Source organism: Bacillus sp. TE9106W (genome assembly GCF_054062215.1).
In genome coordinates, this window is record NZ_JBSSFA010000005.1 from 286,961 (window position 1) to 344,631 (window position 57,671).

The following is a 57,671-nucleotide window of genomic DNA, read 5'->3' on the forward strand; positions in this document are numbered from 1 at the left end:
AGTAAAGAAACCCAAATCCATCCTTTATTTTTCTTCTTTTTATTTCCAAATAACTCAAACATTTGTTGAGTTATTTTTTTTGAATCGAATACTGACATCAAAAAATTAAGGATATTCATTTTTGGCCCCCCTGAAAAAAATCGTAAAAAGAAACACTCGTTTCAATTTCACATATTTTATGATGTGATATTTTATAGAGATTTATGATGCCAACTTATACTAATAGTTCTTGATTTTCAAGCGGGAACTTCCTAATGATTGGAAATTTATCAATTCTTTTTCAATAGTCGGTTATGTAATGTCGAAAGGGTGAGTAACGTAAGAATCGAGCCTACTAAGGCAAGTGACATATCCCATTGTGCATCCCATATATCGCCTTGCATACCTAAAAAGTCTTTTGCCCCTTTTCCTCCCTTTGCTATTTTAAAAGCTAACCATTCGATGATTTCGTATAGTGCAGCAATAGCAAGCGAAACACTTATACTAATCGTAACTAACCAAGAACCTTCGGTGAGTTGAGTTTTCCGTAATAATATTTCTCTTATCACAATGATAAACAAGCCTTTTATCAAATGTCCAAATCGATCATAGTGATTTCGATTTAAATCAAAGACATCTTTTATCCAATTAAAAAGAGGAACCTTTGAGTATGTGTAATGACCGCCGATGAACATTATGATGGCTAGTATTGCAATAATGATATAAGAGAGAGTAGTAAAGCGAAACTTATTGTATATTGCAATTATAATGATTAGACCGAGAACGGCAGGAATGGCTTCCGCTGCCCATGACGAGTAACTTGCAGGCTTAATAACAGACCATATAAAAACTGCAGTAACAATTAATAATAAAAATAGATGAATCATTTTACTTTTGTCCCTTATCACTTTTTTCACTCCTATTGAAAGGCTTTCTGCTTAAAGTATTTAAAAAAATACAGTTTCATATACAAAGTACTTGGCACTGTTTGCCTTAATTTACACTTAAGAACAGCTCTTTTAATGGGGAAAGTGGTTTTTTCTAGTAGATATTCACAATAAAAATAGACATATTCACAGCCTGCGGCAACTGCTCTAAAAGGTGTAGCTCTATATCAATGTCAAGTTGATAATGCCAAGAGAATATAGGGGAGCATCTGCATGAATTATAAGATGTTTAGGGCTATCAATCGTCTAGCTGGTCGTAACTCAACATTGGATACATTTATGATATTTATTTCACAAAAGACTCGATTCCTGTACATTTTCTTATTAGCCTTAATGTGGTTTAGAAACAATTCCTATAAAAAAATCATTTTATTTGCAGGGTTATCAGTAGGATTCGCATTATTTATAAACTGCTTTATCCAGCTCTTTTATTTTAAACCACGTCCATTTGTTATACATCGTGTGCGTTTACTTATCCCATCAAAGAATAATTCCTCATTTCCTAGTAAACATACAGTCTTAGCATTTGCCTTAGCGTCCTCCGTCTTACTTCGTGAACGTTTATTTGGCTCAATCATGTGGTTCTTAGCAATTTTGACAGGTTTTTCACGTATCTGGCTAGGTCATCATTATCCATTTGATATCATAGGAAGTGCCTTCATAGGAATCTTAACCAGTATAGCTATTGGCAATGCTACATATATATTTAATTCTTTTGTTACCTGGATTATAAATGTATTAGGAATACAAAAAAAGCGATTCTTTTCACATTAAAAAGAATCGCTTTCCAAGTTCATATTTTCAATTACATTACATAAAGAATTGAGAGATTATCACCTAAAAGCATTAACTACAACTTCAGCCGCCTCTGCAATGAGTTTATTATCATAGGTAGCCCCTTTTTCATCTTTACTAGATAAAATCGCGATGATAATAGGTGCTCTATTTGGTGGCCAAACGATCGCAATATCATTTCGTGTCCCGTAACTTCCAGCTCCTGATTTATCTGCAACTACCCAGTCAGTAGGTACACCTGCACGAATAAGTTTGTCTCCTGTAGCATTTCCTTTCATCCACTCTGTAAGAATGTTACGTTTATGATTTGGAAGCGCATTTCCGGCCGTAAAAGCTTTAAGGTTCGTAGCAATTGCTTTCGCTGTACTAGTGTCACGAATGTCTCCTGGAATAGCCTCGTTTAATTCTGTTTCAAAACGATTAGACATAGTAACCCGGTCCCCCATCTGTCTAAGCGCTTTTTCATATCCTTTCGGTCCACCTATTTTGTTAAATAAAATGTTCCCTGCAGTATTATCACTGTAACGAACAGCAGCCTCTGCAATTTCTCCTAGTGTCATTCCAGTATCTACATGTTTCTCTGTAACAGGTGAATAATCCACTAAGTCTTCTTTCGTATAAGTAATAACTTCATCTAATTTCTCAGTAGAGTTTTGCTGTAGTAATACTCCTGCCGCTAAAGCCTTGTAAGTTGATGCAAAGGCAAACCTTTCGTTAGGTTGATAAGCGATCGTTTGATTTGTACCAGTATCAATCGCATATACACCTAATCGAGCATCAAATTTTTTCTCAAGTTGAGAGAACTCTTTATGCGTCGCCTGATTTTTATGTTTTATTTGTCCTTTCTTTTCTTTCGCTTCAACTTGCAATGGTCCTCCTGTAAAAGCTTCAAGGCTTGTAAGACTTAAACCTAATATACCAACGCATATTCCTATTTTTAGCATCCTCTTGTTTTTCAAAATCATCATTCCTTTCAAGTTTTTAACACTTTTTTACTTACACATAATAGACAATCACCGAAATAAATTTGTTCCATAAACTTAAAAAACTTTATAACTAGTATGAGAGTTATTAACAAAATAAGGGATAAGAACTATAATCGCCGCTATCTCTTATTTCACACCTCATCTTTTTACTTATAAATGCTTTTATATAAATAGGGTCTCTTCCCCTCATAAAATTACACAAATTTCACTAATTTTGATTAGGACTATCTATACTAACAGCTCCACCATGTATACGTTGCTGTTTTAAATCAAAGTATACATCTAAAACTTCCTTTCCGATTATAGAATTAATTCCACTTTTGTCATTATGAAGCCATGGAACTACTACAGAAAATGCGACTTCTGGATTATCATATGGAGCATATCCAACTAATGTTAAGTTGTAACACTCCATTCGTTCTCCTTTTGCATTTCTACCAATTGGATCATCTCCGCCATATACAGTTTGGGCTGTCCCTGTCTTTCCAGCGGGTTTATATGGCGCATTTTTGAAATACTTTACCCCAGTTCCATCCCCTTCTTGGAATACCCATCTAAACCCTTCTTTTATCCGGTCAATATGTTCTTTCTTCATATCAACTCGATTTAATACGACAGGTTCTATAGAGCGTATAACTTTACCGACCTCGTCTTTTATTGATTGTTCTCGTATTTCTTGTACAATTTGAGGTTGCATTCTATATCCACCATTAGCAATCGTTGAAATATATTGTGCCAATTGCAACGGCGTATACGTATCATACTGACCGATGGAAAAGTCTAGTAAAAATCCAGGTTGACTATCTACTTTTCTAGTTTGTCCAATTATTTCATTCGGTAAATCGATACCTGTTGGGACCCCTAAACCAAATTGCTTGAAATAATAGCGCATCGTATCAAATGCTCCTTGTTTAATATCCAATGAGCCATTTGGTACGTAATTAACTCCCGCAATTTTTAAAGCTGTCTGGAACATGTATACATTCGAAGATACTTGTAAAGCTCGTAAATCATTAATATTACCAAACCCAGATACATTCCACGATTTCTTAGCTTGTGTACCTTTAAATTTCATCGGTGCGTCATAAAATTGCTCTCCTGGGTGTATTGCTCCTGTCTCATATCCAGTTAATAAAGTAGCACCTTTTACAGCAGAACCTAGCTCATACGAAGTTGTCATATTACCTAATGCCAAATCCTCAATCTCTGTTTTCCCTTCTTTTTCTACAATCTTTTTGCCTGCCATAGATAAAATCTGTCCGTTATTTGGATTCGTCATGACGACAAAAGCTCGATCGAGTAGCGGCTCAGAACTCTTAAAAGCTCTCAAGTTTTTCTCTATACTTTCTTCCACTTTCTTTTGTAATTCCATATCAATCGTTAATGTTAAACTTTTACCACTTTTTCCTTTAGCGATTACTTCTGTATTTATAATGTTTCCTGATTTATCAGTTATGTTTTTCACTTCTTCTTTTGTACCATGTAATACATCTTCATATCGTTGTTCAATATAACTTTTTCCGACACGATCATTACGGTTATATCCACGTACCAAATAAGAATCTAAGTTTTCTTTCGGCAGACCTTCTTCACTACTCGTAATATTACCTAATACGGAACGAAACAAATTACCATTTACATAATTACGTTCCCAATCAACCGTTGCATCTACTCCAGGATACTCCGCAAGATTTTCACTTATCCGCGCATACTCCTCATCTGTTACATCTTTTTTAATAATTTGTGGTGTTAGTTGATAACCTGAACTCATTTTACTTTTAATAGCTAACACCTTTAAATCTTGTTCTGTTAACTCACCCAATTCTACTTCTGTAACGCGACTTCGTCTTAAATCTTCTATTTTTTTATCTAACTCTTTTCCCTCTATTCCCTTTTCTTTAAACGTTTCTATATCTTTTTTAGTAATCTTTGTATCCGCACGTTTCGTATTCAACTGCATCCAAAAATCTTTTTTATCGATATCAGTTAATTTATTAGTATCTTGTTCAGACATTTCAAGTACTTTCGCCAAGTCTTTTGCTGTTTTTAAAATATCGTCACTCGTAATCCTCTTCACCCTTGTATACGTAATTGTACGAAGAGACTTATTATTAACGACCGTTTTCCCTTCTCGATCTAAAATCTGTCCACGCGGAACTGGAATGCTAGTTGTTGCATTTTGACTGTTTTCCACTTGATTCTTATAAGCCTCTCCCTCAACGATTTGTACTTTTCCTAGCTGCATAATAATAGCTGAGAATAGTAAAAATATGCAAAGGAACATTATATTTAATCGAATAGATATATATTTCTTCTGCTTCTTTCCTTTTTGTTCTTTCATAAATCCTCCATATAATTCTTCTGGAACTTCTCACTAATACTTAAACGTTCCCTATATATTACAAACCATTATTCGGTTATAAATAATGTCTTATCTTTTTTTCTAAATCCTTGTAAGTATCAATTCCTTTTGGTATAGCCGCGTAATTGATAAATCTCCTTTCCTTTTTTTCTCTAGTTTTTTGTCGCTTGCAATGTGACTCATAATATATTTACACATAAGCTGGCTAGTAACTTTTCATACTGATTATTCCTTTCTTCCTGCTGTAATACTTAATAGACAATCTAAATAATAAAGTTGTTCCACATTTACAAAAAAAATAATTAACTATAAGATGAAATAGGCTACAAAAGGGAGGATTTTATGTTACATACAAAAATAAAAAAATGGAGATTTTTTGCGGTTCTTTCTATTGTAGGTTTGATTTTACTAATTTTATTTAAAATCAACTTCATTTCAATTACTATCGCAACTTCTTCAGCCGAAAGAGGAAAAATCTTTGATCAAAATGGTGTAATACTAGCTACAAATAAGAAAGTTAAGTCTCTATATTGTACTTCTAATGATGAAAAGCTATCGAAACAAGATACATCAAACACATTAGCTTTTTTTGATCAATTTTCAAGCGAGTTTCAACAAAATATTTCTACAGAGAACATAAAATCTCAATTACAACAATTTTGTAAAAAACAGACTATGAATGATATACCGTTATACTCTGATATAGCTGAGAATGAACTTGCATTCATAAACAAAAACAAACCGAATAATGTAATAATTAAAGATGAATGGATTCGATATTATCCTAAACATGAAATTGGTTCACAGGTAATTGGGTATGTAGAAAATAATCTTAATTCAAAGCATATGCCGATTGGAAAAAGTGGGATTGAGCTGCAATATGAAAATGATTTAAAAGGAATACCGGGTAAAACTCTCATTTTTAAAATGAATAATAAAAAGTTCTTTTGGAACATTCGAAAAGCACAAAATGGAAAAGATGTCCAGCTAACTTTAGATTTTAAGCTGCAACAAAAAACTGAAGAGGCATTAAAATCTCAAATTAAGAAAACACCTGATGCTAAAGGTGGTTATGCTGTAGTGAGTGATGCAAAAACTGGCGCAATTTTAACTATGGCCAACTCAGCAGTTTTTGATCCAAATATATTACATACTCATGTATCAACTAAAATAGATAACTTAAAATCACTTTCGCAAAATAAAGCAATTCAAAAATTAAAGTATGGTGAATCTTATGTAAATATGGCTTCTACTATAAAGCCACTTACTATTTTAATTGGATTAAACGAAAAACTTTTTCAACCTGAAGATACTTATTTAGATAAAGGTACTTTTGAGTATGATAATCAAAATAACATTACAAATGCACCTGGAACGCCCACAGGTGAGATTACACCGAGGCAAGCTATCATTAATTCATCTAACACATTTATGACAGCAAAAGTAGCTCTCCCATTATTTAACCAACATAATGGCAATGTAGAAAAAGTAGCACATATATGGACAGATTATTTAATGCAATTCGGCCTACGTTCTAAAACCGGGATTGATTTACCCTTTGAAGAAGACGGACAATATGAATTCCATCCTTCCAATAAGTTTGAAAATGGAATTTCCGCTTTATTAAATGCTTCGTGGGGCGGAAACGAAGTGCATACTCCTCTTCAACTCGCTCAATATGCAGCAACTTTGGCAAGTAAAGGTGATAAATATAAACCTCAAATGGCAAGTGCTATTATTGGTCAAAATGGTAAGGAAACAAAAAAGTTTAAACCAATTTTAGAAAGTTCAAATCGTTACCCGAAGAACTTTTGGAGTGTCGTGCAAGGTGGAATGAGTCAAAATATAGAGGAGATTAAAAAGTTGCCCTTTGACGTCGCTGGTAAAACAGGTATTACGGGTTTTCCGGATGAGCAAGCAAGAATGATAAATCATTCTCTATTCATTGCATATGCTCCTACCGAAGATCCACAGATTGCCATTTCTGTCGTTATTCCTGGAAGTAATTCAGAAAAAAACATTGCTGCTCTCGTTACATCAGAAATTTTAGAGTCCTGGAATACTCTTCAAAAAGAGAATAAAAACAAAAAGGAAGGTTCATTAAAGTGAACCTTCCTTTTTTACCAAATAGAATCTATATTTATTATTTTCCATATACCTTCATTATTCTTTTCAAACATAAATGAGTATTTAATGTCAGTTAAAATATACTCTTTTTGTACATATCCAGTATTACCATTAATTGTAGATACTTTTATATATTCATTCTTCTGCACTTTTTCTGGAATCCAAGCTTTTACCATTTCATTAGATACTTCATATAAAACTTTTGATTCTCGCTTTGGTTCAGCTAAAATTTTCGTTTTATTTCCAGTAACAGTTGCATATATAAAGTGTGCTTGCTTTTGTTGGTTACTTTCTGTCAATCCACTTGGTACTTTGTATACTTGTTTTGTATCATTTGCGAATTCTCCGCCCATTGTAAGAGCGACTTGCAACTCATGAAAAATATCTTCATCAAACTTCAATTCATCCTTCATATAGCTCTTCCCTTTAAATTGAACTTCATCGTTTAACGCTTTATACAAGTCAGTTTCATTTTTTGCATTTGTACTTTGATATAAATCATTCATAAATTGTTTTAATGTTGGATCTTGAGCAGACTCATCTTTTGTTTTAGGCTTAATTTGTGTACTACTTTGTACCGGTGATTTATTATCATCAAGCCAAGGTTGTTGAACAATAAAAAATAAAAATGTACAAGCTAAAACCACAACAATTGGCAATGCTTTTTTACGAAATCTTCTTGTTTGTTTTAGAGAGCCTCCCTCATTACTTTCATATATAGATTGCTTTATTTTATAAATATATTCTTCTTCGTTTTTACGGTGTTCCATTGGGCCTTTTTTTAATTTTCTATACCAGTCAGGATTTTGTTTATTGTTCATCACTACTACCCTCCCCTATTAATTTTGAAACCTTACTTCTTGCTCTACTTAATCTAGATTTTACAGTTCCAATGGATACTCCTAGTGTTTCAGCCATTTCTTCATAAGATAATTCATATTTTGCGTCCAATATTATTATTTCGCGGTGCTTTTTAGGTAGTTTTAATACAACTTTCCAAACATCATTCATTTCTTCTTGCTTAAAAAATTCTTGTTCTGCCGACACAGTTTGCTTGTCGTCACTAAAAAATCCTACTAAAGATATTCTTTTAAAATAAGATGATTTCAAATAGTTTATTGCCGTATTTCTTGTGATTTTTAATATCCACGTTTTAATAGATGACTCCTTTCGAAATGAATTCCAATTTTTAAATACCTTTATAAATACATCTTGCGTAATATCATCTGATAAGTGTGGATCTTTCGTAATAATAAATGAATAATTCCATACATCTTGCCAATAGTCTTTTATAACATAGTCCAGCTCATCATGATTACACTTTTCAATAAACGTCTGTTCCATTTCCACACCTCAAACTTATTTGAATAAACATAAAACTACCCTCACTTTTATTATGGTTTCAATATATAGACAAGATACAAGTTTCATTTGTTCCATTTATTATCTTTTTTCAATAGAAGAAGCTTTAAATAATCACCTATATATTCTCTTAAATGACAGGTTCCATAATATCACATTTAAAACCATAGAATTTGATTTAAACAATGTATATGATGAAGTATCAACTTCCTCGAGCCATAATAAAATAGAAAAAGCATTCTCGATTAAGAAGAATGCTTTTGTGATACTTAATTGTTCTTTAAGTTAAGCAAAAGTATAGTGAATTTACTAAAAGATTTCCCCTTATACTAAGGTATTATTTCTGAAAAACATGTTTTACTTTTTCACCTGGAACATTGCTCCCTCCTCTTCCTTTTACATCTTCAATCATCATTGTAACAATCATATCTGGCTCATTTGCATCAAAAGCTGCAAACCATCCAAGTTCTTTTCCATCTGCTTCTTTCGACTCTTTCAGCTCTGCTGTACCAGTTTTACCCGCAAGCGTTACACCATCAACCTTAGCAATTCTCCCCGCTCCATCAGGGTCATTAATGACTTTTATTAATGCATTCTTTAATATGTCTTGATTCTTTTTAGAAACCACATTTTCTTTCCAATTTCCCGTTACTCTTGCTTCTTTTAAAAGATGGGGCGACGGAATATTCCCTTCATTCACAATCGGTGCATATGTTAATGCTAAATGAAGTGGGGTCATTAATACTTGCCCTTGTCCGTATCCCGTGTCTGCTAGTTGAATATCATTTTTTATCCCATCTCTCGCAATAATTGACATAGGAAATTCGTATTCGATTGGTAATTTTTCATGAAAACCGTATTTCTTCAGTTCATTTATATACTGATCTTTTCCTATTTTCAAAGCTTGTTGAGCAAAATAAATATTATCAGAGTACTTCATCGCCTTATTAAAATTAATTGGACTTGCATCCTTCACACGTGTTACATAATAATTTCCCCAAGAGAAGTCCCTTGTCCACTTCAATCCTTGAATATTAAATTCTTCCTTAGGATTTATTACGTTTGTTTCCAAGCCAATTGCACCTGTAATCGTTTTAAATACGGAACCTGGTACAAATGCTTGTGTGAAGCGATTCATCATTGGTAGTTTCGCGTCGTTAGTCCACGCTTCTCTTTGTGCTTTTGATGCACCTCGCACTATTGTATTCGGATTATAAGCAGGGCTACTTACAAGTGCAATTGTTTTACCCGTTTTAGGATTAACCGCTGCACTAGATCCTGCTTCATTTTTCATCTCATTAAAGATTTTTTCTTGCATTGCAGCATCAATTGTTAACGTAACATTTTCCCCTTCTTTTGCTTCTTTTTTTGCTACGTTTTTAATTTCTTTCCCACTCTCATCTTCTATAAATACGCGTCCGCCCTTTTCACCACGCAATTTATTCTCTAATACTTTCTCTAAACCTGTCTTACCTATTAAATCATCTGCTTGATATCCTTTTTTTTGAAGCGATTTTAACTCCTCTGCATTCACCTTTCCTATATATCCCGTTAAGTGTGCGGCTGCTTCTCCTAATGGATACGTCCGAATATTTACTGGGCGAGATGAAACTCCTTCTAATTCAATATAATCATTCTGTCTGGCTCCCTCTTTTAAAATACCAATTGGTACAAAGGAGTTTGGTTTTATCCATTTCGCTGTGAGTTTCTGTTCGATCTCTTCTGTAGACATATCAAGTAATTGTGCTACTATTTCTTTTGTTTGCGCCGCCGTTTCGCCTAGCTTCTCTGGAATAATTCCAACCTCAGTCGCTTTTCCATTCGTTGCAAGAGCTTTCCCATTTCGATCATATATTTCTCCGCGTTTTCCTTTTTCTAATTGCATACGTACTTTGTAATCTTTTTTCATACCTGGAAAAATGAAATCTGGTGTCCAATCTATTTTCCAAGATTCTTTTTCTTTTACAAGTTTTGCTTCATGGATGAATGAGACTGGCCCTCCATCTGTATCCATCTTAACTTCCAAAAGAAAAAGCTCCTTATCTTTCGTATTCTCTCCTTTCATTTTAACTTTTAAATTCTTAACTCCAATACCTTCATAAATTTTTTGATATTTCTCTGTGAATTCCTTTTTAGAAATCGTTTTTTGGGCATGTTCTGATAAATGGTCATATATATTTGCAAACTTTTTATCATTCCATAAATTTATATATTCTTCAAATGCTTGTTTTGGTGGTTCGCTTTTATTACATCCTACCAACATAACTGCAAAACAAAAGAAAAGCAGCATCCATAATTTTTTCAATTCAATCTTCTCCCTTAGTTAAAAATGTTTTTTCCTTTCCTGATATTTTAAATAAAAAATGTCGTAACGCTTAATTGACAATGTAAGTAATGAATTTGTTCCACATTTACAATAAAAATTTAATTTATGGTTAAGCTGAATTAGAAGAGAAAAGTTTTAAAGCTCACACAAATAGAAGAAGCGGATATAATTAATGAACTTTATTATTAGTATTGTTTTAACAATTTTATTTAAAATGTCTCTTAGTTTGGGTTCTCCAATTCTATCTTTTTTGTATATATTTGATACAAAAAAGAACCCTTATACAAAGGGTTCTGCAACAGAAAATATCAAAAATAAAAACATTACTTAAACTATGATTTATAGGCACCCTATATCCTTCTTTTTATATTAAAAACCCCTGTCCAGCATGTGCGACAGGAGTTTTGGTCATTCTACAGCTTATTCAGAAGAGTCATGTACAGGCAAACTATTAAAAATCAATTCAGCAACTTTTACATATCCTTTTGAGTTTGGATGAATGAAATCCTTAGACCAAAGCGTATTTTCATTAACTACATGATGATTCCAAAAATCAACATGATGAAGCTTATACTCTCTGCTCAATGAAAGGATAACTTCATTTGCCTCTAATAATTGTTCTTTTATTACTTGTTTTTTTTCAGAAGCAAGAGGAAGCCTTACTGTAAAATCCGGAAGATTTGCTATCATAATATCAGCACCTGTTTTACTTAATTTATCTATCATAAATTCCATATCGTTCTTATATGTTTGAAGATTCCAACGTCCTTTTAATACATCGTTTGCACCCGCAATTAGACTAACCAAATCTGGTTTAAAAGTTAATGCTTTTTCCAATTGCTGTGAGCGAATTTCTTTCGTTACTAACCCACGCTTGGCAAAATTGGCATATTCTATATCGTTTACACACAGTTGAACAAAATGATCTACCCAGCTTTTTAATACTATACCCTCAACTTCATCCCCTATCCCCTCTGTAAAACTATCACCAATCGCTACAAATCGCTTCCACATATGTATTCCCCCTTTATTATGAACCATATCTCTACTATACAATAGCTCGCAACGTAATTGTTATTTCTAAATGGTTTTCGATTTGTCTGATAAATCAATAAATGTTAATATGGTTATAGAAGATATTATCATCCTTTAGATTTCACAGCTAGTTTTTCACAAAAACGATTTCTAAATTCTTTATTAATTAGGAGGTCTAAAAGATGAAATTTTTAAGGCAATCAACAATTATTGGTGCATTGACTGTTGGAGGATTTTTATTTTCGAATACAATTGGTACACTCCCACCTGTGTCTGCTGAATCGCAACTTACACAAAAAGAATCACGATTTTTAGATAATTGGCAGTGGCAAAGCTATTTTTTATTACATCATAATGCAGATTTTATAGAAGAGTTAGCAGTTGGTGACTTAAAGCATGGAGATACATTCGATGTTACTATATATACTGGTGGTAAGGATACTGGTATTGTAAAAATATATCAGTTGAGTGGAAATGAAAATGATGAAATAAACTTGCATAGATATAAAACCATTTATGACTCTGGTTTAAAACATAATTATGGTAGATTTGTAACGCCTATTACTAAGGCTTATAATCCGGGAACATATGTAGCTGTTATGAAACTTGGAGAAAATTATTATTATGGGGGCAGCTTTAAAATCTCAAAATAATTTACGTTTATCTCACCAGTAAATAAATATTTGATACTATTTTTCTTAAACAAAAACCATTTTAAAACCTCCACTACCTTATATAAGATAGTGGAGGTTTTTGATTGTTTGCCCTTTTTAAGGTTAGAAAAAATCCTTACTTTCTTTATAAATTATCATTTTTATTCACGAACCGTTTTCACTTCGTTATGTCCTACAATTCGATATGCAATATTACATATTCCACATGTTCGATTTATGAATATGTGATAATTATTTTATATAAATATTGAAGGAAGAATTTTTCATGTCTTTCTTTTCTTGGTCTCCTCTTATTTTCTTAGCAGTTGTTGCAATTATCATTTCTATTAAAAGGAATAAGAAACAATAATTTATTATTTGGAGGTGTAATAATGTCATTTGCAGCATGGAGTGCAATTTTTACGACTTTAATCGGAGCGATATCCGGAGCAATCTTTGGTACAATCTCTTTTAGAAATAAAAGCAAAAATTAAATACTTACATAAAAACGAATTTCTAATGAAACTCTATACAAAAAAATAGCCTATAAAGTTTTATAGGCTATTTTTCATTTCATCATTATTACTTAGCTAATTCTTTCGTACCCTTCATTACATCAACGAAGAATCCCCAGTTATTCACAACAGAAGAAATACTAATATGTTCATCTGGAGTATGGACATTGAATATATCTGGACCGAATGAAATCGCATCTAATTCAGGCATCTTTTGAACGAATACACTGCATTCAATCCCAGCGTGTACAGCGAAGATTTCAACATCTTTATTGTATTTTTCTTGATGCACTTTTTCAAATAAATTACGAATTTGTGAATTCGGGTTGTATGGCCATTCTGGATACTCTGACTCGATTTCAAATGTTGCACCAAATAATTCGGCAATACATTTAATCTCATCTGCAATATGTTGTTTTAAACTACTTACAGAGCTTCTCACTTCGTTACGTAATTTAATTTCATCTTGCAACGTTTCAATAACACCTAAATTTGTTGAGCTTTCTACTAGACCTTTAATATCCATGCTCATACTTTGAATGCCGTTCGGAATTAAGAATAATGATGAAATAAGTTGCTTTTGTGTTTCTTTAGCAAATACTTTTTCTACTTTCTCATCTAATTTTGTAAGTGTAACATGAACATCTGGATCAACAGCACGCATTTCTTCTTGTAATACTCGTGTCCATGATTCTAACTTTTCTTCTACCTTCTCTACATCTTCTTGACGTAATAAAATTGTAGCTACACTTTCACGCGGAATTGCATTCGTTTTTAATCCACCGTGAACTTCACTTATATCAAATTGAATATTTACTGATAAATCATGTAATACTCGTCCTAATACTTTGTTCGCATTACCACGTTGTTTATCAATTTCCATACCAGAATGTCCGCCTTTTAGACCGCCAACATATAAACGGTATGCATCCATATTCGCTGGTGCTTCATCCCAAATTACTGGAATCGCTTCAACAGCTTTTGCACCACCTGCGCTACTTACAAGTAATTTATGATCTTCTTCAGAATCAATATTAATAAAAATCTTTCCTTCAAAATGATTTGAATCAACAGCGAAAGCTCCACCCATTGTCGTTTCTTCTTCAGTAGTAATAACTACTTCTAGTGCTGGATGCGGAATGTCTTTTGAATCTAATAAAGCTAATGCATATGCAACTGCAATACCATTATCAGCTCCTAAAGTCGTTTGATTTGCATATAACATGTCCCCAATAATTCGTAATTCAATTGGATCTTTATCAAAATCATGTACGGTTGCTTGATTTTTTTCGCAAACCATATCCATATGACCTTGAATGATAATAGCTGGTACATTTTCATAACCAGCAGTTGCTTCTTTTTTAATAATGACATTTAATGCTTCATCTTGAATCACTTCTAAATTACGTTCTTTCGCAAAGCCAACCAAAAAATCACTAATTTCTTTTTCATTACCTGATCCTCTAGGAATCTTTGAAATTTCTGCAAAATGATAAAATACAGGGTGCTTTGTTAATTGTTCTAAAGTAGAATACATTTTTAAGCTCCTCTCAAAATAACAAAATAATATGTAAGTCTTTTATCATTATACCATGATTCATTATTTTCACTTTCTATTTCATACTTTAATATCCGCTCGTTAAACATTTAAATTGCATATAAAAAGAGAAAGAAAACGCACTATGCATTTTCTTTCTCTTTTTTTGCTCTCATATATTTTGAAGTACCATTATTCATTAATTTCTCTAACCGATTTATATTTTCCGTTAATGCACCTTTCACAAGAGAGAAATCTGTATTTGGTTCTTCTTTTTTTTCTTTAAAAAATGAAGACTTTTTTACACTAATTTCAGCCATCTCTTCTCCCCCTTTTCAAAAAAGATACAACCTTTTATTTATATTATATAGCAAATGCAGACAGCGTGTACACGTATCATTTTCTTTTTAATTCTTCTTCTAACTCTTCTACTTTCTGCATCGTATCCCCTTTTATTAACGAGAAATCTGATGTACCTTTACCTTTAACTCCTACCTGGAATTCTCTCTTTTTTATTTTCATTAATTATCATAAAATTAAAAATATTAACCTACTATTTAATAATAATATTTGATATTATAAAAAGTAGATTTTAATGGGATTATAATCTACTATATTTTTGGTTAAAATAATTTTTCACACAAGGAGGTTAACCATATTGAATATTATCGTGACTCCAGAATTATTAGAAGCTTCTACTAACAAGTTTAAAAGTACTCAAGAGCAAGAACAATTTACTAACCTTCGACAAGATATCTCATATCTTGAATCAATTACAGCTAGTATTTCAGCAAGAGGAAAAAGGAAGTAACATTGTAGGGACTCTTCCAAATCATATCGTACAAAATATCGAAAAGTTATTCCCTCTGTCTATTCAAGAAGGGAAAACAATATTAATAGAGAATGGATTTAATTCCTTATATGCTGAAAATTTTATAAAGGATTTAAAAACAACACAGTCTATTTACACTATTATGCGTCTGGATATAACAGAAAAGAATGAGGTTATTTCTGACAATGGATTCTTTGTTATTGAATCACCAAACATCCAATGGCTACTAACTCGAAATATAATAAATGATTCCTTTGATATAACCTATTTAACCAAAAATCTTTTCGAAAATGAAATAGCAAAACTAATAAAACGTTAATCCTTTAAGATGGGAGTATATTTATATTGAATAAACAACAGCATTCTAGCAAAAAAAAGGAAGGCTTTTTCGAAAATAGGATATTACCTATCATCACTGTTCTTTCAGGTGTCATTCTACTAGTGTACAAAGGGTTAGAATTTATTTCAAAGTATGTATTAATTTTAATCTTATTTACCCTAATTATTGCTTCGTTATACTTATTGTTTATGAAAGAAATAGTTGGTGCTGCTATTGGATTCATTTTTGCAACCCTTGGGTATTATATGTATAAAATCATTTTTAAACAAAAAAAGAAATAACGCATAAACAAATCATAAAGAGGTAATGTAAAAGAGAATGTTTTTACGCATTCTCTTTTACATTACCCTCTTTTATATACTTATATGGAATTGCCTCTACAAATTTTTCTAATCGATCCACATTTTGAGTCAATGCACCTTTCACAAGAGAGAAATCTGTATTTGATTCTTCTTTTTTTTCTTTAAAAAACGAAGACTTTTGTACATTTACTTCAGCCATCTCTTCTCCCCCTTTTCAAAAAGATACAATCTTCTATTTATATTATATCGTAAATGTAAATAGCATGTACAAGTATCATTTTCTTTTTAATTCATCTTCTAAATCTTCTACTTGCTGTAATGTATCCCCTTTAATTAACGAGAAATCCGTTGTATCTTCATTATCTTCTTTAAAAAAATCATTGTCATTATTTTTCATCACTACAATCACCTCTACGTGCTAGTGTAGGAATGATTGTCCGATTTTATACAAGTTTGTCTAAATTCGCTTTACCTTTATGTATAAGTGAAAAGGACAGAAAAAATTTCTGTCCTTATTTACTAAAATAACTATGATGTATTGTTAAATTATATACATTTTCAAAATCTCGATCTTGCAGGTTATTTTTCTTCCCATCAATAACAATGAAAATATCACTCACTATTTTTGCTGGTATAATTCCAACATTTTCTACTTGTACTGCTCTCTGCTCATTCAATTGCTCAATGTACTCTAACGGAATGATAGTACTAAATTGAGAACGGATACCACGAAAGTTTGTATTTAATTCCTTTGCTGCTTCAAGTACAACAATTTTTGCTCCAATCTTTTCCCCATACGAATCTAAAAATGCGTTTAAGCTTTTTGTATATTCTTCCTCCGTATGCCATTCCATCGTACCGAACAATGCTGGATTGACATTTTGAATGATTGTTGTGTATATTTCTCCTCTTGCTTTAGAAGCAATTAATGACCGTTTTATCGATTGAACTGTCTTGCCGATATCGCTAAATTTCGCTCCCCATATTTCTGAAATATTCGGTGTTAAAATAAATGCAATATCAACGAAAATAACCATTGCAGTGAACATTAAAAGATTTTTCCAGAGGGTTAAATCAATTCCTTTTATCATGAAATACACGGTGACTGATATTATAAACAACCCATACCAAGTCTTTCTAATACGTTGCTTCTTCTCCTCGTACAACTCTTCGTTTTTCCAATAAAAGAAAACAAGTACTAGAAAAACGATTGCTAAAATAAATAAGCCGATTCGAATGTTAGAGATCACCAATGACATCACCCTCCATTCAAAAACTACTCACGATATCATTACATGCACAAGCAACTCTCTTTATGACAAAAGACGTGGACAAGCTTCTAAATTTAGCTACATCGCATATACATTAGAAGGTACCACGTCTTTTACCTTGAATCTACATTGTATATGTAGACAAGCATGTGTTTCAAATTTTCATGTTAAAAAGAAATATGTTTCGGAATTTCCCCTTCAGGTACTTCTCTATCCATACTTAAGTAATAATGACGAATTGGACGTAAATCATCGTCTAATTCATACACGAGTGGTATACTCGTTGGAATATTTAATGAAACAACACCATCGCTTGAAAGATTGTCTAAATATTTTACTAGCGAGCGAATTGTGTTACCATGTGACGAAATAATTACTTTGTTACCATTCTTTAATTTCGGCGCAATTTCTGAATGCCAATAAGCAAGTACTCTTTTCTCCGTATCCACTAAACATTCTGTCAATGGAAACTCACCTTTTTTCAGTTCTTTATATCTTGGATCATTCATTTCATACCTAGGATCATCTTCAGTAAGAGCAGGTGGTCTTACATCAATACTTCTTCTCCAAATATGAACTTGCTCCTCACCATATTTTTGCGCGGTTTCATCTTTATTCAACCCTTGCAATGCACCATAATGTCTTTCATTTAGCTTCCAAGATTTATGTACTGGCACCCAGGCAAGATCCATTTCATGAAGTACAATCCATAACGTCCGAATTGCTCGTTTTAATACAGATGTATAAGCTACATCAAAAGTATATTCATTTTTCTTTAATATCGCTCCTGCTTCTCTCGCTTCATTTAATCCATTCTCTGATAAATCGACATCTGTCCATCCAGTAAAGCGATTTTCAAGATTCCATAAACTCTGTCCGTGACGAATAAGTACAAGTTTTATCATAATAATTCCCCTCTCGGAAATGTGAATTTTATTGTTCCATTGCGTACACGTATAAAGTATCTAGTAATGTATCTTTTTATCCATTCACTCTATGATAGCTCCATAGTTGCCAAATGTATGGATAAATTTTGTTCTTTTTCAAACTATAAAAACAGATATATTTCTCATTATTTTTGATCGATTGCAACTTCCCGTTTCGATAGCCAAGCGTCAAAACCTGATCGGCTATGTGCCATTTCATTCATAACTTGATGCCAATTTTCTTCACACGATTCACCAAATTTTGAAAAAATAGCACCCATTTGTTGTCTTTGTACATCGCTCAGTTTTTTCTCTAAATCGGCACCTTGTTCTGTTAAAGACAACTGTTTCACACGGCGATCATGTGTAGCTTCATTACTCTCAATTAAGCCCTTTTCCACAAGTTGTCGTAATGGTCCGTGAAGAGCTTGTTTACTTATTTCTAGTAGTGATAATAACTCATTTACACTTACCCCCGGAAAGCGTGCGATAAAAAATAAAATTCGGTGATGTACTCTTTGAATACCGTACTCTTTTATAATTTCATCTGGCTTTTCAGTAAATGTTTTATATGCAAAGTAAAATAATGCTAATGCTTCATTCATCTGTTCTTCTTTATGCTGTGTCATCTACTTTCCCCCTGTATGTAAATTATACCACATTCTAGTAATGAATATTTTACTCAATACTCTAGAGCTGCTTTCATTTATTACAAGAAAGCAAAACAATTAGGAGATGATTCATTTGAAAACGCACTATACTGTAAGTACATATTTATTAGATCGATTAAGCGAATTAGGAATTGAACATATTTTTGGTGTCCCTGGTGATTATAATCTTGCCTTTTTAGATGATGTGATAGCACATGAAAAGTTAGAGTGGATTGGCAATTGTAATGAATTAAATGCGGCATATGCGGCATATGGATATGCTCGTATAAAAGGAATCGGTGCTCTTATTACCACCTTTGGCGTTGGAGAATTAAGTGCCATTAACGGAATTGCTGGTTCATATGCTGAAAATGTACCCGTTATAAAAATAACTGGTACGCCAACAACAACTGTAATGGAAAATGGGGAGCTCATTCATCATACGTTAGGCGACGGAAAGTTTAATCACTTTTCCAATATGTATCGAGAAATTATTGTTGCACAAACTAATTTAACCCCAGAGCATGCAGTCGAGGAAATTGACCGTGTGTTACGTGCATGTTGGAATGAAAAACGTCCTGTTCATATTAATTTACCGATTGATGTATATAATAAACCAATTAATAAACCTGCAGAACCAATTTTACATAAACCGATTTTAAGTAATAAAGAAACACTGGATAAAATGCTTCTACATGCCATTTCAAAAATAAATAGCGCAAAGAAACCTATTATTTTAGCTGATTTTGAAGTAGATCGTTTTCATGCAAAAGAATATTTATATCAATTTGTAGAAAAAACGGGGTTTCCTATTGCAACGTTAAGTATGGGAAAAGGAATATTTTCAGAAAAACACCCTCAATTTATAGGGATTTATACTGGTGATATTAAGACGGTTTTTATGAGCATTTCGTATAAGTGTGATTTAACTGATTAAGACTATTTTTAAAAACGACATATCAGCGATAATTTATGTCTAATCTGTATAAGTGTTAGCAAGATTTTTTGCAAACTTGTTAGCACTTTTTTAAAACATAAACCAGAGAAGGTTCATACAATTTAGTAACAATGTAAAATTGAATTTATCAAGGATAAACCATTTAACAAATAGTTTGCAGCACTGAATGATTTACAAAAGAATACCCATCGATACACTACGAATAAAAATAATCAGCTAATCGAGGGAATATAATTATTTTTATTTAATTCGCACTTGTACTTCTTGCTCTTGTATTACTTGAATGATTAACTCCAATACAATATTTTGTATTAACTGATGCTCATTATCATGAAGTGTACTTTGTTCTGATATGTATTCAATACATTGATATATATACCCTTCTACCAATAAGCTTCCTTTTTCAACTGTAAGTGCATTTTGCCCATTCTTTTTTACTTTTGGTATAAAAAATTCGGTTTTTGTCAAAATAATCTCCTGTTCAACCTCTTTTATTCCTATGACTTTTTCTTTAAATACAACCTTTTCTCGTAAACTAATTTCACCTTTATATCTTCCTATTTCTATTGGTAGTTTCGCTGTAATAAAATTATTTACGTCTTCCCCATTTTCACTCTCTAATATTATACTGTGAATAGGAATCCATGAAGATGCCTCTACCTTATTCTCTTCTTTATTCCCTTTATTTTTTTGGTTATATAATTCAAAATGAACTCTCTTCTCATGAAGATTTAAAGAAACTAATTTACAATAAATATCCGAATGATATTGTTGCACTGTAGTTAATAACTTACAATCTAATTCACGCCCTTCTACACCTTTTTCATTCCTAAATACAAATGCTTCTTGATTTTTTACATTTATTTTTGGAAATATTTTAAAACTAGTTACTTCTGAAAAAATAGAAAATGGAGTTTTGACCACCAGTGAGCGTATTAAAGGCCCAATTTGTGATTCAGACGCTTTACCTTCTTTCTCTAATTTTGATGCTACATCTTCTCCCTTTAATTCAGGTGGTACTTCTTCTTTCCCCCCTCTTTTTTCGTGTAAATTATCTTGTATATTCAGGTTTTTATACTTGTAAATTTCATCCCATATTCCCTTACCATTCCATGGATTTTTCATCACCATCCCCCCGTCTGATGAAATTCAAAAAATTTGTTTTTTGTATGTGACCATTTCATCATTATATATGTTGTATAAAAATAAAAAAGAAATTGTCTTTTTAACAAAGACAATTTCTTTTTTATTTTTATAGTGCTACTTGTACTTGTTGTACTTGTAAAACTTTTAAAGTAAGATCTAGTACAATTTTTTCACGAAGCGTACCAAATGGTTCGTTTAAGTCTGTAGGACAAGGTGAAAAGTCTAATTCAAAAAATTGAGCGCTTACTAATTCACAATATGGTTGTTCGTTATAAAAAACTGAATTTTCAAAGAAATATTTGTCTTGACGTGGTAAATCACCGTTTTTAGGATTTATAAAATGAGAAGTAGTGTCCGAAGAAGAAGCTACTAAAGCTAATGATAGAAAATCACCTTCTGTCAGATCTGCAAAACCAGAAAATGGAACATTTGCAATACGATCATATAGAACTCCATTACACTCGTCATTTGCATATTCAATATTTTTACGAATATAGCCTTGTACAAATAATTTTGCTCTTGTAACTCGTCGGTAAGGTGTACCTGGTACTGGTACGAATGCTACAGGCACTAACTTACATTGTGTTAAAAATACGTTTTTTAAGATGCGTTTAATTTCGACTGCTGGAGGATCTAATGAAATATCGGACTCTACAACAATTTGAAGCGTTCTTTCAGCTAATACAACTGGAATCTTTACAATGGGTGCTCCTGGAGTAAGAATTGGTGTTGCAGTCTCATCACTTAATGGTGTTTGGGTTTGTCCTTCTACCTGACATGGTACATTAATTGGACATTGTTCGCTCATGTTTCATGCTCCTCTTTTTATAAGATTTTAGAGTTTATGCAATTTTCAAACTCATAATACTTGTATATGTCTTTCTTCTATTAATGTTTGGGTTCTATAGTAGCCTTTTTAATCATTATCATTAAGTTAGTATAATCTAATCATTTTTATTGAAAATTCAGAAAATTAACATTTTAGAGAGATACAAAATCTGTTTTCAACGTATCTCGCAGATTCGGTAAAATTAAGAAGTCTTTATTAAATGAGTTATCTTGAATTAAATTTTGGATATCACGATATGAATATGGTTACCAAATGAAGATTTTTATTTTTTATCAAGCTATATATTCGTAAAAAATCGCTTTACATATACTGAAGTTTTATTTGTTGTTACATAAAATCTTTTACCTATTCAATTTTGATATATATTCAAGACAATATACTCCCAAATAAGAAATTATTTTAAATTAGACTGTTTTCTTTGATAAGTGTGTTTTAATCAATATTATAATCAATAGTTCCATCCACTCTCCCTTGAAAATTAGCATAGTTTGTATGAATTCTATATCTAATAGAAAGCACTCTATCATATAAAAATATAATAATAGGTTAATGAACAAGCAGTTTTTTTACTAAAACATAGAATAATATGAACCCTAATTGAAGGGAGGTATAAAAGAATGTCCTGGAATAATAATTGCTGGAGTTCTAAGAAAAATCATTGTTGTGATGATTGGTGGAAATCTAAAGATAAGCATCATTGTGATGACGATTGGTGGAAATCTAAAGATAAGCACAATTGCGATGACGATTGGAAGTTTAAGCGAAATAAGTGTCGTTGTAAATGTTTCTTTATTTGTTGTCATTGTAAAAAGAAACAGTGTTAAGTTTTTCAGTGCCAGCTTAAAGGCAAAGAACATGTCTTTTGGATTGATAAATACTAGATTATAGTATACAAAAAGCTGACTAATTATAGTCAGCTTTTTAATTACTTTACTACATACACATAGGCTTCACTTGTCGTAATATAGTATGTTTTTCCTTTGCTATTGTGTACTTTATATTGCGGTGAACCGTTAACATTTACTTTCGCATCGATTGTGAAACCTAATCCTGTATCTACAGATCCAGCTCCATCTTTATTCTGCCAAGATGGAGCATCATAAAATCGTAAATTATTAACTTTAGAAACAACACGCTTACCTATAATTGATGAATTCACAGTGCTTTTCTTACTAAACTTTACATAAGATGGATCGTTCTTAACCCATTGTTCACCACCAAGATTTAACCAACCATCCTTTTCAGCCCATACAACATTAGATTCCGGTTTATTTAGCTGACGAATCTTAGAATAGTTTGTACCAGGTCCTTTACGTAAATTCACATTGTAACCTTCAATAAAAGCAATTCCATCTGTTACAGCTGTTGGGACTTCTGCTGGTTTAGATGGTTTGTCAGGCACAGAGACCTCAACACTAGAACTATTGTATGCTCGTTTTACATCTGCTCTAAATTGCGCTTCTGAAATTCCATGACTACGTAAATAATCAAGCGAATCTTCATAATCTGTACCACCAAGATATTTCGTTACATCGTAGTGAGTCCATAATCCTTTTTCTGCTGATAATCCACGATCACGAAGAATTTTAGCTAATAACTTAACGTATTTATCATAGCTGCGTTTGAATTTCTCATAATCTTTTGTTTCGCATAATTCTACGTGAACAAATCGTTTATTTGCTCCTGGTCCTGCACCATAAGCAATGTATTTCGTATCAGCAATTTGGATTATTTCATTCCAATCAACTACATAATGTACAAATGCCGAACGCCATGTACGAGACTCATATTTTTGAATATTAATAGCTGGTGCTTCTGGTGTTGCTGTAGAATGTGCTACAACGCCCTCATAAGCACCTACACCATTACGGTATGGTTGTTTCGATAAATCAGGAATAATAATGGTTCTATCCGCAAAAGCACTTGTAGCAAACGAAACAGCAAGTACTAGAATCATAAGAAACGAGGTAATATGTTTCATTGTCTTTTTCATTTAGAATCAACATCCTTTTTCATAATTTTTGTGTGGTCAAATAATCCACTTGCTGATAGACCAATGATGATTCCTTGAAATACATTTGTTTTGATATCTCCATCCAAAAATAAAACGCCTAGCACAATGCCAAGCGTTAAATTTAATAATGGAACGTATTTTGTTTGTAATCCAATTGTTTTTACGATTTGTGAAAGACCGACAACAATTCCACGAACTATAAGGCGTAAAATCCAAGTAGTATTGGCGCTGATTTTATCTAACTGTTTGTTGATATTAATAATGTCTTTTTCGTTACCTGTTGTTCGTATTTCTAAGCTTTTAACTTCTAATCTTATTTCTTTAATTTCTTGTTTGATTTCTTGAACATCACTTCGCACCTCTTGTAACCCTTCCACCTTAACCACCCCTTTTTAGGCAATAAAAAAAGACCAGCTTATGGCTGCTCTGGTTTCTTATTTATTAATTGTTGTAGTAATAATTCTTCTAATCGGGCTATCCGATCTTCTTGACTAGCTACTTGTAATTTTATATTTGCTATTTCTACCTCCTGCTCTTGTACTGTCGCATCAACTTCCTGTAAAGCTTTGATTGTAAGTGACGAATATGAGTATAAGTGAATCCCTTTACCACTTTCATCGATAAACGCTTCATCACATTCATCTACAATTGCTCCGTAGTATGTTTTAATATCTTCTGTTGTCAATGGTGGATTATAAGGACTTCTCTCTTCTCTCATTTTGTAAAGCTCGTTTACCGCATTCTTATAGTTAAATTGTCTTACTCGTACATTCCTGATTTTTTCTAAGGCTGAAAAAATCAGGAATGTTAGATTTATATTCCCGTAATGAAGGGCTCATGAAATTACCTTGAACAGATCCCCATCCATTCTGAGTAACAGGTGACTTGACTTGAATGATACCTGTATATCCTGCTGCACGGCTATTACGTAAAGTAATATTAGGTAATCTTAAATCAGAATCTGTACTATTTAACGAAGTTTGATATAACCCCGGTTTTCCTCGTCTAAAATACCAACTCCCACTCCCAGCATAAAAAACATGGTAATCATTAGCATTTAGGACACTTAGTCCGTTTCCCAATACACAGACTTTTGGACTGCACCATCAACTATGCCATTGCTAATACCAATGCTCGCATAAGCCCCTGACCATCCTGCACCTGCTTGAGACATAAACAAAGTGCCTTCTGGAGCATTAGTTTTTTCATCGGACCCTAAGATAAAAGTCGGTTGTACTGCGCCATCTGACCTTCTGTAGTGCCCCAGAAAAGCTCTAGCAACTCCTCTTTCATAGAGACAATTGGTCATCTAAGCTAACGTAGTTATCCGTATTTGATGTTCTATTTTGGCAACCGCTCAGCAATCCAGCTTTAATCCACTCAGCATTAACTTTACCAACTAAATCTATTCGTGCAGCATTTAACTTAATGTTTTCTTTACTCATGTTAATGGCTGCTATTACATCATTTTCTTTTACAGGTATACTAACGCCCTTTTCAGTTAACTGAAGACGAGTTTCCATAGCTCTTACATAAGAACCTGTAGCGAATTGTCCATCTGCTTGCGTCTTTGTATATACTTCTGTCTTTTTTGCTGCAGCATTGATACCCTGTTCATTAATAGTGAAACGGTTATCAATCACAGTCATCTTCTGGTTAAATTGTTCAGTTGCAAGCTTGTTAGCTAATTCCTCTAATAAATCTTGTTTATTTTGATTCACTGTTTGCTTTAACTCAGGAATCTTTATATATACTATTTTAAGAACCTTCTTCGACTAACGTCTCGTGTGACAAGTCAAAATTCTTAATCAACCTTTAACTTTATAGCTTTTGTAGCAGTCAACTACCCCCACTGAGATAAAGCGTTTCAGTGGGGGCTTGAGTCATAATACTAGGTCTTTTCGGTCTATCACTAGACAGTTGACGCTCTAGCATTCATGCCACCTTATGGTAACACCCCAAGTATGTTTTTGGTTGGTACTGGCAACAAATGATTGTTTTCCCACTTGCACCACCCTTTCGAAAAAGAACAGTTCTTCCTTACAGAAGAAGCCACCACTCAGATGAATCCGGCGTGTGCTACAAGCCCCAACAAGTCGAGTACACATGGATGGTTGACACACCCACTAAGCTATGCGCGAGGCAACAGCCTTACGTTTTTGCACTTCTAATAGAATCGGCGTTTTCACTTTAAGATTCTCATCCAATTCTACAACTTTTGATTTTTGCAATGTATTCAATGCACCATTAATATCCGCATGAATACATGTTCCTACTTTACTTTTGTACAGACCACGAGTGATTCGTTTGCCACTAAAGAGATAATGAGTCTTATCGCCCTTAGACCAAACTGGAACCGGATCTTTATCCAGAAAACTAGCTTTTGAAGTATAGCTTTCTTCTTGTTTCAAAAATCGGATGCCTTCTTTTACACATTTATTCTCAATCGCTGCCATCAGTTTATGAAAGGGAATTTGAACAAATGTTTGATTACTCTTGTTTCCCATATCAGATTTTTGTTTCCAACCAGCGTTATACCCTACAACAATCGTATCTATATCGAATTCTTTCGCTTTTTTGAACAACAGGCCTACCGTTTGTGAAATGTAACCGTTTATTTGTCTTTCTCGTTTATGCCAAAGTGCGGCTATTCTATTCGTTACAACGCGTTTGGAAATTCCATTTCCCATATTTTTCTGTTGTAGATTACGTATCATTTTGTTGAAGTACTGGTTAATGGATTTTAATTTCTTTCCATCAATTAAGAATGTATCACCTGTATTTGTCACGCAACTTACTAATCTATCTACACCTAAATCGCAACTCAAAGCGTTACTCGTAGTCGTGGATGCTTTCTTCATTTGAGAAACGTGCATTTCATATGTATAATGCACCTCAAAGAACCGACCTTTTTGCTTCGGTACAATCTCAATGTAGGAGATTTTTTTATTTCTTAAGTTTTTAGGCATACGTATTCTAATAGAACCAAACTTTTTTCTGAATGCAATATTCATCGGAATGATCCAATATCCGTTATCATCCACTTTTGGCACTTGATAGATTTCAATGATTCGTTTGTCAGTGGAACGAGAATAATGCGGAAACTTAGGACGACCTGTGAAGTTTTCAGATTTTCCCTTCCACTGTTCTAACGCTTTAAAAAAGCTCTTCACTTCTGTAAATAAAGCTCTACGAATCGCTTGAACAGAGTTTGATTGTATGCCCCAGTAGTTCATATCGGCTTGCATGGCATTGTCCACTTCTTTTACAGTAGCTATTTGATTATGGTTCAAATAACTTTGTTTCATGGTGTACAAGCCAACATTTCGTAACGCTTTTGAACTATGTAACATGCGCTGAAGTAAACGAAATTCTTTAGCTGTGAGGCACGCTCGTCCAATATTTTGTTTCTGCGTGAATCGTTGTATGGTTTCTCTTTTCTTTTGTTTTCGTAATACTTTCACTGCTTTCTTTCTAGCCATTGTTTTCACCACCTTTCTCAGAGAGTTCATTAAAATTACTTTTGACAAATTAATATGTAGAAAGAAATGGAACAAGAACATGTTCTTCATCGTAATTCCTTTTGTATCAAGTAGCGGAATGATAATCATTATCTAATTTCGTTGTCTTACAATCTATTCCCTCCTTATCCACACTATATGGTAAGAAAAAAAGAAACAAACATTCGTCTCAAAAATTATTATGAGCGAATCAAAAGAGTTCAGCCTACCTACTGACGGCAATTCATCTCCACCTGAATTGTTGGGTTTCACCCGTAACACAAATCAGGTGGAGTCTTCTTGCCGAAAGAGATAAAAACCTGTTATAATAAAACCCGCTTCAATTTGGCCTTGGATTTGATCTTCTAGTGTATGCGCATATTCTATTGTTTGATTTGAATCGATGTAATCTTGAACTTCATCCTCTGGTAAATAATCCAATGTCGATGAAGGGATTGAATGTTTTACATCAAGAATACCTTTTTGTTCAATGTAAGCTTATTAATTATTTATGCTTTCCTTTTTCTATTAACCTGCCTGATAGTTATTACATAGTTGTCTATATTTATATTAATAGATAAACGATAATAATTACTAAAAATTATAAAAACTCACAAAATTATAATCCATTCAATTTACTTAAAATAACCGTAGAATTGGCAGTTTCAAACCACTCACTTACACATAAAAAGGCATTCCAAACCTGTTGACAGTTGGAATGCCTTTTTTAATGTTATTTAATTTCTCAAGCTCTTAACTGAACCCATTAAACAAATAAGCTACAATTTTTCTTTTTTATTCAGCAAGCGTTAACTGCCAAGACACACCGTACTTATCATTTAACCAACCAAATTTTTTACTAAACGGATAGGCACCTAACGGCATAAGAATTGCTCCATCTTGCGCTAGTTTATGAAAGACCGTTTCAATTTCTTCTTCTGTCTCACAAGTTACATAAAGAGACATAGCTGGAGTGAACGTAAAATTATGATTTACATAACTATCAATACACATAAACTCTTGGCCATTTAGCGTAAACGTTGCATGAATGACAGTACCCTCTTTACCAGGTCCATTTTCATCGTAGCGAGAGATATTTACAATTTCTGATTGATCGAATAACGACGTGTAAAAGTTCATAGCTTCCTCAGCTTTGCCTTCAAACATTAAAAACGTAGTAATTTTTTGATTTGTGTTACTCATATAGAGACCGCCCCTTGTTATGTATTTATGCAAAATATACATCGGTCAACAAAACCGAACGTATATTCCTATAAGTGTATTGTCTATAAAAACGATGAATTTGTCAATTATCTACTTTCTTATTTCTTCTTAAATAATGCTGTCCAAAGAAATGATTCTCCAAACATAGTATTTGGTTGTTCAATCTGTTCCATCTTTCTAATTTCAATCACTTCAAATTCTTTAAATATCTCTCTTAATTTTTCTTCCGAATAAGCAAGACCACCTTGTAAACTCCATCCTCTATATACGTCCCAATCTGTTATTTCTGATCCATTTCGCTCATCTAAATCACCTGCCGCAAAACATGTTAATCCGAAATAACCACCTGATTTCAATGCGTTTTTAATTAAATCCACATAATTTACTCTTCTATGTGGTGGAATATGATGTAAACAGCCCGAATCGTATACAAAATCAAATTCATTTTGAACCTCTAAATTGAAAATTGAATCACAAATAAATTCAATTTCTACTCCTTTTGCTAAAGCCCTCTCTTTCGCCCAATTAATGCCCTCTATAGATAAATCTACTGCTGTTACATCAAACCCTTCATTTGCTAGATAAATTGCGTTTCTACCCGGACCACATCCAAGTTCCAGTACTTTTCCTTTTGAAACCCGCTTTTTTTGTATATACGAAACTAGATTCTCATCTGGAACATTTTCAAAAAACGGAACATCTTTTTCTCTATTCGCATAAAATTCATTCCAAAATGGTTCTGCTGGTCTTAATAATGAATCCAGCATTTTAATAATATCTTCTTGCGTGTGCAACGTTTCATTTTTCATTTGCACCCCTCTAATTTTAATATTCAGAAAATTATTATATATCTTTTAGAACTTTAAGACAAAGAAAAAACTCCTACATTCAATAGGAGTTTTTCTCTTTAAAATCCAAGTACAGCTAACCAGTTTAACAACTTCTCTTCTCGCGCTTTTAAATCATCGTTCCTAAGCTTACCTAACTGTATTTCACTAACAATTTCTCCGTCCGCCATAAAAAGAATTCTTTCTGTTTTTGCTGCTACTTTCACATCATGAGTGATTAACATAATGGTCGTTCCATCACGATTAATATTTAATAATATTTGCATTACTTCTTCTGTTGATTTTAAATTTAAAGCACCAGTCGGCTCATCTGCAAAAATAATATTTGGATTATTAATGAGCGCTCTACAAATAGAGACTCTTTGTAATTGCCCCCCAGATGCTTCGGTTATATAATGAGATGCTATATCACTTATCCCCATATTCTTCATTAGCTCTAGAGCACGTTTATTTACTATTTTCTTACTCTCACATTTCGCTAAATATGCTGACAAGATGATATTATCAAATAGGTTCAAGTTTCTAAGAAGGTTGCTCTGCTGAAAAATAAATCCGATTTCGGTAAGGCGTAATTTTGCTAACTCTTCTTCTTTCATACATGATAATTCTTTACTATCAATTTTTACACTTCCTGATGACATTTGATCCATTCCACTAATATTATATAGTAACGTCGATTTCCCAGAACCAGAAGGCCCCATGACCGATACAAATTCTCCCTCATAAATCTCTAAATCTATATTTTTTAACACGTGATAATTTGTATTTCCATCCATTGAATATGTTTTGTTTACTTGCTTTACTTCTAAAATTTTTTTCAAGTGATACACCCCTACTCCCCATTTGGCTTTACATCGTTTGTTTGCTTCATAGTAAAACTACTGAAAAGCGTTGTTGCAGTCACACATATACATAATATAGCTGGACATATTACATAAGAAACGATAGGATTCACGACAAACTTTATATGAGCAGCTCCCATAAAAGACCCTAACCAACTTACTAACATTTCACCAAACGTAGCAGCTATACATGTCCCTATCACAATGCCTAATAATACAATGACGTTAGAACGTGTTATATACTGTATACGAATATCTTTACTAGAAAAACCGATATTTTTCATAATTAAAATTTGCGAAGAATCTTTTGCTAATAACATTTTAAAAAACATTGCAGTAATTAAAACTGATATCAATATCGCAATTAAAATAGCCACTTGCGTCACGAGTCTTAACTGTTTAATTGTTTCTCCTAAAGTTTGCGTTACATAATCATTTGTATCTGTTATTTTTACAGAACTAAAATTTTGTTTATACTCCTTCACTTTTTCTTGCAAATCCACTTTAGGCTTCATATCTACATTAACTACATACCATAATATATTTTCATTATTATTAGAAAAACTAGCTTTAGCTGTTTTCCCACCATTCGTTACATCTTGATACATACCACTAATCGTTAGTGTTTTCTCTTTCCCATCAACAAATAAAACGATATGATCCCCTACATTCTTTTTTAATTCATTTGCGTTCATATAAGAAAGAGAAATTTCATTTTCATTTTTTGGTGCCCTACCTTGGATATAGTGTAATGGAAATTTAGTGAAGTCTCCCATTTCTACATTTAAGTTTTCATGTGTACCATCAGCGTTTACCATTTTAAATGTACTCGTAACAAATGTTGCATATTTTTCTACTTCTTTATCATTTTTCACATATGAAATAACACCCTTAAATCGTTTCTCTATATTTTCAGTTTGCTGTAAATCTATTCGAATATCACTTTTTCCTGTTCCCATATAATTTACAAACTTCGGTGACTGAATCGTATACAAAAAGTTAACAGGTACAACAATCATGAACACAGCTATTATTAATACGATACTTAATACCCGATATAACTTAAATCTTTTAACAACATCTTGTATACCAATAAATATATTTACATTTGTAAATTTAGTTTGTTTGAGTGAAAAGGATTTTCTAATCTTTCTTTTTCCTAGTTTATCTCTTGATTGTAAAGCGTCTATTGCTGTAATTCCCCTAAAATTCCGTAAAATGATACGACAGAACAGGATAACGACTAAAAATAACAATGTTGTAATTATGAATGGCACAATATTGTGTAAAATGCTTTTATTTGCCGCCCCCATATAAAGGGTGATATTTGAAGTGAAGATTTTTGTAACAAATAGTGAGAGTATATATCCACATATACATCCACCAGCTGAAATCACAATATATTTTGTTATATATAATTTTTGAATATCTTTGTTATGAATCCCAATTGCTTTCATAACACCAATTTCTCGATAATCTTCTTCCATCGAAGTAATAATCGTAAATCTAATACATAACATTGCAATTAACATTAATAATGCACTTATCATGAAAAGTACTGCAGCTATTATTCCATCTGTTAATGAATTGAGTGTTTTAAATAGTGAATACGTAATAGAGGGACCTTTTTGTGGTAAGTTCGATGACTTATATAGATTTTCAAATTCATTTATTTTATTTTCGTCTGTTAGCTGGAATTCAATAAGATATTCGCTTTCTCCAAAATTTCTTTTTATTCTTTCAAAATCTTTATTGCTTATTACAAATCGTTTTGAACTAACGATTGATGGGTTCATTTGAACATCACGAACAAATGCTGAAATCGTAAATTCTAGTTCATTATTATCTTTAATAACCCATATTTTATCTCCCATACGCAAATTATATTTTTGCATATAATAAATGGGTACACCTATTTCCCCTTTCGTAACATCGACCACTTCATTATTTAAATTTAATAAAAAATCAAACTTACTATTTTGTTTCACGAAACTAATGTCCATTACACTATTATGTTCTGCTTGATTTTTCTTTTTAATAAAAATGTTAGATCCATTTATTTGAACCATCTCAGCCGTTTGCTGTTTTTTTACAAACGGATTTTTTTCTACAAAGGAATCAATTGACTTTTGATTTACTTCTCCGGCATGCATTTGTACGAAGTGCGGTGCGTTTGATACTTTAACCAATTGATCCATTGAGTTCAATAGATTTATAACATTACTTGAAGCACTAGCCATTAAAAGACTTGATAACATGATAAACATAAATAAAATAGTAATTATCAATTTATTTTGAGAGAAATCTCTTTTTAACATTCTCCTAATCATATAAAGCTAGTTCCCTTCATTCGATAGTATTTTCTTCGTCACAACTGCTATTAATAACATTATGAAACTAATAACTAATATCGGTAAATAAATTTTCATACTGAATTCTTCAAACATAAAACCATAAACGACTTGCCCAATCGGTGCCATGCATTGGGATACCGCTGTTATAATTGCCATTACTTTTCCTAAGTTCTCATTTGGTGTTTTCTTTTGAACTACAGTAATCACATAGATGGATACAATTGTCATGATCATTGCAATTAAAATAAAAGAAAGTATAAAGAGGATAAATGGTGGATAGTATCCTAAATTAAGAATAACTGGTGTAACTGATAGTGCCATTGGTATTACTAATAAAGCTATTAAAATCATCCAATAATACAATGTTTGCATCTGTAGCTTTTTCGCAAAAAAACCTATTGATAATGCACCTATAATAGTAGCAAAATCGATTAATCCCATTCCAATTCCATATAACGTGTGGCTACTTTCCATTGTTACTCGTATAATAATTGGAGCACCAACAACAAATAGCGGCGTCAGTATTAAATTTAGTAATGCGGCTAAAAGCATAGATTTCAAAATAAATGATTGTTTTAAAACATATATAAATCCCCCTTTCATATCCTTTACAATTGTCGGTATAATATGGCTTTCTTGCACTCTCTTTATAAAAGGTATTGTAATAAACATTTCTAAAATCGCAGATAAAAAGAAAGCAAGACAACTGATTATCACGAGCATTTTCAAACCAATTATGCCGTACAATATTCCTCCTAATACAGGGGCAACTATATTAGATAATGCTTGCACACCATTTACGATACCGTTCGCCTGTTCTAACTTTTTCTCTGGAACTAATTGCGGAATACTTGCCATTACAACTGGTGCGTACATTGCATTAACGATTGCTAGTAAAAACATAATTGTTCCAATCAATAGAATAGATACAGATCCAGTAAATAACAAAACTATAAAGCTTAATACAATCGCAGTATTTATAAAATCAAAAATAACCATTAAATTACGACGATTGAAACGATCTGCTATCGCTCCGCCAAGAGGAGCTAGCAAAAACGGAATACTCGTTATCGCATATAATCCTGCGAATATATCAGCACGCCCTGTTAAATCTAGCACATATAATGACAGAGCAAAACGTAAAAGTGTTGAACCCAAAATAGTAATAATTTGCCCACTCACCATTAAATAAAAATCTTTCATCGAAGGTTTTATGCTAATAGATATCATAATCACACCCTTCCTTTAATTTAGACCGACTGTCGGTCTATAATAAACAAACAGAAAAAATATTATTTCTGTTTCATTAAAACCTCCAGCATATAACTAAAGGATCCTTCTTTCGCTCCAACAGATACTTCCATCATTTTAATATAAGCTTTCACTCTCCTCATCATTTCTTCCGGCTTCCATTGGAATAACCCATCATCAAATATGACTTGCGCTGATGATAGTAATAGTTCAATCGTTTCTTGTGGATATGAAGTCGAAAATATCCCTTCTTCAATTCCTTGTTCTAAAATTTCTGTTAATACAGGAGATAAATGAATAATAGATTGTACTAAACTTTTTTGATGCATTTCTGCATTATTTGGTTGATGAAATTGCTCAATCATTTTATCTTTTACATCACCTGATTTTGGCGATTGCTCCATTAAAACTCGAAATAACTTTTCTAATACTGGTATATTTGGATTAGAGACGATTACTTTCGCTTTAGCAACATCTTCTTTAATAATCCTCATAATAATCTCATCCATTACTTCTTCTTTCGATTTAAAATAGTGATAAAACGTCCCCTTTGCTATCCCTATCTCTTTTAAAATGTCATTTACTGTTGTTTTCGTATAACCTTTCGTAAGAAATAATCGTTCAGCCGTTTCTAAAATTTCTTTTCTACGCTCCTCATACTCCTTAATTATTCGCATTCACGTTCTCCTTCCAACCAGACCGACTGTCGGTCTATTTTAATTATATGTTTAATTAGTAAAAAGTTTCCTATTTTATACATATACAACATCCTACTTCCAATTTCCTTTATAAATTTTTATTTTTTAACGTCCGTTCAATTTGTTTCAAACGTATCTCACGCTTCTTATCATCACCTTTCATTTTAGGAAAAAAAAGGTTTTCGTATTGGTTAACACCACAAATTACATTGATTAAACAACTACTTATATCTTTACGAAAAAATAGAACAGCATGTACTAACATCCAAAAGCAATTCGAAAAAATTTTAATTAATCTCAAAGCTTAAAAGATTACATATATTATCAAATATTTTTTAATATTGTTGTGATCGAAGAGCGTTCCCTTAGGTGCTCTTTAATTTTAAAATAATGATTTGATTAAGCCTTTTCACCTTTTAATCGGACAAGCATATATTATTCTATGGAGGAATCCACTCATAAAAATCTACCTTTCTTGTCAAAGAGTATGCTTATATGCGTGCTCTTTTTTATTTGATTTTCTTTCATTTCTAAATAACATTTTTAACTCTATTCATACTATTTTTTCAACTTTAGGTTACAAACTATTTCTGTAAACGTAGTGTTTCTTTGGTATTATAGGCAGTTAGTTTTATCCATAACAGTACACCTCTGCACTATTCACTATAAATTTTCATATATTATATTGTGCTTGTCCAAAACGTGTGGTTATCACTCACGCAATCTAAATGAAAGAAAGGAGTGAAAATATGCGATCATCTAGTCGTAAGCTCACAAACTTTAATTGTAGAGCACAAGCCCCCAGTACACTACCAGCTCTCGGTTTTGCTTTTAATGCTACTTCACCTCAATTTGCAACACTATTTACGCCACTACTACTACCTAGTACAGGCCCAAATCCAAACATTACTGTCCCTGTAATCAATGATACAATTAGTACAGGAACTGGTATTAGAATTCAAGTAGCTGGTATTTATCAAATCAGTTATACATTAACAATCAGCCTCGATAATGTTCCAGTAGCCCCGGAAGCAGCGCGCTTTTTCTTAACACTAAACTCATCAACTAATATTATTGCAGGATCTGGAACCGCAGTCCGTTCTAATATTATTGGCACTGGTGAAGTAGATGTATCCAGCGGTGTCATTCTAATAAACTTAAACCCTGGTGATTTAATTCAAATTGTACCCGTTGAAGTAATTGGTACAGTAGATATTCGTTCTGCCGCTTTAACAGTTGCACAAATTCGTTAATAAAAACAATATGCTTGGCTAATTAACATTTAATATTCCTTATACACCCAAAATATATGTTATAGATTTAACACACATTTATATCAAACAAGCATATTTTATTGTATGGTGACTATGTAGTCACACAAATCTAAAGCGTTCATAAAAGCACACTTATATGTGTGCTTTATTTTTTATGAAAATCAAGCTTTAATATAACTATTTTGTATCACTTTATACTCATCACTGTTTTAAACATTTACCTTTTTATTGTTATATTTGCTCATTGTTTTTCTCTTTGTTTTACTAATTAGCTGATTAATTTCACAACACCATTTATTAAAAATTCCATGTTTCTTCATCCCTTGAATATTTTTCAAATAAAAATACATACTATTTTCAAGCCGCCGTATCCACGGCTAATACTTCTTTCTTTTGTTACAGTAGAAGCAGATAGGTTCTTCACTTATCTGCTTTCTCTGTATATTTTTTAAGAAATCGATAATAATACCAACAAGCTGTTTGAACTAGCAGCTTCACTCTTCTCACAATGGGGATGCAATTTATCACAATTAGCTAACTCATTGAACTCACTGGCAGACAACCAAAATCGTTGTCTGCTTTTTGTATGAGATTTTTTGTTTTACATATACTACTTTTGAACCTGCAGACCAATACGAGCCATTTTGGTGCTTGGATTTCCCTTCCGGGGATAAGTATTTTTTACTTATCCCTTTTTTGTATAGACACGTATATTTATGGCAAAACTAATTACAAGCAGATTTTCTGTTTATGCGTAGTTCTAAATAAGATTACTTTTTCTCCTATTAAAGGACGGCAGGTACGACTGCTAGTCCTTTTTTCTTATTTCGCATACTATCCCTTCTGTTAACTTCACACTATATTACCTCCATCGTCGCAGTAAGAAATCTCCAAATAAGGATGGTAGTTATGCTTCTCGAGTTCCCCATCGAACAAAACGAACAAATTAGTTTTCCGGTTTCCAACGATTGTACCCCAATACGAGTTTAATTCTTCATAAACTTCTCTTGTTCCATTTCGATAATTGCGGAATGTATAATGAAAATGCTCACTCGCTTCAATATCTTCTCTTTCAACCAAAGTGTTCTGCCGAAATAGTAGACATAATAAGTTCCGTTCTCATTTTGATTCAGCATAACATTCCCGTACCAGTTGAATGTGTTACGAATTGCTTTCACCCCATCGTCCAATTCTTTGTTTGCAAATGACGTTTTCGTATCGTTATACTAATTGATGTTTTCACAATTTGTATCATCATCATCAGAGGGGCTAGTACGAATTACTTTCTCTCGATTTTTTTCGATTAAATATTGTTCATACGTAAATAGCACTTGTTCTTGAATTACGACTTGGTAATAATACCCTTGTTCTAATTGTTTTGGACTATAAAATCTCCTTTATAAGTTTTAAATACGGTGAATGAAATTTTTGTTTTTTTCTTGCCATCATCCTTGTTCTATACAAACAAAAAAAGAGCCACAATATTTTGCGACTCTTTACAATTATAACTATTTAAAGGCCACGTCTTTGCTGACCTTGCTTTGTACTACCTTTTTTATTACTTGGCTTATTAAATGATCGGTTGTTTTCATTTCTTGAACTATTTCTTGAATCACTTCTTGAGCTATTTCTCGAACTACGTCTTGATTCACTTCTTGAACCTTCACGGCTATCTCTTTGACGATATTCGCCTAATTTCTTCGGAGCCGGCTTTGGTAGCGGTTTTCCATTTTCATCTACACGTTTTATCTTCGGTTGTTCGATTATTTCTCTTTGTATTGGTGCGCCAAGCGTTTTTTCAATTTCTTCTAAATGTTTTTCATCTTTCGCTGCAACAAACGTAATTGCAAGACCTGATCCACCTGCGCGTCCTGTTCGGCCAATGCGGTGAATATAACTTTCTACATCTTCAGGGATATCATAGTTAAATACGTGCGTTACACCATCTACATCAAGTCCACGAGCTGCTACATCCGTTGCGATTAAGTACTGAATTTTAGCTTCGCGGAAACTTTTCATAACTCTTTCACGTTTCGCTTGAGGTATATCACCATGAAGTTCAGCACAATTATAACCTAGTCCTTTTAAATTATCATACAATTTACTTGCTCTAACCTTTGTACGACAGAAAATAACTGCTAAAAATGGCTGATCACGATCCATAACAAAACGAAGTGCATCTGGCTTTGCACGATCTGTCGTCTCAATGACACGCTGCTCAATTGTATTTACCGTTACTTCTTCACTTTGTACTTGAATCATTTGCGGCTCATCCATATAACGTTTCGCCAATTTTTTAATATCTTTTGGCATCGTTGCTGAGAATAACATCGTTTGTTTACTACCAGGTGTCTCATCTAAAATATCTTCAATATCATATAAGAAACCGAAATAAAGCATTTGATCCGCTTCATCTAGTACAATCGTTGAAAGATTACTTAAATCAATTGTTTCACGTCGTATATGATCTAATAATCGTCCTGGTGTCGCTACAACAATATGTGTATTACCTTTTAACTTTCTCAATTGTTGCGCTACATCTTGCCCACCATAAATCGCTAGAACATTAATATCTTCTCTTTGAACAAGCATTTTTTTAATTTCAGTTGTAATTTGCAGTGCTAGTTCCCTTGTTGGTGCAACAATTAAAGCCTGAACATCACTACACTCTGGATCGATTTTTTCTAAAATCGGTAACACGAATGCTAACGTTTTACCCGTTCCTGTTTTCGCCTGCCCAATAATATCTTTACCTGACAGTATAACAGGAATTGCTTTCTCCTGAATCGGAGTTGCTTCTGTAATTCCATTTTCACGTAATGTATGATTAAACGTTTCACTAATTCCTAATTCTAAAAAGTTTTTCAAATTGACCACTTCTTTTCCTTATTTTTCACATTAGCTTTCATTGTACCATTTGTTTCGCCAAATATGAAAAATAAAAAAATTCTTATCTTCTTTTTTTATATTCATCGTGTACTAAGTGGACAAATTCTTTTTGCTTTTTCTCACATTTTATTAATGCTTCCATGTTAGTAGAAGACAAAATGAACTTCTTAATTTTTCTATTACTCCAAATTAATTTTGTATACTTTGTATCTTCGTGTAGCTTTCGAAACCACTCAAATTCGCTTAATTTAGCAATATGATGTTTTAATTTCATGTCATTTCGAGGATAAAATGTAATTATATCCATTATTACATCAAACAATAAACTCATCTTCTCCCCTCCTATACATATATATTTCAATGTTACGGAAATATAGTTATAGGGTGATAAAATTGACTACTACATTCATAAGGATCTTTTGCATATTTTTCTTACTATATTTTCAATCCAGCACAATTATAACAGCGAAATCTCAAACAGATGTAATCAGTGAATTCAAACATGCTTTGCTCAAAAATGATAAAGAATTAATGCAGTCATATGTAACAGAAGGAGTTGAACTACCTACTTTCCAAAAGGAAAAACCTATTCATGAAATTAAAATCGTACCATCTCCAAAAGAAGATACTACAATTCTTATTTCTTATTTCAAAGGCACTAATGATGAATTTACTATCGGTTTCATTTTGGAAATAGTAACAAAAAACAATAAAATATCTATCATAAATCAAATTTATGATAGCAATCCACTTATGAAAGAAGCTACTATCGTAAAAGAATATGAAATGAAGTGTAAGGAACATATACTTACTCCTACAAAATTCCCGTTCGAAATTCACGAATTTCAAGGATACATCTATAACGATTACTTAAACCTCCAATACTACAATGAAGATATTAATGGGATTTTTAAAATCACTGTTTCACCAGTTCAAAACAAATTAGATTTCTATGTACATAGGGGCGCTAAGTTCTATAGCTTAAAAAATAATATAAAAGCATTATACAATCCTCATTTCGATTCAGCATATGAGCTCCTATTTCAGAAAAATGGTTTTCAATACACAATTGCAATTGGTAACAAACGCTATATACAAGGTAAATATAACGTAAAGGCTTTAATTCAAATTGCAGAATCTATGAATTAAAAAACCGATCTTTTCTATATAAGAAAGATCGTTTTTTTATTATTTTATATATTGAATTCCCCTCCATGATAGCAATAATACTTTACAGCTTTAAGGTCTTTAATCCTCTTTAAAGACTCTTCCGCTTTTTCTAAATCTAAACAAAAATTCGGATTAGCTATTACTAACTCACGATTCTCTTGAACAGCCGCATCTCCCGTAATTACACAATCTAAATTCGGAAAATATAATGAAATATGCCCCGAAGTATGTCCTGGTGTTGCTACTATTTGACATTCATTATTCAAAATCATTTGGCCATCATGTACTTTTTCATCGACGAAAATATGTCTTATATTTTTTAACTGTTGTATAAACCATTTACCAAATTCTTTTTCTTCATTTGGCATACGTTCTAACATTTCTTCTGCTTGAACTAATCTCTCTGATTTTATATCACCATTAATATAGTTAGATTCAATTTCACTAGCAATAATATGAACGTGAGGATATTTAACTTGGAAATCATATAAAGATCCTATATGATCGTCATCATAATGAGTAATAATTATATTTTTTAAGTTTTTCAGCTCATACCCATGTTTTAATATTGCATTTTCAATTAAAGGTAAAAAATTTGTATATCCTGTATCGACTAATGTTAATTTATTATGTAATATAATTAAACTTGGAAAAATACATTGTTTTTTCCCGTTAAATTCGAATTCAATTGGTAGTTCTATTATCTTCATTTTTCTTCCCCCATACCGCTTAATAAATGTTTAATAAATTAAATCATCTACATACATTTCTTTCAAATTCACGTTTAATGTGTACATTCTATATAACAAAGAAAAAAGCATCCGTTATGAATGCTTTCCTTATCTTACCTGTTCAACTACATAAATCAACTTGGGCCTATCCGAAACCTGATATGTATAGTCTTTATTTTTATGCATATATGTTTCTATCCTATTTATCACTTTAAACATTCTGTCTGAATTCGCACTGAAACGAGATACTGAATCACATAAAACTATTGACCCTTTCTTGTAAAAATTTATAATTTCATAAATATCTCGTTCTAAACAAACTTCTCCTACTTGCAAATCCTCTTTCGCTTCATAGTTGTCAACTACCCCCACTGAGATAAAGCCTTTCAGTGGGGGCTTGAGTTCGAACACTAGGTCTTTTCGTCTATCGCTAGACAGTTTGACGCTCTAGCATTCATGCTACCTTATGGTAACACCCCAAGTCTGTTTTTGGTTGGTACTGACAACGAACGATTGTTTTCCCACTTGCACCACCCTTTCGAAAAAGAGCAATTCTTCCTTATGGAAGAAGCCACCACTCAGATAACTCTGGCGTGTGCTACAAGCCCCGACAAGTCGAGTACACATGGATGGTTGACACACCCACTAAGCTATGCGCGAGGCAACAGCCTTACGTTTTTGCACTTCTAATAGAATCGGAGTTTTCACTTTAAGACTTTCATCCAATTCTACAATTTTTGATTTTTGCAATGTATTCAGCGCACCATTAATATCAGCATGGATACATGTTCCTGCTTTACTTTGGTACAGACCACGAGTGATTCGTTTGCCGCTAAAGCGATACTGCGTCCTATCATCCTTAGACCAAACTGGAATTGTATCTTTGTCTAGGAAACTGGCCTTTGAGGTATAGCTCTCTTCTTGTTTTAAAAATCGGATACCTTCTTTTATACATTTATTCTCAATCGCCGCAATCAGTTTATGGAATGGGATTTGAACAAACGTTCGATTATTCTTTTTCCCCATATCAGATTTTTGTTTCCAACGAGCGTTATACCCTACGACAATAGTATCTATGCCAAATGCTTTCACTTTTTTGAACAACAAGCCTACCGTTTGTGAAATGTAACCGTTTATTTGTCTTTCCCGTTTATGCCAAAGTGCAGCCATTCTATTTGTTACAATGCGTTTTGAAATTCCATTTTCAATATTTTTCTGCTGGAGATTACGTATCATTTTGTTGAAGTATTGGTTTATGGATTTCAATTTTTTCCCACCAATTAAGAATGCATCACCTGTATTCGTTACGCAACTTAATAACCGATCTACACCTAAATCGCAACTCAAAGCATTACTCGTAGTCGTGGATGGTTTCTTCATTTGAGACACGTGCATCTCATATGTGTAATGCACCTCAAAGAACCGACCTTTTTGCTTCGGTACAATCTCAATGTAGGAGATTTTTTTATTTCTTAAGTTCTTTGGCATACGTATTTTAATGGAACCGTATTTTTTTCTAAATACAACACTCATCGGAATGGTCCAATACCCGTTATCATCCACTTTTGGAACTTGATAGATTTCAATGATTCGTTTGTCAGTTGAACGAGAATAATTCGGAAACTTCGGACGACCTGTGAAGGTTTCAGGATTTTCCTTCCACTTTTTCAATGCTTTAAAAAAGCTCTTCATTTCTGTAAATAAGGCTCTACGAATCGCTTGAACAGAGTTTGATTGGATGCCCCAGTAGTTCATATCAGCTTGCATAGCAATGTCCACTTCTTTTACAGTAGCCATCTTGTTATTGTTCAAATAGCTTTGTTTCATCGTGTACAACCCAACATTTCGCAATGCTTTTGAACTATGCGCCATACGCTGTAGTAAGCGAAATTCTTTAGCTGTGAGACAAGCTCGTCCGATATTCTGTTTCTGTGTGAATCGTTGCATGTTTTCTCTTTTCTTTTGTTTCTGTAATACTTTCACTGCTTTCTTTCTAGTCATTGTTTTCACCACCTTTCTTAGAGGGAGTATTAAAATTATTTTTGAAAAATTAATATGTAGAAAGAAATGGAACAAGTAGCGGAATGAGAATCATTATCTAATTTCGTTGTCTTACAATCTATTTCCTCTTTATCTACATGATATCGTAAGAAAAAAAGAAACAAACATTCGCCCTCAAATATTATTATGAGCGAAACAAAAGAGTTCAGCCTACCTGCTGACGGCAATTCATCTCCACCTGAATTGTTGGGTTTCACCCGTAACACAAATCAGATGGAGTCTTCTTGCCGAAAAGGATAAATTGCCATTCTCATCTTCCCCTCAACTTGTATTTTTTCTTACAACATCCCCTTGTTACATAAATAATACCACGATAAAATTCTAAAACTCAAACTCATCGGCTTCATCTGAGAAAATAAAAAGCCATCACCGAAGTGACTACTTTCAAGAAGATGGGAGAAAAGAGAGGAAAAAATAATTCAAAACAAAGTAACACCTGAAATGCTAGATGAAGCAGCTAATCGATTAATAACAGAATCACATTAGAAGCTTATGAATCACCAGCGAGTAAAGGGGCTATTCAAGAATTACTAAATTTCTCACCAATAGATTATTTAGAAGTAATTTAACATTGTACGAATGCAGAGATTAATGTGAAAAATTAACTTTAATACGCATTACCACAAAACATTATCTACGTAGTACCTTTACTTGGAACGAACATATACACTGTGAGTCGTTACATAACCAACATTCTATTATTTTGAACAGGTAATTTTCTATTTTTATGGAAATATACAATAAAATTGATTATTTCACTACTTCTTTGTCTATCCTTTTAAAAAATCTATGTTTTTGTAAAAGGAGTGTTTATATGGAGAAACAGACACTTTGGAAAAAATTCAAGAAAAGCTCAGCAAACCTCGGTAAATCTAGCGTATATGAAAGTATTATTTTATATTACATAATGAGAAAAAAAGGGTTACCTACTAAAGCGAAATTTATAATATTAGTCGCTTTATCTTATTACGTATTAACAATCGACTTCATTCCAGACATAGCTGCTATTATTGGGATTGGCTTATTAGATGATGTTTTAGCAATCGCTATTGCGCATAAATTTGTAATGCGCCATGCAGATGCTGAAATTCGAGAAAAGAGTAAAATAAAAATGGAGTCATTATTTACTTCGGCTCAAGTATAATTAAAAAGAGCTAAGATCAATCCTCTTAGCTCCTCATTCTTAACACTATTTTAAAAAATACTATTTCACTTCATTAGCTACAAAGAATTGCTCACAAACACTGGAAATGCGCTGCAAGTCTACGTTTCCGCCAGATATAACCGCGACTACTTTTTTCCCTTTAATATATGGATCCACTTTCCCCGCAAGTAGAGCAGCAGTAGCTAATGCGCCTGCACCTTCTACAACAGCTTTCCCGCGTTGTAATAAGTCTTTCATCGCTACTTCCAGCTCTTTTTCTGATACTGTTACAATATCATCTACTAATTCTTTTACAACTTCAAAAGTTAAATTGCCTGGTATTTTTACCGCGCAACCATCTGCTATTGTAGGTGCCTCATAATGTTCTACAATTGTACCTTTGTCATAAGATGACTTCATCCCATGAACATTGTCTGCTTGGACACCAATTATATTAATGGATGGATTAAAAGATTTTAATGCAACAGCAATACCAGAAATAATTCCTCCTCCGCCAATTGGTACAATGACCGTATCAACATCCCACATATCATCAAGAATATCTAATCCTATTGTACCTTGACCAGCCATTACTTCTACATCGTCATATGGATGTAAGTATGTTTCACCTGTTTCTCTAATAATCTCCTCACATTTTGCCTTCGCATCATCAAAGGTTTCACCATGTAAAACCACTTCAGATCCATATCCTTTCGTTGCATCAACTTTCGCCTGAGGTGCAGAAATCGGCATTACAATTTTACTTTTAATACCGAGTAAATGAGCAGATAAAGCAATTCCTTGCGCATGATTACCAGCAGAACAAGCAATTACTCCTCTCTCTTTTTCTTGATCTGTTAGCTGTGACATTTTATTAAACGCACCACGGAATTTAAACGAACCTGTTAATTGCATATTTTCTAATTTCAAGTGAATTTCTCCACCCGTTTTACTAGTCAAATAAAATGATTTTACTAATGGCGTTTTACGAGCATTTCTATCCAGAATGCTTTGAGCTTTTTTAATATCGTCTATATGCAATGGTAGTTTTTTAGTTATCATACTAACACCTCTTCCAATGTTCTATTCCTAAGTTTTCGTATGTAGCAACTTCTTTATACGAAACCATCTATATTAAGAAAAAGTCTTTATATATGTACCTCACTCTGTAATACACACATTTGTAAACAATTCAACATCCTTTTCATATCACGTTCTTTGTAATGATTTAGGCATGCAATTTGGATCCAGTTATTCTTTTGTAAATACGCTGATTCATAATGGACAATATATCCTTGTAATGCTAACTCATCACCTATCGTTTTAGAGGACTGGCCTTCGCTTAATTGAATCGTAAGGATAATTGGCGCGGCATGTTCTTTAGGTGAAACAAGGTTTAATCCTATAGTCGTAATAGCTTCTTCCATATGATCATATGTCTCTTTTATTTTTACAAATGCTGTTTCATCTTCAAATCTCTTCAATGCTTCTTGCAAAGCATAAATTAAATTCCATGAATGAGAATATGGAATACTTTCATTTTCTTCGTACATGCCAATGTCCATATAGGCCGGTACTGCTTCATTTATTTTTACAATATGGTTATGAAAAACGAAAGATAATCCTGTATATGATTTAATCGCTTTTCCACTAACACCGCTTGCAAAATATATATCCTTTAAATCTATCGGTATTGCTCCAATCGAACTGATACAATCTACACATAGTTTCAGTTGATACTTGTTACTTAGAGCATTTAGCTCGTCTAAATCATTTAACATTCCAGTTGATGTTTCATGGTGAACAAACCAAAGCCATTCATAATTTCCACTTTCCATTACTTTTTCTAATTCTGTATAAAGAAATGGTTCCCCCATTTCTTTTTTATACGTATCAAAATGTAATTGCGCGCGTGTTGCGTGTCCAACTAATCTATTACCAAATTCCCCATTTGTTAATACGATTCCTTTTCCTTTTAAAGAACGTAACTGTAAAGCAATCGCATCATTCGCTAACGTCCCTGTTCCTAACATGATTTGCACACGTTTTGCTTTTGTCATTTGAAGTAATCGTTTCTTTACATTATCCATCGTCACTTGAAATGACTTAGAACGATGTGAAATAGGCTTAGTAGAAAATGCCTTTCGAACATTCTCTTCAATATCTACTGGGCCGGGTAAAAACGTATATTCTTTCGTCATAATTCCCCCAACACTCGACGCTTCAAACATAGCAGGGGTAACATACATTGGCTGGAATGCTGCTGCTTCTGTGCCAACTAACGTATGGAAAGCTTTAAATCCCATTTGCTCATATAAAGGTAGTTCACGTGTTGTAGCAGAAATGAGTGCCAATTCATATCCATTTAGAAGCAAATAACGATGTAGAAAACGAATTAATCCTAACAAAGCTCTTCCATTTCTATATTCACGTTCTACTGAAAGTAAACGAATTTCATATACGTTTTCTCCATGTTCTTGCAAATAAAAATCTAAATTTGAAATTTTATAATCTAACGAGAATGGTCGTTTTCCTCGCAACGCAACCATACCTACTAACTTATCGTCATCTAAACAAATTAAATATGTATTTTCTTCATGAAAACGATCTATACGAACACGATCTTTCGTTTCTTCATGTTGCGGAATTTCTTCTACAAATGTTTTATAATTCAATTTATGTATACGTTCAAATTCCCAAACTTGATCAGCAACTTTATAAATTAACCCCATGCCTTATCTCCTTTATGCATTTAATAAAAATGATAAGTGGAGATTAACCCCACTTATTAAATGTTTATTTCATTCGCGATTTACATATAAAATAAGTACAATGATAAGTGCACTTAAAATAGTCGTAACAATAGAGTAAGAATACAAAATCATGCAAATTGGTAAACAAGCGATTGTAATTAATCCTGGCTTCGTAAATCCTTTAAAGATTAAATAAAATATAATGAAAATAGCAACAAGGGTAAGCGCTATCAAATAATTAAATGCGATTAATCCTCCGATAAATGTTGATATACCTTTTCCGCCCTTGCCTTTAAATACAATTGGATAAATATGCCCAAGTAAAACAGCCAGTAAAGCTAACATTACAAATGTAGAATCTCCAAAAAGGTATTTTGCAGTAGAAACTACGATTGCCCCTTTAATTGCATCACCTAAAAATGTAGCAATGAAATATCCTTTTCCATATACACGCCCCATATTTCTTGCACCAGGATTACCGCTTCCTTCATTCCGAATATCAACGTTATGTCTCCATTTCGTTACTATATAAGCGGTCAATATGTTTCCAAATAAATAAGAAGCCACCAAATACAAAAACTGCATACTATTAATCATGTAATCATTCACTTTCTATATGGGAATACATATACAATATTCAAGAACTATGTATATTGTACTTTTTTATATACATCCCTTCATACATTTTAACATCATATATTTACAAATCATACAAAAATTCTCATGCTTCTATTTTTTAAAATATATATTCTTCATTAAATAATATGCTCCTTTTGCTGCTGGTTCTGATTGTGGTACAAATGTAACTTCTCCTATACTTTTCTCACAGCATTTCTTAAATGCAGCATATATTTCAGGAACGAAACGCAATATGCTGCCACTTACTGCAATTGAAGTTGATTCATCAAACTGCATTTTATTGTAAATATTAACCGTAATTCTCGTTAATTCCTTAGCCGCTTGCATTATAATTTCTTGCGCAACATCATTCCCATTTCTTGCTTCCTCAATAACGAGTGGTGCGATTGCTGCAACTTTATCTTTTGAAGAACGATAAACTAGTCTTTTTATATGAGAGGACGTCAAAAGTTGAAACTCATCTTGAATCCTTAAGCTTAATGGACAAAGTGTAACGCCTTGATCAAATTGATTTGCCATTCTCTTTAAACCTTGTAATGCAATCCAATATCCACTTCCTTCATCACCTAAAATATGTCCCCATCCCCCACTATACTCGTACACTTTTCCTTTCTTTCCAATACAGATTGCGCCTGTACCACCAATCGTTAAAATTCCATCCTTCCCTTTTAAAGCAGCGGCATGTGCTATCATTGCGTCATTAAAAACTTCAATTTGTATTCCGTACTTCTGTTTTAGACGTAATGTTAATTCATTTGTATTTGCGCCACTTATACCTGCTAATCCTAAACAAATACAAACGCAATGTCCTTTCACTACATTTTTCTGGCATTGATCAATCGCTTCCATAATATGCACAAGAGCTTCTTCAAAATCTATTAATATATTTCCAAAACCACTCTTACCACTTATAATTTCCTTTCCGTCTTGATCAAAGGCAATTGCTTTTGTCTTCGTTCCCCCACCATCTACTCCAATCATATACTTCATATATGTTCACCTCATTTTCTTCATACCGGAGGAAATGTTATATTCCCTAAAACTACAGATTGCTTTGCGCCTGTTGCGCTTGGCACATTACTCGGACTGCAATGATGCGTTTCGTTTGCTAAAATTGCAAAGACAATAGCTTCTTTCGCCTCTGAAGAATAGCCTATATCTTCTTGAATGAATATTGCGCAGTTTTCATCCTTCAATCCATTTCGCAACATTTCAACAAGTGTGCCATTATAACTGCCACCACCGCCTAATATCACCTCATCGATTTCATAATACGGCAAGATAAACTTCTTATAATGATGAACAATTGAATTTGCAGTAAACATCGTGACAGTCGTCAATATATTTTCTTTACTATGCTTTTCAAACCGCTTCAATAATTCACTTACAAATTTTTCTCCAAACTGTTCTCTACCTGTTGATTTCGGTGGATTCATTTTCAAAAATGGATGACTCATACAATATGTCAAAATTTCATCTACAACTCTACCCTGTTTTGCAATCTCACCATTTTGATCATATGGCAACTGAAATAACCTTTGACATACTTCATCAATTATCATATTCCCTGGACCAGTATCAAAAGCTATAACGTTCTGATCACTTTGTTGATTTGGTATTACTGTAACATTACTAATCCCACCAATATTTTGTAGTAGTCTATTTTTACTTGGATCACGATACAAAATGACCTCTGAATATGGCACAAGTGGTGCACCTTGTCCTCCTGCTGCCATGTCCATCGTTCGGAAATTTGAGATAACCGTCGTGTTCGTTTCGTATGCTATTACTGCAGGTTCCCCAATTTGCAATGTGGAAGGTATCCTATTACCATCTTGCTTCGGCTGATGATAAATCGTTTGTCCGTGAGAACCTATCAAATCTAATTGTTCCAAAGAAAAATTGGCCTCTTTACAAACTTCCTTTACAGCATTGGCAAAACATAAACCGAGCTTAAAATTCAAACTACATATGAGTTGGACATTTGAATTTTCTATTGATAACGCTTGTTGTATTTCACTTTTTATATCATTACAAAATGGAACTGTAGTAAAATGGATGAGTTCGACCTTAGACTCTACACCACTCCCTTCTATACGAACGAGCGCTACATCTATTCCATCTAATGAAGTACCGGACATTACCCCTGCAATATACATAACATGCATGACCTCCTATTTACTAAAAAACAATCATGTAAGTTACAAATGTACAACCAATCGAAAACAATATAAATCTAAAAAACAACTGAGCTTTCGATGCAAACGATCCATCAATGAAAGAAACAACTACTGTAAGCAAAATGCTTGCCGCAATGCTTGTAACGAGCCATATACTATGCATTTGTGATAGATGTAGCATTCTTAATATAGGCACAAAAAGTAAATTCGCACATATCACTCCAAATAATAATAAAAATACACCTTTATAACTAAATTTTATATTCATTCCATTTCACCCTCTCTCAACTTAATGTGAAAGAAGTGATAGACAAAATGCCTATCACTCACAAAATAAAGCATAAAGATTATGGATTAACAGATTTTCCTTCACCATTCTTCTCAATTTCAAGCATATTTTTGTCGTACATTTTAAAGAATGGTAAATAAATAAGGAATGATATTGCTATATTTATTAAGACTAATACAATTGCACGCCAATCTCCTCCAGTAGCCAAATATGCACCAATTGGGGCTGGTAATGTCCATGGCGGCATAATATGAGTTGGCGTTACAAATCCCATTGCAGTTGCAGCATAAGCGATAGTCGCTGTTACTAGCGGCGTAATGACGAAAGGAATAATTAAAATTGGATTCAATACAATCGGCAAGCCGAATATAACTGGTTCATTAATATTAAAAATCCCAGGCACAATACAAGTTCTCGATAATGCCTTCGAATATTTTGATCGACCAAATACGATCATCGCTAACACAAGCCCTAACGTTGCTCCCGAACCACCAATCCAAATAAACCATTGATAAAACGGCTCTGGTGCAATGAATGGAAATTGACTCGCACCACTTGCTACAGCTTCACCATTTTTCCCTAAATATACATCCCAAAGCGGTCTTGCTACAGTACCTACAACCGATACACCATGTATTCCGAAGGACCAGAAAAATGTAATTAAAAATACAGGTATTATGACGCCAAAGTAACTATCTCCAGCTTTGACTAACGGTGCGGCTAATTTATCCACTACGTAATGTACATCAACTTTAAAAACAACTGTAATAAGGCTCATAATAATAATAACGAATGCAGCAGGTATAAGTGCTTCAAACGAACGCGATACTGAAGGTGGTACTTGTTCTGGCATTTTGATCGTTACGTTGTTCTTCTTACAAAATCTTAAAATCTCAACTGATAAAATAGAAACAATCATAGTCACGAATAATCCATGCCCTCCGAGATTTGTCATCGGAAGCATAAATCCTTTTTTATCAATTAATTCAGGAGTTAATGTTAATAGCAGTGAACATACTGCAAGCTGAGCTCCCGATAAAGCATCTAACTTATAACTCTTCGCTAAATTATATCCTATTCCAAATGCTATATATAAAGACATAATAAACATCGTCAAACGATATGGTATTAATATACTTGTTTGATTCTTTAATGCCCAAACGGATATGAAACTATCTTTCGGTAATGGTGGAAATGCTACGATTAAAAAGAAACTTCCTACGATGATAAATGGTAATGCTGAAATAACTCCATCACGGATTGCTTGTAAATGTCTCTGTTCAGAAAGTCTTGCCATCGGTCCAGATAAGTTTTTATCAAGAAACGTGACAAACTTATTCATAACGGTTCCCCCTAACGAATTAAATCATTTACAGTCTTTAATAAAGTCGGTCCGCCAAGTGGCGTATATGCTTGCGGCGGAATGATACCACACGGAATAGACTCCTCTTCTGCAATTTTTTTTACAGAGTCAAATCGGTGTCTAACTTGTGGTGCAACCATTACAACATCCCAACCATTTTTTACTTCTTCTTCCACCTCACTTGTTCCAATCGCATGTACTTCCATGTTTACACCCTTTTTCTCCGCCTCTTTTTTTAAAGCGTTTACAACAATTGCGCTGGACATTCCTCCAGAACAAACGAACAAAACCTTCATTTATGAATCCTCCTATACTTATAATTTACTACCCTTCAAATGAAAGGAAGTTTCACTTTACTAACAAGCATATGAAGTAGTGAAAGAATTTAGTTATAATGAAAGTAAATTTCAGTAAAAATATTTTTCCTATTAAATTAATGTTTCAATATTTATTTTTCTCAATTGTAAGAACAACCTCATCTCGGATATCATAATAGTTAACCACATAATAGGGAGGCGTATAAATGATTGTTAAACGTTTATTAATGATATGTTGTATCGTCATCTTTTTTATTCCTTTCACTTTCATTTCCCCTCACTCTACTTATGCTGAAGCTAATACTACGTATAAAAAACATGAATTACGTGCTGTATGGATCGCATCTGTTCTTAATATTGATTGGCCCTCAAAAACCGGCTTACCCATCGAAAATCAAAAACAAGAGTTTATTAGATTATTAGACGATGTAAAAAACACCGGTATGAATGCAGTCGTTGTACAAATCAAACCAACCGCTGATGCTTTCTATCCTTCAAATTACGGTCCTTGGTCTGAATACATTACGGGCACACAAGGAAAAGATCCTGGTTATGACCCACTCGCATTTATGGTCGATGAAGCACATAAAAGAAATATAGAATTCCACGCATGGATTAACCCATACCGAATAACGATGAATCACACTGATATAAATCGATTATCAAATAATCACCCTGCAAAACAACATCCCGATTGGATTGTACCTTATGGCGGGAAGCTATATTACAATCCCGGTATTCCAGAAGTGAAAAAATTTATAACTGAAGGTGCTTTAGAAATTGTGCAAAATTATGACATTGATGCGCTGCATATGGATGATTATTTTTATCCATATAAAGTAGCAGGTGAACAATTCCCCGATCAAAAGACGTACGAAACGTATAATAACGGTAGATTTACAAATATAGAGGATTGGCGACGTAACAATGTAAATGAACTTGTAAAAGATTTAAATACTGCTATAAAACAAGAAAAATCATACGTAAAGTTTGGCATAAGTCCGTTCGGCGTATGGCGAAATATAGCTGACGATCCAACTGGCTCTAACACAACTGCAGGTCAAAGGAACTATGATGACCTTTACGCTGATACACGTGAGTGGATACAAAAAGGATATATTGACTACATTACACCGCAAATCTATTGGAATATTGGTTTCACACCAGCTGCATATGACATTTTAGTAGATTGGTGGGTAAAAGAAACAAATAATAAACCGATTCACCTATACATCGGTCAGGCTGCCTATAAAATTAATAATAATTCTGTCCCGGCTTGGTCTGATCCAGAAGAATACCCAAGACAAATTGCATTAAATCGGTTATATCCTGAAATAAAAGGTAGTATGCATTTTAGCTTAAAAGATATTAATAACAATCCACTAGGAGTTAAAGATAGACTCTCAAAAGACATATATAAACATCCTGCATTAATCCCCTCTATGCCTTGGCTTGATCATGATCCACCAAAACAACCGACTTTAAAAGGTGCTATTCCAAGAGATGAAGGTATTGCTATAGGTATTATTGACGATAGAGAGAATGATTCTGCTTATTACGCCATTTATCGTGTGAATGGAAAAAATGCAGTGGATATACAAAACCCTAAAAATTTACTTACTACTGTAAGGAAAACAAAACTTGGAGAAATTTATGTAGATAAAACAGCTATCTCTGGAGAAGCGTATACGTATGTCGTAACTGCAGTTGATCGATTGCATAATGAAAGTGTTGCATCTAGTCATACTACTGTTAAAGCAAAATAACAGCTCATAAAAAACGCCTTAAAGCTAAGTATTAAAGCTTTAAGGCGCCTTTTTTATTTATTTTTAAACTTCTCAGTCGCTGCTCTCATCTTCACATTCAAATCGTGATCAATCGAGTCACGAATATCCCGCTCTACTACTTCCATTTCTTTTTGGAAATTTTGTAAGTAGATTTTCAATTCTTCTTCTTTTTCAGGCCGTTGTGATGGTGGTAGTTGCACCACTAAAGATAACATCGCTATTAAATCTTTCATTAAGAACGTTTCAAGTTTATGTTGTTGTTCAAACATACGCTGCTCTTGATAGTACGGCAAGGCATTTAATACTGAAATTGTAATATCATCAACAGTTTTTTGTAATGAAGGATTTATTGAGCGTTTATACGCTTGAATTGTATTTAATGCATCTGGATATCGATCATAAAAATACAATTTATAAAACGATAAATCTGTCGGTTTTACTGTTTGCTGCGTTTCTTGTCTTAAAAAATCTTTCACTTTTATCGCAGCTACATCAATATCTTCATTTGTAAGTTTTTTCGTTGTTTTTGCCATTACATGTACTTTTTTCTGTTTTTCTTTCGGTAACATTGAGAATACTTGCTCTCTCGTACGTTGGCTCGATGCACAGAAAAGAGTGTTTAATGTATGTTGTTCTTTTTTTCCTTCCGTGCGAATCCAGCGATAAAAGAGTGGATGTTGTGTAAATTCTTGTAGAAACGGTAATGATTTATTCGATAACTTTTCTAAAGAATCGTGTGCTCTTTTATATGGCTTCGTCCATGAAAAATACAGTTTTCGTCCGAAATATACGACTAAAACAACGACCGTAAATGCGATTAAAAGCAATGTACCGAGTAATAATAGTACGGTTTGAATGAAACTCATTTTTTCACCTCCTCTAAAAGTCTGCTATTTTCTTGGGCGCTGAATGAGCTTTTGTTTCATTTCATCATTAAATGTGTCTAGTTCAATAACAAACTTCTTACTTGATTCGATAATACGTTCTGATGATTTCTCAGAAGCTTCAATCGCAGCAAATACATTTTGGAATGATTCGCGTAATTTATCCATACTAATTGCCGGATTTTCAAGAAGTTTTGTTGTTTCTTCAGTGTTTTGTTTTAATGCTTGTGAGTTACTTAATACCATTGATTCAATTGCTTCATTTGTCGCATTCACTGCATCGATTGTTTTACGTTGATTCGTTAATGCTAGCTGAATAGCAGCGGAAACTGTTACAACGTTTTGCGTCATCGTAATTGCATTACGAATTGCCTCTGTTAACTTTTCATTATTTTTCTTAATAATGTCTACAGATGCGATAGATTGTAATAACACACTTTTCGCTTGCTGCATATTACGTGTACGCACTAGAATCTTTTCTAATGCATCGTTAATTAATGGAATATCTCTTTGACGTTCTGGATTTTGTTTCTCAGCTTCGAGCATGCCAGCCAGTTTTTTCCCTAAGTATACTTGCTTATCAAGCGCATGGATTTTATCGTGTGATTGCTCTTTAAGCATTTCAAGACCAACTGTATCTTCTTGTAAGTTGTCACGACCAATTAGAAGCGATCTTATAATCTCCTCAATTTGCTTATCTATAGATTGATATTTATGCACGTATGTTTCAAGTGGATTTTTCTTAAATACTTTAAACATAATTTTCTTCATACCACTTGCTTTTAATGAATTCGGATCAAGCTCTGATACTACTTTTCGTAATTCTAACAATGTATTTGGAATTTCTTCATTTTTCCCGTTCATCATCGCTGTGACAGGACGTTTTAATGCTGATAACGTTTGTCCTGCTGCTTGTTGTTCTTTATCCCCTAAATCTCCTAACTGAGACAATACTTTCGATAAATCTGTATTTTGCTCGCTATTTAACTTTTGTACATAAAGATCGGCTTCTTTATTTAATTCATCAAGTTCTTCATCTTTTATAACTGTATCAACTACTACTTCTACATTATTATCTTTCACAATTGATACGGGTTCTTTTTTCTCAAGTTCAGTCAACAAAATCGCTCCTTTATTTATATGTGCGAATTTATGTGCACTATATTTCATCTAATATATTGTATTTCATGTGCAAACAGCCTATAGGAAATCAACCTTCAAGAAATACCTGCTTATGCAGTCATTCCCTGTTTCTTACTATAAGTATACCTGTAAACAACATAATTTTCCTCAGACTTAAGACCTAGAGACCGACATGCTGAAGGCGGATTCTTCGTATGTTACATATATAAATTACGTTCTTCCCATCCTACTGTACTCAATCTTTTGACATACACCCTTTTTCAATGTGATAATTATATTGCGCTCAATCCTATTGATTCTTACGCGCTACAAATGCACCATTTTGAAATGCCAATAACACTGTTTCAAACATTTCATCTTCTTCAATCATTTTTATAAACTCAGCTAATTCACTCGCATGAGAAGTAGCATTATCGACAACAAGAAGACCTTTTGGTTGTAAAATGCGTTTTACATGCTCAAGCCACCACATGTATTGCGTACGCTCTGAATCTAGGAAAATAAAATCAAATGAATGATCTAGTTGTGAATCTAAAAATGCCCCTGCTTCTTGATTGTGAACATCAATCCTTTGTAAAAGATTTGCCTTTTCAAAATTGGCAAGTGCCTCTCCAACTCGTTCTGAGGAAAGCTCTACAGTTGTTACATTTCCATTTGTTTCTTCTACCGCATCAGCTAACCACAATGTAGAATAACCATTAGAAGTTCCAATTTCTAAAATGTTTTTTGCACTACACCCTTTTACTAAAATTGATAAAAATTGCCCCATCTCACGAGAAATATTCCGTAATTTTTCTTCCCGTGTTTTTTTATTTCGATCATGCTCTTCTCCATATTGTTCAAGTTGAAATAATAATGAATTTAATATATCCATTCTTTTCATCGCCTTTCTAAAGCAATATGATGAAAAAGCTCCTGTTGCTCGTCTACTTTCATTATATGCGAAACAAAAACCTTTTTCTCGTTATATGACAAAGATTTATAATTTTTTATAGCATATTGTTTCGTTTTTTGGTAAAGTTAATTTCTACGTGCAATTATTCCATTCATATTATTTCATATTAAAATTGCAGTTATTAAATTATATAAACCCCATTTAAATGAATCGGTATTTCAAATTCAATTAAGCGCCCTTTCTGGACGCATTTTCTTTGTTTATATATTTCTAGAAGAAAGGAAGCTTACAAATGAACGTGATTAGCTTAGATGCTGCTCGAAAACGAAAGCAGCACAAAAAATTAATGATTACTATACCGATTATTACACGTATTTATGAAGAAGACGGGGAAATTAAATTTGAGGTAGCTGGCGAAAAAGATGTCCCTCTTGAAATGTTAGAAAAATAATAAAAAACGCATTTCTGAAGAAATGCGTTTTTTATATTTTTACATTTAAATGCATAAGTTTCTCAGGATTAACTACCATATAAATGTTTGAAATCTTCTCATCCTCAAACGCGAACGAAAGAACATATGTTATTTGATTATTTATTGTAACTATAACTCCTGGCATACCGTTTACTATTTTGAAATCAACAGTATACTCTTCTGTCAATCGTTGCACAATCCCAAAGAACAAACGTATAATTCGATCCGCAGAATAAATCGGATGAATCGCAGTCGTAACTTTACCACCACCATCAGCTTTGAATATAGCATCTGTTTTTAATACTTCTAACATACCTTGCGCATCCCCACACTGTAATGATGATACAAACTTTTCAACATAAGCAGCCATTTTCTTCGTGCTTAATGTCGATTGCTTCGGCTTATCCAATATACTTTTTCGTGCCCGTTGAAAAATCTTTCTACAGTTCACACTACTCTTATCAACAATCGAAGCTATTTCTTCGTATTCATAACTGAAAACCTCTCTTAATATGAAAACAATCCTTTCTACCTCAGACAGTTGTTGTAAAAGTAATAAATATGCTGTGGAAAGGGATTCTTTCATTACAAATGACTCTGATGGCTCATCACTTTCTTCTACTAGTGGCTCTGGCAACCACATTCCTACGTACACGTTGCGTTTATACGCTGCCGAACGTAATTTATCAATTGAACGATTTGTCACCATCTTACACAAATACGCTTTCATATTTTCTATAGACTGAAGATCTTCTATATTATTTAATGAGATAAATACATCCTGAACGATATCCTCAGCATCCATAACACTCCCAAGGATTCTATATGCTAACGAAAATAATAATGGTTGATACACTTCATATAATTGCTCCGTTTCCATGATGAACTGCCTCACTTTCTAATTGCTTTAAAATGTGTAACGCTGCACGTTTTCCGCTTGCTACTGCAGCATCAGCTAATATTTCATCATGCCCAGCCCAATCACCTGCAACGTAAACACCTGGCATTTCAGGAATATTAGGACTTGGGGTTTCAACTCGATTAATATGA

The 57,671-nt window shown here is 33.1% G+C and carries 56 protein-coding genes and 5 pseudogenes (2 of these 61 running past the window's edge); 12 read left to right on the forward strand and 49 right to left on the reverse strand.

Going from position 1 to position 57,671, the window contains the following annotated elements; translation table 11 throughout:
* Both ACVWY7_RS12660 and ACVWY7_RS12665 read right to left on the reverse strand, forming a co-directional pair.
* Positions 1-119 carry the start of a hypothetical protein gene (locus tag ACVWY7_RS12660; RefSeq protein ID WP_073523978.1) on the reverse strand. 235 nt of this gene lie to the left of the window's left edge, so only the first 119 of its 354 coding nucleotides appear in the window; its start codon is at positions 117-119; its stop codon lies beyond the left edge, outside the window.
* Between the two features lie 150 nt (positions 120-269).
* Positions 270-887: a DUF2238 domain-containing protein gene (locus tag ACVWY7_RS12665; protein ID WP_139242269.1), complete on the reverse strand. Its 618-nt coding sequence runs from the start codon at positions 885-887 to the stop codon at positions 270-272.
* 252 nt (positions 888-1,139) lie between these two features.
* Here ACVWY7_RS12665 and ACVWY7_RS12670 point away from each other — a divergent pair.
* Positions 1,140-1,752: pseudogene (locus tag ACVWY7_RS12670) on the forward strand (undecaprenyl-diphosphatase).
* A gap of 7 nt (positions 1,753-1,759) precedes the next feature.
* Here ACVWY7_RS12670 and bla read toward each other — a convergent pair.
* Both bla and ACVWY7_RS12680 read right to left on the reverse strand, forming a co-directional pair.
* The gene (bla, locus tag ACVWY7_RS12675; protein ID WP_431174537.1) at positions 1,760-2,686 is read right to left on the reverse strand and encodes a class A beta-lactamase Bla1; all 927 of its coding nucleotides are present in this window, start codon (positions 2,684-2,686) and stop codon (positions 1,760-1,762) included.
* Between the two features lie 229 nt (positions 2,687-2,915).
* Positions 2,916-5,048: a peptidoglycan D,D-transpeptidase FtsI family protein gene (locus ACVWY7_RS12680; RefSeq protein ID WP_431174534.1), complete on the reverse strand. Its 2,133-nt coding sequence runs from the start codon at positions 5,046-5,048 to the stop codon at positions 2,916-2,918.
* Between the two features lie 363 nt (positions 5,049-5,411).
* Between ACVWY7_RS12680 and ACVWY7_RS12685 the strand changes: the two genes are divergently transcribed.
* Positions 5,412-7,178 (forward strand): peptidoglycan D,D-transpeptidase FtsI family protein, encoded by a 1,767-nt coding sequence (locus ACVWY7_RS12685; RefSeq protein ID WP_000903324.1) that lies wholly within the window; start codon positions 5,412-5,414, stop codon positions 7,176-7,178.
* Positions 7,179-7,189: 11 nt separating this feature from the next.
* Here ACVWY7_RS12685 and ACVWY7_RS12690 read toward each other — a convergent pair whose 3' ends face one another.
* The 4 genes from ACVWY7_RS12690 to ACVWY7_RS12705 all read right to left on the reverse strand — a co-directional run bounded on the left by ACVWY7_RS12690 (position 7,190) and on the right by ACVWY7_RS12705 (position 11,925).
* The gene (locus ACVWY7_RS12690; protein WP_431174535.1) at positions 7,190-8,017 is read right to left on the reverse strand and encodes an SH3 domain-containing protein; all 828 of its coding nucleotides are present in this window, start codon (positions 8,015-8,017) and stop codon (positions 7,190-7,192) included.
* Complete coding sequence (locus tag ACVWY7_RS12695; RefSeq protein ID WP_000438333.1) at positions 8,007-8,540, reverse strand: RNA polymerase sigma factor; 534 nt, start codon at positions 8,538-8,540, stop codon at positions 8,007-8,009. The genes ACVWY7_RS12690 and ACVWY7_RS12695 overlap by 11 nt, the downstream gene beginning before the upstream one ends.
* A 355-nt stretch (positions 8,541-8,895) precedes the next feature.
* On the reverse strand, positions 8,896-10,863 hold the full coding sequence (locus tag ACVWY7_RS12700; protein ID WP_105989842.1) for a penicillin-binding transpeptidase domain-containing protein: 1,968 nt from the start codon (positions 10,861-10,863) through the stop codon (positions 8,896-8,898).
* 441 nt (positions 10,864-11,304) lie between these two features.
* Complete coding sequence (locus tag ACVWY7_RS12705) at positions 11,305-11,925, reverse strand: SGNH/GDSL hydrolase family protein (RefSeq protein ID WP_142395584.1); 621 nt, start codon at positions 11,923-11,925, stop codon at positions 11,305-11,307.
* A gap of 176 nt (positions 11,926-12,101) precedes the next feature.
* Here ACVWY7_RS12705 and ACVWY7_RS12710 point away from each other — a divergent pair, with 176 nt between their 5' ends.
* Positions 12,102-12,572, forward strand: a complete 471-nt coding sequence (locus ACVWY7_RS12710; RefSeq protein ID WP_000670598.1) for a DUF5065 family protein — start codon at positions 12,102-12,104, stop codon at positions 12,570-12,572.
* Positions 12,573-13,154: 582 nt separating this feature from the next.
* Here ACVWY7_RS12710 and pepD read toward each other — a convergent pair.
* The 3 genes from pepD to ACVWY7_RS12725 form a co-directional block, all read right to left on the reverse strand.
* A complete protein-coding gene (pepD, locus tag ACVWY7_RS12715; RefSeq protein WP_000287520.1) occupies positions 13,155-14,624 on the reverse strand; it encodes a beta-Ala-His dipeptidase in 1,470 nt (489 codons plus the stop codon).
* Between the two features lie 143 nt (positions 14,625-14,767).
* On the reverse strand, positions 14,768-14,944 hold the full coding sequence (gene spoIISB / locus ACVWY7_RS12720; protein ID WP_000808045.1) for a stage II sporulation protein SB: 177 nt from the start codon (positions 14,942-14,944) through the stop codon (positions 14,768-14,770).
* 76 nt (positions 14,945-15,020) lie between these two features.
* On the reverse strand, positions 15,021-15,146 hold the full coding sequence (locus tag ACVWY7_RS12725; protein ID WP_000694309.1) for a hypothetical protein: 126 nt from the start codon (positions 15,144-15,146) through the stop codon (positions 15,021-15,023).
* Between the two features lie 136 nt (positions 15,147-15,282).
* Here ACVWY7_RS12725 and ACVWY7_RS12730 point away from each other — a divergent pair.
* Positions 15,283-15,511, forward strand: a pseudogene (locus ACVWY7_RS12730) (hypothetical protein); the annotation flags it as partial.
* Positions 15,512-15,801: 290 nt separating this feature from the next.
* Positions 15,802-16,077 carry a hypothetical protein gene (locus ACVWY7_RS12735; RefSeq protein WP_001041551.1) on the forward strand — a complete coding sequence of 92 codons (276 nt, stop codon included), beginning with the start codon at positions 15,802-15,804 and terminating at the stop codon, positions 16,075-16,077.
* A 43-nt stretch (positions 16,078-16,120) separates the two neighbouring features.
* On the opposite strand, the gene spoIISB (ACVWY7_RS12740) is transcribed toward ACVWY7_RS12735, so the two are convergent.
* The 5 genes from spoIISB (ACVWY7_RS12740) to ACVWY7_RS12760 form a co-directional block, all read right to left on the reverse strand.
* The gene (gene spoIISB, locus ACVWY7_RS12740) at positions 16,121-16,297 is read right to left on the reverse strand and encodes a stage II sporulation protein SB (protein WP_073523995.1); all 177 of its coding nucleotides are present in this window, start codon (positions 16,295-16,297) and stop codon (positions 16,121-16,123) included.
* Positions 16,298-16,372: 75 nt separating this feature from the next.
* Complete coding sequence (locus ACVWY7_RS12745; RefSeq protein WP_033682050.1) at positions 16,373-16,498, reverse strand: hypothetical protein; 126 nt, start codon at positions 16,496-16,498, stop codon at positions 16,373-16,375.
* Positions 16,499-16,610: 112 nt separating this feature from the next.
* A complete protein-coding gene (locus tag ACVWY7_RS12750; RefSeq protein WP_033682054.1) occupies positions 16,611-17,348 on the reverse strand; it encodes a type II toxin-antitoxin system SpoIISA family toxin in 738 nt (245 codons plus the stop codon).
* Positions 17,349-17,536: 188 nt separating this feature from the next.
* Complete coding sequence (gpmA, locus tag ACVWY7_RS12755; RefSeq protein ID WP_000594126.1) at positions 17,537-18,274, reverse strand: 2,3-diphosphoglycerate-dependent phosphoglycerate mutase; 738 nt, start codon at positions 18,272-18,274, stop codon at positions 17,537-17,539.
* A gap of 167 nt (positions 18,275-18,441) precedes the next feature.
* On the reverse strand, positions 18,442-18,924 hold the full coding sequence (locus ACVWY7_RS12760; RefSeq protein ID WP_000191910.1) for a MarR family winged helix-turn-helix transcriptional regulator: 483 nt from the start codon (positions 18,922-18,924) through the stop codon (positions 18,442-18,444).
* A gap of 106 nt (positions 18,925-19,030) precedes the next feature.
* On the opposite strand from ACVWY7_RS12760, the pseudogene ACVWY7_RS12765 reads away from it, so the two are divergent.
* Positions 19,031-19,849 (forward strand): annotated as a pseudogene (locus tag ACVWY7_RS12765) (thiamine pyrophosphate-binding protein); the annotation flags it as partial.
* Positions 19,850-20,143: 294 nt separating this feature from the next.
* On the opposite strand, the gene ACVWY7_RS12770 reads toward ACVWY7_RS12765, so the two are convergent.
* Both ACVWY7_RS12770 and ACVWY7_RS12775 read right to left on the reverse strand, forming a co-directional pair.
* Positions 20,144-21,028 carry a BC_2427 family protein gene (locus ACVWY7_RS12770; RefSeq protein ID WP_073524001.1) on the reverse strand — a complete coding sequence of 295 codons (885 nt, stop codon included), beginning with the start codon at positions 21,026-21,028 and terminating at the stop codon, positions 20,144-20,146.
* Positions 21,029-21,155: 127 nt separating this feature from the next.
* Positions 21,156-21,857 carry a CsxC family protein gene (locus tag ACVWY7_RS12775; protein WP_001294991.1) on the reverse strand — a complete coding sequence of 234 codons (702 nt, stop codon included), beginning with the start codon at positions 21,855-21,857 and terminating at the stop codon, positions 21,156-21,158.
* A gap of 639 nt (positions 21,858-22,496) precedes the next feature.
* On the opposite strand from ACVWY7_RS12775, the gene ACVWY7_RS12780 reads away from it, so the two are divergent.
* Complete coding sequence (locus tag ACVWY7_RS12780; protein ID WP_000675796.1) at positions 22,497-22,787, forward strand: hypothetical protein; 291 nt, start codon at positions 22,497-22,499, stop codon at positions 22,785-22,787.
* 37 nt (positions 22,788-22,824) lie between these two features.
* On the opposite strand, the gene ACVWY7_RS12785 is transcribed toward ACVWY7_RS12780, so the two are convergent.
* The 12 genes and pseudogenes from ACVWY7_RS12785 to ACVWY7_RS12840 all read right to left on the reverse strand — a co-directional run bounded on the left by ACVWY7_RS12785 (position 22,825) and on the right by ACVWY7_RS12840 (position 34,609).
* Positions 22,825-23,892: an N-acetylmuramoyl-L-alanine amidase gene (locus tag ACVWY7_RS12785; protein ID WP_456523818.1), complete on the reverse strand. Its 1,068-nt coding sequence runs from the start codon at positions 23,890-23,892 to the stop codon at positions 22,825-22,827.
* On the reverse strand, positions 23,889-24,299 hold the full coding sequence (locus ACVWY7_RS12790) for a hemolysin XhlA family protein (RefSeq protein WP_368087195.1): 411 nt from the start codon (positions 24,297-24,299) through the stop codon (positions 23,889-23,891). Before ACVWY7_RS12790 ends, ACVWY7_RS12785 begins: the two co-directional genes overlap by 4 nt.
* A gap of 29 nt (positions 24,300-24,328) precedes the next feature.
* Positions 24,329-24,598, reverse strand: coding sequence for a hypothetical protein (locus ACVWY7_RS12795; RefSeq protein ID WP_374223470.1), 270 nt, complete (start codon positions 24,596-24,598; stop codon positions 24,329-24,331).
* Between the two features lie 702 nt (positions 24,599-25,300).
* Positions 25,301-25,658, reverse strand: a pseudogene (locus tag ACVWY7_RS12800) (tail fiber domain-containing protein); the annotation flags it as partial.
* Between the two features lie 381 nt (positions 25,659-26,039).
* Positions 26,040-27,395, reverse strand: a complete 1,356-nt coding sequence (locus ACVWY7_RS12805; RefSeq protein ID WP_105989847.1) for an RNA-guided endonuclease TnpB family protein — start codon at positions 27,393-27,395, stop codon at positions 26,040-26,042.
* 330 nt (positions 27,396-27,725) lie between these two features.
* A pseudogene (locus tag ACVWY7_RS12810) lies at positions 27,726-27,902 on the reverse strand (SAM-dependent methyltransferase); the annotation flags it as partial.
* Positions 27,903-28,208: 306 nt separating this feature from the next.
* Positions 28,209-28,616: a VOC family protein gene (locus tag ACVWY7_RS12815; protein WP_000072479.1), complete on the reverse strand. Its 408-nt coding sequence runs from the start codon at positions 28,614-28,616 to the stop codon at positions 28,209-28,211.
* A gap of 119 nt (positions 28,617-28,735) precedes the next feature.
* Positions 28,736-29,446 carry a class I SAM-dependent methyltransferase gene (locus tag ACVWY7_RS12820; protein ID WP_073524030.1) on the reverse strand — a complete coding sequence of 237 codons (711 nt, stop codon included), beginning with the start codon at positions 29,444-29,446 and terminating at the stop codon, positions 28,736-28,738.
* Between the two features lie 98 nt (positions 29,447-29,544).
* Positions 29,545-30,306 carry an ABC transporter ATP-binding protein gene (locus ACVWY7_RS12825; RefSeq protein ID WP_000721689.1) on the reverse strand — a complete coding sequence of 254 codons (762 nt, stop codon included), beginning with the start codon at positions 30,304-30,306 and terminating at the stop codon, positions 29,545-29,547.
* An 11-nt stretch (positions 30,307-30,317) separates the two neighbouring features.
* Complete coding sequence (locus tag ACVWY7_RS12830) at positions 30,318-32,657, reverse strand: ABC transporter permease (RefSeq protein WP_033682062.1); 2,340 nt, start codon at positions 32,655-32,657, stop codon at positions 30,318-30,320.
* A 6-nt stretch (positions 32,658-32,663) separates the two neighbouring features.
* The gene (locus ACVWY7_RS12835; RefSeq protein WP_000623646.1) at positions 32,664-33,911 is read right to left on the reverse strand and encodes an MFS transporter; all 1,248 of its coding nucleotides are present in this window, start codon (positions 33,909-33,911) and stop codon (positions 32,664-32,666) included.
* Positions 33,912-33,973: 62 nt separating this feature from the next.
* Positions 33,974-34,609: a TetR/AcrR family transcriptional regulator gene (locus ACVWY7_RS12840; RefSeq protein WP_070171572.1), complete on the reverse strand. Its 636-nt coding sequence runs from the start codon at positions 34,607-34,609 to the stop codon at positions 33,974-33,976.
* A 770-nt stretch (positions 34,610-35,379) separates the two neighbouring features.
* Between ACVWY7_RS12840 and exsF the strand changes: the two genes are divergently transcribed.
* A complete protein-coding gene (exsF, locus tag ACVWY7_RS12845) occupies positions 35,380-35,883 on the forward strand; it encodes an exosporium protein ExsF (RefSeq protein WP_001257912.1) in 504 nt (167 codons plus the stop codon).
* A 1,007-nt stretch (positions 35,884-36,890) separates the two neighbouring features.
* Here exsF and ACVWY7_RS12850 read toward each other — a convergent pair.
* The 3 genes from ACVWY7_RS12850 to ACVWY7_RS12860 all read right to left on the reverse strand — a co-directional run bounded on the left by ACVWY7_RS12850 (position 36,891) and on the right by ACVWY7_RS12860 (position 39,124).
* The gene (locus ACVWY7_RS12850) at positions 36,891-37,082 is read right to left on the reverse strand and encodes a hypothetical protein (protein WP_001990370.1); all 192 of its coding nucleotides are present in this window, start codon (positions 37,080-37,082) and stop codon (positions 36,891-36,893) included.
* Between the two features lie 334 nt (positions 37,083-37,416).
* A complete protein-coding gene (locus ACVWY7_RS12855) occupies positions 37,417-38,781 on the reverse strand; it encodes a DEAD/DEAH box helicase (protein ID WP_456523819.1) in 1,365 nt (454 codons plus the stop codon).
* 73 nt (positions 38,782-38,854) lie between these two features.
* Positions 38,855-39,124, reverse strand: coding sequence for a hypothetical protein (locus tag ACVWY7_RS12860; RefSeq protein ID WP_000054539.1), 270 nt, complete (start codon positions 39,122-39,124; stop codon positions 38,855-38,857).
* A 29-nt stretch (positions 39,125-39,153) separates the two neighbouring features.
* Between ACVWY7_RS12860 and ACVWY7_RS12865 the strand changes: the two genes are divergently transcribed.
* Positions 39,154-39,942: a hypothetical protein gene (locus tag ACVWY7_RS12865; RefSeq protein ID WP_033682063.1), complete on the forward strand. Its 789-nt coding sequence runs from the start codon at positions 39,154-39,156 to the stop codon at positions 39,940-39,942.
* Between the two features lie 44 nt (positions 39,943-39,986).
* On the opposite strand, the gene ACVWY7_RS12870 is transcribed toward ACVWY7_RS12865, so the two are convergent.
* From ACVWY7_RS12870 to ACVWY7_RS12880, 3 genes are all read right to left on the reverse strand, one after another.
* Complete coding sequence (locus tag ACVWY7_RS12870) at positions 39,987-40,673, reverse strand: MBL fold metallo-hydrolase (protein ID WP_000691147.1); 687 nt, start codon at positions 40,671-40,673, stop codon at positions 39,987-39,989.
* Positions 40,674-40,802: 129 nt separating this feature from the next.
* Entirely contained in the window at positions 40,803-41,066 is a 264-nt protein-coding gene (locus ACVWY7_RS12875; RefSeq protein WP_033682068.1) for a hypothetical protein, read from the reverse strand.
* Positions 41,067-41,339: 273 nt separating this feature from the next.
* Positions 41,340-42,695, reverse strand: a complete 1,356-nt coding sequence (locus ACVWY7_RS12880) for an RNA-guided endonuclease TnpB family protein (RefSeq protein WP_105989835.1) — start codon at positions 42,693-42,695, stop codon at positions 41,340-41,342.
* A gap of 874 nt (positions 42,696-43,569) precedes the next feature.
* Between ACVWY7_RS12880 and ACVWY7_RS12885 the strand changes: the two genes are divergently transcribed.
* The gene (locus tag ACVWY7_RS12885) at positions 43,570-43,899 is read left to right on the forward strand and encodes a YkvA family protein (protein ID WP_456523820.1); all 330 of its coding nucleotides are present in this window, start codon (positions 43,570-43,572) and stop codon (positions 43,897-43,899) included.
* A 60-nt stretch (positions 43,900-43,959) separates the two neighbouring features.
* Here ACVWY7_RS12885 and tdcB read toward each other — a convergent pair whose 3' ends face one another.
* The 8 genes from tdcB to ACVWY7_RS12925 form a co-directional block, all read right to left on the reverse strand.
* A complete protein-coding gene (gene tdcB / locus ACVWY7_RS12890) occupies positions 43,960-44,961 on the reverse strand; it encodes a bifunctional threonine ammonia-lyase/L-serine ammonia-lyase TdcB (protein ID WP_456523821.1) in 1,002 nt (333 codons plus the stop codon).
* A gap of 86 nt (positions 44,962-45,047) precedes the next feature.
* Positions 45,048-46,631: an aminotransferase class V-fold PLP-dependent enzyme gene (locus ACVWY7_RS12895; protein WP_456523822.1), complete on the reverse strand. Its 1,584-nt coding sequence runs from the start codon at positions 46,629-46,631 to the stop codon at positions 45,048-45,050.
* Positions 46,632-46,700: 69 nt separating this feature from the next.
* Positions 46,701-47,249, reverse strand: a complete 549-nt coding sequence (gene plsY / locus ACVWY7_RS12900) for a glycerol-3-phosphate 1-O-acyltransferase PlsY (protein ID WP_456523823.1) — start codon at positions 47,247-47,249, stop codon at positions 46,701-46,703.
* A gap of 132 nt (positions 47,250-47,381) precedes the next feature.
* Positions 47,382-48,281 (reverse strand): BadF/BadG/BcrA/BcrD ATPase family protein, encoded by a 900-nt coding sequence (locus tag ACVWY7_RS12905; RefSeq protein WP_456523824.1) that lies wholly within the window; start codon positions 48,279-48,281, stop codon positions 47,382-47,384.
* A gap of 20 nt (positions 48,282-48,301) precedes the next feature.
* A complete protein-coding gene (gene anmK, locus ACVWY7_RS12910) occupies positions 48,302-49,450 on the reverse strand; it encodes an anhydro-N-acetylmuramic acid kinase AnmK (RefSeq protein ID WP_456523827.1) in 1,149 nt (382 codons plus the stop codon).
* 22 nt (positions 49,451-49,472) lie between these two features.
* A complete protein-coding gene (locus ACVWY7_RS12915; protein WP_001021954.1) occupies positions 49,473-49,739 on the reverse strand; it encodes a hypothetical protein in 267 nt (88 codons plus the stop codon).
* Between the two features lie 79 nt (positions 49,740-49,818).
* Complete coding sequence (locus ACVWY7_RS12920; RefSeq protein ID WP_001032292.1) at positions 49,819-51,102, reverse strand: PTS sugar transporter subunit IIC; 1,284 nt, start codon at positions 51,100-51,102, stop codon at positions 49,819-49,821.
* A gap of 11 nt (positions 51,103-51,113) precedes the next feature.
* Positions 51,114-51,419: a PTS sugar transporter subunit IIB gene (locus ACVWY7_RS12925; protein WP_000865899.1), complete on the reverse strand. Its 306-nt coding sequence runs from the start codon at positions 51,417-51,419 to the stop codon at positions 51,114-51,116.
* Between the two features lie 227 nt (positions 51,420-51,646).
* On the opposite strand from ACVWY7_RS12925, the gene ACVWY7_RS12930 reads away from it, so the two are divergent.
* Positions 51,647-53,206, forward strand: coding sequence for a glycoside hydrolase family 10 protein (locus ACVWY7_RS12930; protein WP_456523825.1), 1,560 nt, complete (start codon positions 51,647-51,649; stop codon positions 53,204-53,206).
* A gap of 53 nt (positions 53,207-53,259) precedes the next feature.
* Here the strand turns inward: ACVWY7_RS12930 and ACVWY7_RS12935 are convergent, their stop codons facing one another.
* The 3 genes from ACVWY7_RS12935 to ACVWY7_RS12945 all read right to left on the reverse strand — a co-directional run bounded on the left by ACVWY7_RS12935 (position 53,260) and on the right by ACVWY7_RS12945 (position 56,128).
* Positions 53,260-54,093, reverse strand: coding sequence for a DUF3974 domain-containing protein (locus tag ACVWY7_RS12935; protein ID WP_000008364.1), 834 nt, complete (start codon positions 54,091-54,093; stop codon positions 53,260-53,262).
* Positions 54,094-54,117: 24 nt separating this feature from the next.
* Entirely contained in the window at positions 54,118-55,230 is a 1,113-nt protein-coding gene (locus tag ACVWY7_RS12940) for a toxic anion resistance protein (RefSeq protein ID WP_000137402.1), read from the reverse strand.
* A 313-nt stretch (positions 55,231-55,543) separates the two neighbouring features.
* A complete protein-coding gene (locus ACVWY7_RS12945) occupies positions 55,544-56,128 on the reverse strand; it encodes an O-methyltransferase (RefSeq protein ID WP_456523828.1) in 585 nt (194 codons plus the stop codon).
* A gap of 313 nt (positions 56,129-56,441) precedes the next feature.
* On the opposite strand from ACVWY7_RS12945, the gene ACVWY7_RS12950 reads away from it, so the two are divergent.
* Complete coding sequence (locus ACVWY7_RS12950; RefSeq protein ID WP_001100984.1) at positions 56,442-56,600, forward strand: hypothetical protein; 159 nt, start codon at positions 56,442-56,444, stop codon at positions 56,598-56,600.
* Positions 56,601-56,631: 31 nt separating this feature from the next.
* Here ACVWY7_RS12950 and ACVWY7_RS12955 read toward each other — a convergent pair whose 3' ends face one another.
* Both ACVWY7_RS12955 and ACVWY7_RS12960 read right to left on the reverse strand, forming a co-directional pair.
* Positions 56,632-57,501 carry an RNA polymerase sigma-70 factor gene (locus tag ACVWY7_RS12955; protein ID WP_078418337.1) on the reverse strand — a complete coding sequence of 290 codons (870 nt, stop codon included), beginning with the start codon at positions 57,499-57,501 and terminating at the stop codon, positions 56,632-56,634.
* Positions 57,479-57,671: the final stretch of a phytoene desaturase family protein gene (locus ACVWY7_RS12960; protein ID WP_210627144.1), read on the reverse strand. Its footprint extends 1,118 nt past the window's final position; 193 of the gene's 1,311 nt are visible here — the last part of the coding sequence; its start codon lies beyond the right edge, outside the window — the gene reads right to left on this strand; the stop codon is at positions 57,479-57,481. The genes ACVWY7_RS12955 and ACVWY7_RS12960 overlap by 23 nt, the downstream gene beginning before the upstream one ends.

What these genes read in the sequence shown, in the direction of transcription:
- bla (WP_431174537.1), bottom strand. Translation starts at nt 2,686, where the DNA reads ATGATTTTGAAAAACAAGAGGATGCTAAAAATAGGAATATGCGTTGGT.
- ACVWY7_RS12680 (WP_431174534.1), bottom strand. Translation starts at nt 5,048, where the DNA reads ATGAAAGAACAAAAAGGAAAGAAGCAGAAGAAATATATATCTATTCGA.
- ACVWY7_RS12685 (WP_000903324.1), top strand. Translation starts at nt 5,412, where the DNA reads ATGTTACATACAAAAATAAAAAAATGGAGATTTTTTGCGGTTCTTTCT.
- ACVWY7_RS12690 (WP_431174535.1), bottom strand. Translation starts at nt 8,017, where the DNA reads ATGAACAATAAACAAAATCCTGACTGGTATAGAAAATTAAAAAAAGGC.
- ACVWY7_RS12695 (WP_000438333.1), bottom strand. Translation starts at nt 8,540, where the DNA reads ATGGAACAGACGTTTATTGAAAAGTGTAATCATGATGAGCTGGACTAT.
- ACVWY7_RS12705 (WP_142395584.1), bottom strand. Translation starts at nt 11,925, where the DNA reads ATGGTTCATAATAAAGGGGGAATACATATGTGGAAGCGATTTGTAGCG.
- ACVWY7_RS12710 (WP_000670598.1), top strand. Translation starts at nt 12,102, where the DNA reads ATGAAATTTTTAAGGCAATCAACAATTATTGGTGCATTGACTGTTGGA.
- pepD (WP_000287520.1), bottom strand. Translation starts at nt 14,624, where the DNA reads ATGTATTCTACTTTAGAACAATTAACAAAGCACCCTGTATTTTATCAT.
- spoIISB (WP_000808045.1), bottom strand. Translation starts at nt 14,944, where the DNA reads ATGGCTGAAATTAGTGTAAAAAAGTCTTCATTTTTTAAAGAAAAAAAA.
- ACVWY7_RS12725 (WP_000694309.1), bottom strand. Translation starts at nt 15,146, where the DNA reads ATGAAAATAAAAAAGAGAGAATTCCAGGTAGGAGTTAAAGGTAAAGGT.
- spoIISB (WP_073523995.1), bottom strand. Translation starts at nt 16,297, where the DNA reads ATGGCTGAAGTAAATGTACAAAAGTCTTCGTTTTTTAAAGAAAAAAAA.
- gpmA (WP_000594126.1), bottom strand. Translation starts at nt 18,274, where the DNA reads ATGATAAAACTTGTACTTATTCGTCACGGACAGAGTTTATGGAATCTT.
- ACVWY7_RS12760 (WP_000191910.1), bottom strand. Translation starts at nt 18,924, where the DNA reads ATGACACAGCATAAAGAAGAACAGATGAATGAAGCATTAGCATTATTT.
- ACVWY7_RS12770 (WP_073524001.1), bottom strand. Translation starts at nt 21,028, where the DNA reads ATGAAAAATCCATGGAATGGTAAGGGAATATGGGATGAAATTTACAAG.
- ACVWY7_RS12775 (WP_001294991.1), bottom strand. Translation starts at nt 21,857, where the DNA reads ATGAGCGAACAATGTCCAATTAATGTACCATGTCAGGTAGAAGGACAA.
- ACVWY7_RS12785 (WP_456523818.1), bottom strand. Translation starts at nt 23,892, where the DNA reads ATGAAAAAGACAATGAAACATATTACCTCGTTTCTTATGATTCTAGTA.
- ACVWY7_RS12805 (WP_105989847.1), bottom strand. Translation starts at nt 27,395, where the DNA reads ATGGCTAGAAAGAAAGCAGTGAAAGTATTACGAAAACAAAAGAAAAGA.
- ACVWY7_RS12815 (WP_000072479.1), bottom strand. Translation starts at nt 28,616, where the DNA reads ATGAGTAACACAAATCAAAAAATTACTACGTTTTTAATGTTTGAAGGC.
- ACVWY7_RS12820 (WP_073524030.1), bottom strand. Translation starts at nt 29,446, where the DNA reads ATGAAAAATGAAACGTTGCACACGCAAGAAGATATTATTAAAATGCTG.
- ACVWY7_RS12830 (WP_033682062.1), bottom strand. Translation starts at nt 32,657, where the DNA reads ATGATTAGGAGAATGTTAAAAAGAGATTTCTCTCAAAATAAATTGATA.
- ACVWY7_RS12835 (WP_000623646.1), bottom strand. Translation starts at nt 33,911, where the DNA reads ATGATATCTATTAGCATAAAACCTTCGATGAAAGATTTTTATTTAATG.
- ACVWY7_RS12840 (WP_070171572.1), bottom strand. Translation starts at nt 34,609, where the DNA reads ATGCGAATAATTAAGGAGTATGAGGAGCGTAGAAAAGAAATTTTAGAA.
- exsF (WP_001257912.1), top strand. Translation starts at nt 35,380, where the DNA reads ATGCGATCATCTAGTCGTAAGCTCACAAACTTTAATTGTAGAGCACAA.
- ACVWY7_RS12860 (WP_000054539.1), bottom strand. Translation starts at nt 39,124, where the DNA reads ATGAGTTTATTGTTTGATGTAATAATGGATATAATTACATTTTATCCT.
- ACVWY7_RS12865 (WP_033682063.1), top strand. Translation starts at nt 39,154, where the DNA reads ATGTTACGGAAATATAGTTATAGGGTGATAAAATTGACTACTACATTC.
- ACVWY7_RS12870 (WP_000691147.1), bottom strand. Translation starts at nt 40,673, where the DNA reads ATGAAGATAATAGAACTACCAATTGAATTCGAATTTAACGGGAAAAAA.
- ACVWY7_RS12880 (WP_105989835.1), bottom strand. Translation starts at nt 42,695, where the DNA reads ATGACTAGAAAGAAAGCAGTGAAAGTATTACAGAAACAAAAGAAAAGA.
- ACVWY7_RS12885 (WP_456523820.1), top strand. Translation starts at nt 43,570, where the DNA reads ATGGAGAAACAGACACTTTGGAAAAAATTCAAGAAAAGCTCAGCAAAC.
- tdcB (WP_456523821.1), bottom strand. Translation starts at nt 44,961, where the DNA reads ATGATAACTAAAAAACTACCATTGCATATAGACGATATTAAAAAAGCT.
- ACVWY7_RS12895 (WP_456523822.1), bottom strand. Translation starts at nt 46,631, where the DNA reads ATGGGGTTAATTTATAAAGTTGCTGATCAAGTTTGGGAATTTGAACGT.
- plsY (WP_456523823.1), bottom strand. Translation starts at nt 47,249, where the DNA reads ATGATTAATAGTATGCAGTTTTTGTATTTGGTGGCTTCTTATTTATTT.
- ACVWY7_RS12905 (WP_456523824.1), bottom strand. Translation starts at nt 48,281, where the DNA reads ATGAAGTATATGATTGGAGTAGATGGTGGGGGAACGAAGACAAAAGCA.
- anmK (WP_456523827.1), bottom strand. Translation starts at nt 49,450, where the DNA reads ATGTATATTGCAGGGGTAATGTCCGGTACTTCATTAGATGGAATAGAT.
- ACVWY7_RS12915 (WP_001021954.1), bottom strand. Translation starts at nt 49,739, where the DNA reads ATGAATATAAAATTTAGTTATAAAGGTGTATTTTTATTATTATTTGGA.
- ACVWY7_RS12920 (WP_001032292.1), bottom strand. Translation starts at nt 51,102, where the DNA reads ATGAATAAGTTTGTCACGTTTCTTGATAAAAACTTATCTGGACCGATG.
- ACVWY7_RS12925 (WP_000865899.1), bottom strand. Translation starts at nt 51,419, where the DNA reads ATGAAGGTTTTGTTCGTTTGTTCTGGAGGAATGTCCAGCGCAATTGTT.
- ACVWY7_RS12930 (WP_456523825.1), top strand. Translation starts at nt 51,647, where the DNA reads ATGATTGTTAAACGTTTATTAATGATATGTTGTATCGTCATCTTTTTT.
- ACVWY7_RS12935 (WP_000008364.1), bottom strand. Translation starts at nt 54,093, where the DNA reads ATGAGTTTCATTCAAACCGTACTATTATTACTCGGTACATTGCTTTTA.
- ACVWY7_RS12945 (WP_456523828.1), bottom strand. Translation starts at nt 56,128, where the DNA reads ATGGATATATTAAATTCATTATTATTTCAACTTGAACAATATGGAGAA.
- ACVWY7_RS12950 (WP_001100984.1), top strand. Translation starts at nt 56,442, where the DNA reads ATGAACGTGATTAGCTTAGATGCTGCTCGAAAACGAAAGCAGCACAAA.
- ACVWY7_RS12955 (WP_078418337.1), bottom strand. Translation starts at nt 57,501, where the DNA reads ATGGAAACGGAGCAATTATATGAAGTGTATCAACCATTATTATTTTCG.